This window comes from Neolewinella aquimaris (assembly GCF_014197245.1).
Taxonomy (GTDB): domain Bacteria; phylum Bacteroidota; class Bacteroidia; order Chitinophagales; family Saprospiraceae; genus Neolewinella; species Neolewinella aquimaris.
Genome location: NZ_JACIFF010000005.1, coordinates 115,344 through 173,014, shown reverse-complemented (window position 1 = coordinate 173,014; position 57,671 = coordinate 115,344). Strand labels below are relative to the sequence as shown.

35 protein-coding genes (2 of these 35 cut by a window edge) are annotated in these 57,671 nt (G+C 58.7%); 17 read left to right on the top strand and 18 right to left on the bottom strand.

Features of this window, described 5'->3' with window-relative positions; genetic code table 11:
- From GGR28_RS10890 to yidD, 12 genes are all read right to left on the bottom strand, one after another.
- Positions 1–879 carry the 5' portion of an MFS transporter gene (locus tag GGR28_RS10890; RefSeq protein WP_183495816.1) on the bottom strand. 426 nt of this gene lie to the left of the window's left edge, so 879 of the gene's 1,305 nt are visible here — the first part of the coding sequence; the start codon lies at positions 877–879; its stop codon lies beyond the left edge, outside the window.
- The gene (locus tag GGR28_RS10885; RefSeq protein WP_183495815.1) at positions 876–1,229 is read right to left on the bottom strand and encodes a cupin domain-containing protein; all 354 of its coding nucleotides are present in this window, start codon (positions 1,227–1,229) and stop codon (positions 876–878) included. The genes GGR28_RS10890 and GGR28_RS10885 overlap by 4 nt, the downstream gene beginning before the upstream one ends.
- A gap of 2 nt (positions 1,230–1,231) precedes the next feature.
- The gene (locus GGR28_RS10880) at positions 1,232–3,418 is read right to left on the bottom strand and encodes a heparinase II/III domain-containing protein (protein WP_319936721.1); all 2,187 of its coding nucleotides are present in this window, start codon (positions 3,416–3,418) and stop codon (positions 1,232–1,234) included.
- Positions 3,419–3,420: 2 nt separating this feature from the next.
- Complete coding sequence (locus GGR28_RS10875; protein ID WP_246416629.1) at positions 3,421–5,745, bottom strand: polysaccharide lyase 6 family protein; 2,325 nt, start codon at positions 5,743–5,745, stop codon at positions 3,421–3,423.
- On the bottom strand, positions 5,742–6,617 hold the full coding sequence (locus GGR28_RS10870; RefSeq protein WP_183495814.1) for a polysaccharide lyase family 7 protein: 876 nt from the start codon (positions 6,615–6,617) through the stop codon (positions 5,742–5,744). Before GGR28_RS10870 ends, GGR28_RS10875 begins: the two co-directional genes overlap by 4 nt.
- A gap of 4 nt (positions 6,618–6,621) precedes the next feature.
- Positions 6,622–7,437, bottom strand: a complete 816-nt coding sequence (locus GGR28_RS19210) for a PKD domain-containing protein (protein WP_262890771.1) — start codon at positions 7,435–7,437, stop codon at positions 6,622–6,624.
- A gap of 12 nt (positions 7,438–7,449) precedes the next feature.
- A complete protein-coding gene (locus GGR28_RS10860; RefSeq protein ID WP_183495812.1) occupies positions 7,450–8,820 on the bottom strand; it encodes a RagB/SusD family nutrient uptake outer membrane protein in 1,371 nt (456 codons plus the stop codon).
- Positions 8,821–8,830: 10 nt separating this feature from the next.
- Positions 8,831–11,917 (bottom strand): SusC/RagA family TonB-linked outer membrane protein, encoded by a 3,087-nt coding sequence (locus GGR28_RS10855; protein WP_183495811.1) that lies wholly within the window; start codon positions 11,915–11,917, stop codon positions 8,831–8,833.
- Positions 11,918–12,097: 180 nt separating this feature from the next.
- The gene (locus GGR28_RS10850; RefSeq protein ID WP_183495810.1) at positions 12,098–12,805 is read right to left on the bottom strand and encodes a FadR/GntR family transcriptional regulator; all 708 of its coding nucleotides are present in this window, start codon (positions 12,803–12,805) and stop codon (positions 12,098–12,100) included.
- Between the two features lie 215 nt (positions 12,806–13,020).
- Complete coding sequence (locus tag GGR28_RS10845; protein ID WP_183495809.1) at positions 13,021–14,181, bottom strand: prolipoprotein diacylglyceryl transferase; 1,161 nt, start codon at positions 14,179–14,181, stop codon at positions 13,021–13,023.
- Between the two features lie 26 nt (positions 14,182–14,207).
- Complete coding sequence (locus GGR28_RS10840; protein ID WP_183495808.1) at positions 14,208–15,383, bottom strand: thioredoxin family protein; 1,176 nt, start codon at positions 15,381–15,383, stop codon at positions 14,208–14,210.
- An 814-nt stretch (positions 15,384–16,197) separates the two neighbouring features.
- Positions 16,198–16,422, bottom strand: a complete 225-nt coding sequence (yidD, locus tag GGR28_RS10835) for a membrane protein insertion efficiency factor YidD (protein WP_183495807.1) — start codon at positions 16,420–16,422, stop codon at positions 16,198–16,200.
- 568 nt (positions 16,423–16,990) lie between these two features.
- On the opposite strand from yidD, the gene GGR28_RS10830 reads away from it, so the two are divergent.
- The 5 genes from GGR28_RS10830 to GGR28_RS10810 all read left to right on the top strand — a co-directional run bounded on the left by GGR28_RS10830 (position 16,991) and on the right by GGR28_RS10810 (position 25,640).
- Positions 16,991–20,284, top strand: coding sequence for a VPS10 domain-containing protein (locus tag GGR28_RS10830; protein WP_183495806.1), 3,294 nt, complete (start codon positions 16,991–16,993; stop codon positions 20,282–20,284).
- Positions 20,285–20,442: 158 nt separating this feature from the next.
- On the top strand, positions 20,443–21,657 hold the full coding sequence (locus GGR28_RS10825) for an MFS transporter (RefSeq protein ID WP_183495805.1): 1,215 nt from the start codon (positions 20,443–20,445) through the stop codon (positions 21,655–21,657).
- Between the two features lie 161 nt (positions 21,658–21,818).
- Positions 21,819–23,747, top strand: a complete 1,929-nt coding sequence (gene nagB, locus GGR28_RS10820) for a glucosamine-6-phosphate deaminase (protein ID WP_183495985.1) — start codon at positions 21,819–21,821, stop codon at positions 23,745–23,747.
- A 115-nt stretch (positions 23,748–23,862) separates the two neighbouring features.
- On the top strand, positions 23,863–24,627 hold the full coding sequence (locus GGR28_RS10815) for an SDR family oxidoreductase (RefSeq protein ID WP_183495984.1): 765 nt from the start codon (positions 23,863–23,865) through the stop codon (positions 24,625–24,627).
- A gap of 53 nt (positions 24,628–24,680) precedes the next feature.
- Positions 24,681–25,640 (top strand): DUF4861 family protein, encoded by a 960-nt coding sequence (locus GGR28_RS10810; RefSeq protein WP_183495804.1) that lies wholly within the window; start codon positions 24,681–24,683, stop codon positions 25,638–25,640.
- Between the two features lie 21 nt (positions 25,641–25,661).
- Here GGR28_RS10810 and GGR28_RS10805 read toward each other — a convergent pair whose 3' ends face one another.
- The 3 genes from GGR28_RS10805 to GGR28_RS10795 all read right to left on the bottom strand — a co-directional run bounded on the left by GGR28_RS10805 (position 25,662) and on the right by GGR28_RS10795 (position 29,626).
- The gene (locus GGR28_RS10805) at positions 25,662–26,477 is read right to left on the bottom strand and encodes an inositol oxygenase family protein (protein ID WP_183495803.1); all 816 of its coding nucleotides are present in this window, start codon (positions 26,475–26,477) and stop codon (positions 25,662–25,664) included.
- A gap of 33 nt (positions 26,478–26,510) precedes the next feature.
- Positions 26,511–28,115, bottom strand: coding sequence for a solute:sodium symporter family transporter (locus tag GGR28_RS10800; protein WP_183495802.1), 1,605 nt, complete (start codon positions 28,113–28,115; stop codon positions 26,511–26,513).
- A gap of 479 nt (positions 28,116–28,594) precedes the next feature.
- Positions 28,595–29,626 carry an AI-2E family transporter gene (locus GGR28_RS10795; protein WP_183495801.1) on the bottom strand — a complete coding sequence of 344 codons (1,032 nt, stop codon included), beginning with the start codon at positions 29,624–29,626 and terminating at the stop codon, positions 28,595–28,597.
- Between the two features lie 619 nt (positions 29,627–30,245).
- Here GGR28_RS10795 and GGR28_RS10790 point away from each other — a divergent pair.
- The gene (locus tag GGR28_RS10790) at positions 30,246–31,628 is read left to right on the top strand and encodes an FAD-binding oxidoreductase (RefSeq protein WP_183495800.1); all 1,383 of its coding nucleotides are present in this window, start codon (positions 30,246–30,248) and stop codon (positions 31,626–31,628) included.
- Between the two features lie 562 nt (positions 31,629–32,190).
- Here GGR28_RS10790 and GGR28_RS10785 read toward each other — a convergent pair.
- A complete protein-coding gene (locus tag GGR28_RS10785; RefSeq protein WP_183495799.1) occupies positions 32,191–33,294 on the bottom strand; it encodes a Fic family protein in 1,104 nt (367 codons plus the stop codon).
- 168 nt (positions 33,295–33,462) lie between these two features.
- Between GGR28_RS10785 and GGR28_RS10780 the strand changes: the two genes are divergently transcribed.
- From GGR28_RS10780 to GGR28_RS10735, 10 genes are all read left to right on the top strand, one after another.
- Positions 33,463–34,920: a M20/M25/M40 family metallo-hydrolase gene (locus GGR28_RS10780; RefSeq protein WP_183495798.1), complete on the top strand. Its 1,458-nt coding sequence runs from the start codon at positions 33,463–33,465 to the stop codon at positions 34,918–34,920.
- Positions 34,921–35,243: 323 nt separating this feature from the next.
- Positions 35,244–38,297 carry a SusC/RagA family TonB-linked outer membrane protein gene (locus tag GGR28_RS10775; RefSeq protein ID WP_183495797.1) on the top strand — a complete coding sequence of 1,018 codons (3,054 nt, stop codon included), beginning with the start codon at positions 35,244–35,246 and terminating at the stop codon, positions 38,295–38,297.
- 6 nt (positions 38,298–38,303) lie between these two features.
- Positions 38,304–39,896 carry a RagB/SusD family nutrient uptake outer membrane protein gene (locus GGR28_RS10770; RefSeq protein WP_183495796.1) on the top strand — a complete coding sequence of 531 codons (1,593 nt, stop codon included), beginning with the start codon at positions 38,304–38,306 and terminating at the stop codon, positions 39,894–39,896.
- A 72-nt stretch (positions 39,897–39,968) separates the two neighbouring features.
- Positions 39,969–42,620 carry a triple tyrosine motif-containing protein gene (locus tag GGR28_RS10765; RefSeq protein WP_183495795.1) on the top strand — a complete coding sequence of 884 codons (2,652 nt, stop codon included), beginning with the start codon at positions 39,969–39,971 and terminating at the stop codon, positions 42,618–42,620.
- Between the two features lie 207 nt (positions 42,621–42,827).
- Positions 42,828–44,699 carry a glucoamylase family protein gene (locus GGR28_RS10760; RefSeq protein WP_183495794.1) on the top strand — a complete coding sequence of 624 codons (1,872 nt, stop codon included), beginning with the start codon at positions 42,828–42,830 and terminating at the stop codon, positions 44,697–44,699.
- Between the two features lie 30 nt (positions 44,700–44,729).
- Positions 44,730–47,441: a T9SS type A sorting domain-containing protein gene (locus tag GGR28_RS10755; RefSeq protein WP_183495793.1), complete on the top strand. Its 2,712-nt coding sequence runs from the start codon at positions 44,730–44,732 to the stop codon at positions 47,439–47,441.
- Positions 47,442–47,452: 11 nt separating this feature from the next.
- Positions 47,453–48,841: a glucoamylase family protein gene (locus GGR28_RS10750; protein WP_221233873.1), complete on the top strand. Its 1,389-nt coding sequence runs from the start codon at positions 47,453–47,455 to the stop codon at positions 48,839–48,841.
- A gap of 103 nt (positions 48,842–48,944) precedes the next feature.
- Positions 48,945–51,134, top strand: a complete 2,190-nt coding sequence (locus GGR28_RS10745) for a glycoside hydrolase family 3 N-terminal domain-containing protein (RefSeq protein WP_183495791.1) — start codon at positions 48,945–48,947, stop codon at positions 51,132–51,134.
- Between the two features lie 7 nt (positions 51,135–51,141).
- Positions 51,142–54,129 (top strand): SusC/RagA family TonB-linked outer membrane protein, encoded by a 2,988-nt coding sequence (locus tag GGR28_RS10740; protein ID WP_183495790.1) that lies wholly within the window; start codon positions 51,142–51,144, stop codon positions 54,127–54,129.
- A 24-nt stretch (positions 54,130–54,153) separates the two neighbouring features.
- Positions 54,154–55,611 (top strand): RagB/SusD family nutrient uptake outer membrane protein, encoded by a 1,458-nt coding sequence (locus GGR28_RS10735; protein ID WP_183495789.1) that lies wholly within the window; start codon positions 54,154–54,156, stop codon positions 55,609–55,611.
- A gap of 73 nt (positions 55,612–55,684) precedes the next feature.
- On the opposite strand, the gene GGR28_RS10730 is transcribed toward GGR28_RS10735, so the two are convergent.
- The gene (locus GGR28_RS10730; protein ID WP_183495788.1) at positions 55,685–56,320 is read right to left on the bottom strand and encodes a LysE family transporter; all 636 of its coding nucleotides are present in this window, start codon (positions 56,318–56,320) and stop codon (positions 55,685–55,687) included.
- 107 nt (positions 56,321–56,427) lie between these two features.
- Between GGR28_RS10730 and GGR28_RS10725 the strand changes: the two genes are divergently transcribed.
- Positions 56,428–57,204 carry a ThuA domain-containing protein gene (locus GGR28_RS10725; RefSeq protein ID WP_183495787.1) on the top strand — a complete coding sequence of 259 codons (777 nt, stop codon included), beginning with the start codon at positions 56,428–56,430 and terminating at the stop codon, positions 57,202–57,204.
- A gap of 3 nt (positions 57,205–57,207) precedes the next feature.
- Here the strand turns inward: GGR28_RS10725 and GGR28_RS10720 are convergent, their stop codons facing one another.
- Positions 57,208–57,671: the 3' portion of a GDSL-type esterase/lipase family protein gene (locus tag GGR28_RS10720; RefSeq protein ID WP_183495786.1), read on the bottom strand. Its footprint extends 196 nt past the window's final position; 464 of the gene's 660 nt are visible here — the last part of the coding sequence; its start codon lies beyond the right edge, outside the window; the stop codon is at positions 57,208–57,210.

Genomic DNA, 57,671 nt, shown 5'->3' with positions numbered 1-57,671 from the left:
GAACCAGGCACCAAACATGGCTCCAACATAGGGTACCCACCCGTATATGCCGATTGTCTTTATGTCCATCCCGTATACCTCCGAGAGATAGATGGGAATCCAGAATACGAACAACCACCAGATCGGATCGATGACGGCCGATGCGATGATGACGCCCCAGCTTTCCTTGTGGGAGAGCATCTTGGCTAAGCCTGGGTTATACCCCTCATCGAAGTTGCCGTCCTCGTCCAGGTCCTGATTCTGTTGTCCGGTCAGAATGTACTGTCGCTCATCTTCGGTAAGCCAGGGATGAGATTTTGGCGGTGCCTTGACCAGTACCACCCAGGGAATCAGCCACAGGAGGCCAGTAAGACCGACCAGGATAAAGATGACCTGCCAACTGAAGTAGATCGAAAGAAAGGCAATGAGGGGAATGGAGATGATCCCCCCGATGGCCGCACCGGAATTAAAGATTCCCTGTGCGAGGGCGCGTTCTTTGGTGGGAAACCACTCCGCGTTCCCCTTGGTCGCCCCCGGCCAGTTGCCGGCCTCGGCAACCCCGAGAATGGAGCGAAAAATGGCAAAACTTGCCACACCGCTCGCCACTGCGTGCAGGGCCGTAGCGATCGACCAGACGCCGATCGAGAGCACGAAGCCCAGCCGGGTTCCGACCCAGTCGAATATCTTCCCGAACAGGGCCTGCCCGAAGGCATAGGAGAAGACAAATACTACGGAGATGAAGGCATAGATCTCCTTGCGCTCGTCGTCCGTCTTATCCGGATAGAGGTCGATGGAGATCTCCGGCCAGAGCACGTTGAGTGACTGACGGTCGATGTAATTGATGACGGTAGCGAGGGCGATCAGAGTAACTACCCACCACCGGAGTCCGGAGAGTTTCATGCGTCGGTGGCTGAGGGGAGAAAGTCCTCACGGACCGGAGAAAATACGTCGATTAGTACGCCGGCTTCGGTACATACACAGCCGTGCATGACGTGGGGCGGGATGTAGTAGGAGTCGCCTCCGCGAATAGTGCGCACCTCGTCGCCGATGGTCATTTCAAACACCCCGCTTTCTACGTAGGTGACCTGGCTGTGGTGGTGCTCGTGGAGCTGACCGACGGCGCCGGGTTGAAAGTCGACCTTGACCAGCATGATCTTATCGTCGTAGCCCATGATCTGGCGCTTCAGGCCGGGACCGACTACTTCCCATTCCAATTCCTTACCGAAGATGAATTCTTTACTCGCTTGCATAACTACTGTTTTATGAGATGATGGACGCCCCGCCACTGGTAGGATTGTCCGTTGATGTTCAGGGTATGTTCCTGGTCCGGATCGGCGGTTGCGTTGCTGAACAGGATGAGCCAAGTGGTACCGCTCTGGTGAGTAAACTCGAGAGCAGTGTAGGGCTCGCTGTCCACGAGTATACGCAATCCGGTAATGGTACCGAAGGGATCGCGGGCAACTTCTTCCCGGGGGTTATAGCTGCCGTGGCTTTCGAGCACGGAAAAGAAGGTGCTACTGGCAACATCCGCCCGCCGCAGCAGGAAGCCGGGGTCGCGGCGCAGGTTGAATTCGGGATCGTTCGCACCGGGGCGGACGAAGAGAATCTCGTCACCGGATTCCGTAGCCATTGTCTGGGTGTAGAAGCGCCCGTTCCCGAACCACTCGATGGTTGCCATATCCGCATCCGGCCGGCCGGTTGCCTCCAGGAATAGGTGCTGGTAGCCATGGGCGGAATCTAAAGGCTGCAGAATATTCTCGGTGGTATAGCCGAAATCCGTACGCATCAGCTGCCCCATGTACCAGGTGGGTAATTCGTGCACGGCGGGGCGCTCGCCCGTAGCCCGGAACAGGTCGATTAGTACCGGATGCTCGAAGGCGGTGTCCTGAAGGAGCCACTGCGCCCGTTGCAGCTTGCGCCCGTCGTAGGCATTTTCGGATACCGCACTGACCAGTTGGAAGGTCGTATCGTCGGCGCGGAAGGCGTAAAGGTCCGGGTGGTGGTTCTCCCCGATGCGAATGTCCCCCTCATAGTGGGAGGTGCGATCGATCACCAGGGTATTGTGGGCCACGGTCTGCTTGGCCCAGGTCTGATTTTCGGGCAGGTAGCGTCCCCCACCCTTCTGGTCGATGTTGACCCAGCGGGCGGCGCCGTAATCCTGGATCACCTCCCCCGTAAGGTCGTAGAGGGAGTAAGAGAGCTTGTCGAAGTGTCCGTGTCCCATACCCTGAGCGGAGTACTTCATGACCAGTGTGGTCTGTTCGTCGCCCTGTCCGTAAGCGCGCAGGATGCCTACTCCCCCCTCATCACCATCCGGTCCGTCGGTAAAGGCGATGGAATGCGGCTGAAACGGTCGAGCCTTGCCGGCGGCCAGGTCGGTAGCCACCAGCAGGCCTTCCTTGTCGAGGGTCACGCTACCCTGTTCGCGGGCCAGCGAGAGCAGCCCGGGATCTCGGCCGTACAGGGCATATCCGTAATCGACGGATTTGACCACTTCGGGAGCGTACAGGGACATCCCCTTTTGCGAATCGTTTAGTGGGAAGAAATCGCCGCGCGGATCGGCCTCCAGCAGCAGGGCGTCAATCGCCTTACCAAGAATGCTGTTGCGGTAGGCCAGAATATTCATATCGGGTCGCTTTTCGGCCAGGGCCCGCCCGAAAAGCAGGAAGGGAGACAGCGCATAGCGCAGGTAGTACGGCCCTTCGGTGAAGTAGCCATCGGGCGAGAAGGACAGGTCGAGCTGGGCCAGGAAGCCGGCGCGGCCACTTTCCGAGACGATCCGGCCGCTGTCGTCGTCGCGTAAATCCTCCGGTAGCTCGCTCGCGGGAATGCCGTAGAGGGCGCGCTGCACCAGCTCCTCATCGTCCATCACCAGGCCGATCATACCCACGGCGGCATTGCCCCAGGTGCTATGGTTGTGAATGCGGTTGAAGAACTGGGGATTCTCTACGGAGAGGAAGTCGGCCATCGGGCGGAACAGTTCCGTGTTCAGTTTCGTCCGGACAGCGGGCTCCAGCCAGTCGTAAATATCCGCGTACGCCTGACTTACGTACACCAGCCAATTGGCATCATTAAGGGCCTGCCAGAAGATCTTACCGGTGGCGTAGGAGCGGTCGGTCGGGTGTAGGGGCCAGGTGGGATAGGCTTCCGCGTACTGCAGTAGTCCGTCGCGGACGAAGGCCGCATACTTTTCCTCCCCCGTGAGCCGGTACAGGGCACCGGCGTTTTCGAGGGTCTTCCAGTTTTGCTTGTGGACTTCGTGGGTGTAGCCGCCCGCCATATCGACGGGGGTGGGTACCAGGAATGCCTGCTCCATGGCCGCATCCACCTGCTCCTGCGCCCCCGCCAGAGTGGATGCGAAGAGGGGGGGATAGTCCGCTTGCGCCCGGCCCGAAAGGGACAGCGTGAGGAGGAGTATAGTGAGAAGGATCTGCTGCACGGTTATTCGCTGAGTTGGGTACCCACAGGGGTGCCGTCGGGTAAGGTAGTGATGGGTTCGTCGACGCCCAGGTGAAGGTTGTGGGTGCGGTAGGGCTCCCCGTTATCGAGCAGTTCGGTGCCTCCGGAAAAGACGGAATGTTCGATTTCGACGATGGGCTCGCCGACGACCAGGTGCAGGCGCACGGGCGCCGAATCGTCGAACACGCTGTTGGTGATGTGCACGAACTGGGTACCGTGCAGGCTGATCGAGCTTTCGGATTTGTTCCACTTCTCGTCGGTGCCCACCTCGTCGAAGGTGCAGCGATCGATGGTGAGCATGGGGCCGAAGGTGCTCTCGTCGCTGCCGCCGCGGTGGAGGTGGAGGGCGGCCTGACCGATGTTGTCGAAAAAGCAGTTTTCGAGGATCACGTTCTCGGCGTTGTAGATGCCGATGTCGTCATTCTCCTGGTCCAGGGGAAGTACACTGCCGCTTACGTTACGGAAGCTGGAGTTGCGCACTACAATGGAGTCGGCGAAGGTGTGCTTGAAGACGCGCAGCACGTTGAAGCTGTGGTTGATGTCGAGATCGGTGAAGTCGCAGTCCTCGATGAAGAGCTTGTAGTTAGCGACCATGGAGTAACGGCTCGTCCGGATCACGCTGTTCAGCGGCTGGTCGAGGCACTCGCGGCCGTCCACCCGTACGCCACGCAGGGTCAGTGCTCCGCCGTTCTCGATGTTGAGGAGGGAGGTTTTCTGGAACAGCAGCACGGGTTTTTCCGCGCCGGCGCCCACGATGGTGAGCGGGTGGCGCAGATCAATGGCCTTGGTCTGCAGGTACTCGCCGGGGGCCAGCTTGATGATGTCTCCGGGCGCGGATTGGGCGACGGCATCGAAGAGGGTATTTTCCCCCGGTCCGATCTCCGTGGTTTTTCCGGTTCCGAAGTGCTGGGACTCGTCGCGGAAGTCGTACCACGTCACCCCGGTATTTTCGGGCGTGGCCATGATGTCCATCCGCGCGCGGACACTATCGGCGGCTGCCGTGCCCTCCGGCAGCATCACGCCGTGACCGGCATCGGTGAGGGTAATTTTTTCCTTACGGAAGCCTTCTTCCTGGAGCGGTACCAGGTTCTCGTCCAGCAGGTTGTTGCGGAAGGTGATGCCGCTCATGTCGTCGTAGACCGTGAAGAGGGTATCGCGATTGCGGTTGACGAAAACGTTGTCGGCCACCAGGGTGCTTTCGGGTACGGCGCTGCGTTCCTCGTCGCTGCCGGCACCGAGTTGGATGTGATCGCTGTCGACGAACACGTTGTTGCTCGCCTCGGAGTCCTTCACCTGGAAGTAGCGGTTGATGGGCGAGTTGGGCACGCCGTTCATGATCACCAGGGCGCCGCGGAAACGGTAGCCGGTGAGGCCGTCGAGGTAGTTGTTGACGACCCGCTGCCGCTCGTTGATGATGCGGATGCCGCCGGTATTGGGTTTGCCGTTGCCGAAGAAGAAGTTGCCGTCGACCGTCGTACCGTTGCCGTGCCGCATGGTCAGCGTACCCTGGCATTCGTGGAAGGTGTTGCCGCGGAAGATGTTGCCGCCCGACTTATTGGAGATGATCTCGTGCTCCCCGTTGCAACGGTCGAAGTAGTTGCTTTCCACCAGCGTATTCGAGTTGCTCATGGAGTAGTGACTGGTGCCGATGCGGAGGGTTTCGCCACCGTTGGAGCCCAGGATGGGCCGCTCGCCGAAGTAGTTGTGGTCGATGCGGTGGCCGTTCTCGCGGCTTTCCTCGGCGTCGAGGCGCACGGCCAGGGTTACGCCCTGGTTGCGCTTGCCCGTCAGGTAGTTGTGGTCGAAGCGGTTATTCCGGCCGTAGATGCCCACCCAGTAGTCGCTTTCGTAGCGCTCGACGGGGTTGTAGTTATCGATGACGCATTCGGTCACCCGGCAGTTGTTGCACAGCTCCTCCTTCGTCGTGCGGAAGGAAATGACCTCGCTGGTGGGCGTGAAGCCGTTGCGGAACACGAGGCCTTCCACGATCAGGTACTCCCCCGCCAGCCGCAGGTAAGATTGCCCCTCCAGAAATACTTTTCCCTTTTCCTCGGCCACCAGCCGGATCGGCGCGTCGGCCGTACCCTTGCCCGTGAAGTCGAGTTCCAGGTCGGTGTACGTTCCGTTGGGGACCACAATTTCGTCGCCGGGTTGCGCCTTTTTGATGGCTTCCACCAGTGCGGCGGGATCCTGTGCCTGTATAATCGGCATGCCGCATCCGCAAAGCGCAAGCAGCAGGAAGCAGCGGGTCAACCAGCGGGGCGGGGCCGCGGGTGCGGTGAAGTGGGGGAAGGAGCGGTGCATCATTGGTGACTTACTTCTAGTTCATAATATTTGACGCGGGCAAACGCGGCGGAATCCTTCGCCTGCAGGTAGTTGCCCGCCTTAAAGTAATTCTCAAAAACGCCCCATTTTTCCATGTCAGGCCCGCTGTAGGTGTGGGTCTCCTTGTCGTTCAGGCTTACCCGCATTCCGGTGCCGTCGGCTACGATCTCCAGGGTAAAGGGTTCGGTGCCGACCGCTTCGGGAAAGGTGTAGCCTTCGTCGTCTCCCCAGGCACTGGTGTGGAGTAGTTCTTCGTAGGTGGCGTCCGGATTTTTAAGGTACTTACTTTTCAGGCGCACCTTTCCATCCTGCCAGTAGACCTTCATGATGGGCGGGGCGTTGTTGTCGTCCTCCCCGATCAGGTCGCGTTGCTCGTTGGTGAGGCGGCCGTGAATTTGCATGACGATCACCCGGTGGGGTTTGCCGGCTTCATCGCGGGAAACTTCCGGCACCGAGAGGCGGCCGCGCAACTTTCCTCCCTGCTCGAAGGTCCAGTTTACGTTGTTGCTGCCGGGTACCATTTGCTCCCGCAGTTCGGAACGGGAGTACGACGAGTTGGCCGTGGAGGCGCCGGGCGAGGCGTAGAACACGAGGGAGCCGTCGGTGGTATCGTCGTACATGTAAGGTTTCACCTCCGCAAGCTCGGCGTACTTCAGGATCTCCGGGGGTTCGACCTCCGTAGGGGCACCCACCGGCAGGGTGAGCTTCCAGTGATTGAGGTCGATGTCGTGGGTCGCCGCGGTCGGTGGCAACTCCGGCTCGACGCTACCTCCGGTTGGCCGGGGAATCGTCTTCTCCCCACAGCCCAGCAGGGCGGTGAGGAGAAGGAGACCGAAGAAAAAGTGACGGTACATAAGCTTAGTTTTCAACGATGGTGAAACTATCGACCCGTCCTTCCGCGCCGGTATTGCTGAAGAAGATGGCCACTTCCGTGTTGTCGCCGGATTCGAAAGTAACCGACGCCAGCACGTAGTCGGATGCCGAAGACTGGTCGTTCACCGTCACCGACGCCAGGGTGCCGGCACCGACGTCCTCGGGGTCGTCCACTCCGCTGGTCAGGATGGCTACGGTAAGGCTACCCTCCGGTGAGGTTTTTAGGGTGTAGTAAAAAGAAACGGTGTACTCCTTATTCGCCTCCACCTTGATCAGCTGGTAGCCGATGCGGCTTCCGTCGGAGGGGAGTTTCGCGGCTTTCTCTCCGTCGTGTACCGGGCTGCTGGTGATCTGGATCGTACCGCCCAGGTCGCCGTTGCGCCAGTGGTCGCGGTAACTGTCTTCGCCCTCCACGTCAAATCCCGGATTCATGATCTCGGGGGTGAATACGATCACGGGTTCTACGATGGAGATTGGTTGGGAGGTCTGGTCCGTCGCGTTGAGCTTATCGGTAGCCGTAAGGGTAACGATGTACTCGCCGTCGGCGGCATAAGTATGGGTCGGATCGGCTTCGGTGGAGGTGGCGCCGTCGCCGAAGTCCCACTGAAAATCCGTGGCACTGATGGAGCGGTTGCTGAAGCTGATCTCGCGGTAGGCGGATTCACTCGGTGTCGCGGCAAAATCGGCCGCGGGCGGGGTCAGGTCTTCCAGTTCACCCACACCGGGGAGTTCGAGGTTGTCGCAGGCGGAGGAAAAGAAGAGGAGCAGGAGCCCCGCAAAGAAATAAGCTGAATAGTGCATGATCATTTGGATTTAGTAGCCGGGATTCTGGGTGAGAAGACCCTGGCTTACATTCACTTCGCCCTGGGGAATTGGGAGGATAAGGTCATTGGGAGTAAAGGATTCGCCATTGGCGGCCGCGAAGGCACCGAGGATGCGCTCGGCCTCTCCGAAGCGGACCAGGTCGTAAAAGCGGTGGTCCTCGAAGGCCAACTCGATCCGGCGTTCGTAGAGAAGGGCTTCCTTCGTCAGCGTAGCGCTGCCGTCAACCGCCAGGGTCGACAATCCGGCGCGGGCGCGAACTTGGTTGTAAGCGCGAATGGCTTCCAGGCTCTGCGTCGATTGTGCCCCCGCCAGGATCGCTTCGGCGTACAGTAAGAGTACGTCGGCGTAGCGAATCACGATCCAGTCGTTGCCGGCCAGGCGTCCGTCGGCCGATTGGGTGATGAACTTGCCGACTTCGGCCGGAGCGCTGGGATTAAAGAGGACCGCAGCACGGGTACTGTCTTCCGGGCTAACGGCGGCACGGAAATCGTCCGTCGGGAAATTCAGTCCGCTCACCCGCCCGCCGGCGGTGAATTCGAAGGAGTAGTCTTGGCTTTCGTTGCTGTCGTCGTCCAGGTAATTGATGGAGAACAGGATCTCGTCGTTGCCTTCATTGTAGAAGACGGCGCGGTAGTCGTTCAGGAGGCGGTAGCTGTCGCTGGCAATCACCTGTTCCAGTACCGTCTTTGCTTCGGCGTGATTGCCCTGAGTCAGCAGCACTTTACCGAGTAGGGCCCGGGCGGCTCCGCTGGTGGCGCGGCCGAACCCGTACTTCCCCTTGGCGGCCAGTTTGGTGGCGGCCATTTCGAGATCTTCGCGGACGAAGGCCAGAACTTCCTCGGGGCTGCTCTGGGCAAAATATTCGGTGTCGGTCTGGATAATTACCCGGTCCAGGATCGGTACGCCCCCGAAGGCCCGTACGAGGTTGAAGTGGGCCAGGGCGCGGGCGAAGCGGGCTTCTCCCTCAAACTGGCTTCTGATTTCGGTGTCGTTCACTACTTCCAGGTTAGCGAGTACCCGGTTGGCGCGGAAGATGGCGTTGTAGTTGGCCTCCCAGTACAGTCCGATTGCCGTATTGGTGGGTTTTACGTCGAAGGACTCGAACTGGGCCCAGTCGCCCTCCCGCGATTTGGTGCGGGTATTGTCGGAGCGCATCTCGGTCAGCGCGAACTCCCGAATGGGTATTTGTTGCAGGCCGTCGTAGATGGCGATCACGCCGCCCTCGACTTCTTCCGCATTGGTGTAGAAGGCGTTGTCGCCGATCTCGGAGAGGGGACGGAGGTTCAGGTTCTCTTCGCTGCAACTCGTTAGGCCCAGCAGGATCAGCCCGAAAAGGGATAGTACGGTGCTCGTTTTCATGATCGTCTGTTTAGAAGGATAGGTTAAGGCCCGCCGAAACCGTGCGGTAAATGGGTGCCGGTCCGCGCTGGTAACCGTAAGTGAGTGGACTGTCCAATCCCTGGTCGATGCCCTCGGGGTTGTAGCCTACGTAGTCGTCGGACATGATGTAAAGAAGGTTCTGGGCTCCGGCGTACACCCGCAGTTTGCGGATACCGACCCGGTCAAGGATACCGGAGGGCAGCGTAAAGCCAATGTTCAGGTTGCGCAGGGCGACGTAGGAGGCATCCTGAATGTCGTCGGTGGTGAAGATCCGCTCGACCACCTGGCCGGCGTCGGGGAACTCGGAGGTGTAGTCCTGGTTGCTGGAGAACTCGTTGTTGATGTACTGGCTGGAGATGTTGCGCACCTCGGCACCGTGGCTGCCCTGAAACATAAAGGAGGCGTCAAAATTTCCGAGACGGAAGGTGTTGTTAACGCTCCAGATGAGGTCCGGATAGGGAGAGCCGAGGATGGTACGGTCGTCGGTATCGATGAGGCCGTCGCCGTTCAGGTCCTTGACGTAGATATCCTGCGACTGCCCGTTGATGGGGAAGAAGGGATTTTTGAGGAATCCGAGTTCGATCTCCTTCTCCACTACGTAACCGTAGAAGCTGGAGATGGGATTGCCCTCCTGTGCGATCCACTCTGCGGGCCGCTTGTCGTCGACGATGCTGATGAGTCCGCTGGCACCGGCGAAGTCGATCAGGGTGTTCTTATTCCGGCTGAGGATCACGCCGGTGGTCCAGGAGAAGTTCCCGGTCGAGTAGTTGTTGGAGGTAAGTTCCAGTTCGAAGCCCTTATTCTCTACCTCTCCCTTATTTACGAGGGCGGTGGAGAAGCCGGTAACCGAGGGGATGGGCAGTCCGAGCAGCAGGTCCTCACTCCGCCGGATGTAGAAGTCGAACGATCCGCTGAAGCGACCGTCGAGGATCGACACGTCGATACCGGGGTTGAGTTCCCGCAGTTTTTCCCACCGCAGTTCCGAGTTCGAGATGTTGGTCGGGTTGAAGCCGGTGACCCCACCGCCGAGTACCGCACCGACGGGCTCAATCAGGCCGATGTAGTCGTATTCGCCAATGCCGGAGTTGCTGCCGCTGATGCCGTAGCTGAACCGCAGCTTGAGCTCGTCGATGAAGCGGTTGCTGCTCAGGAAATTCTCCTGGGACACCCGCCAGCCCACGGATGCGGCGGGGAAGAAGCCGAATTTGTTCTGGGGACCGAATTTGGAGCTGCCGTCGGTACGGGCCGAGATGGACAGCAGGTAGCGGTCGGCAAAGGAGTAGTTGATCCGGGACAGGTAGGAAATAAGTACTTCCTGAGCGCTACTCGAGGAACCACCGACCAGGTTAGCGGCGGGGATGGTCTCGATGAAATCGAAGTCGAAGCCGGCCGCTTCGATGCTGCTGTAGTCGCGGTCCCAACGTTCGTAGGCGAATCCACCGACGGCGTTGATGCTGTGCTGGCCGAAGTCCTTGTCCCAGTTCAGCGTGCTCTCCGAGATAATGTGGTACTGGGTGGCATTCGATAGCGTCGATTCGGTATCCGAGGCTCCGTTGCGGGAGGCCATGACACCCGCCCACCGGGTACGTTCGGTGAAGCGCACGTCGCCGCCGATCGACTGCTTGAAGTAGAGGTCGTCGTTGAAGTGGAAATTCAGGTAAGTATTGGCGAACACCTTGGTTTGCGTCCGTTGCCGCCGGCGTTCGAGCACTTTGGCCAGGGCGCTGGCGTTGGAGGTGCCGCTGATGTCGGTACCGCTGCCCTCACTGGGCCGTCCGGCATCCAGGTCGTAGTCGTCAAACATCCGCTCCATGGCGTAGTCACCGATCTGGGCGTCGGCCCACCGTCCGTTTTCCCGGAAGCGGTTGACGTACTGGATGTTGTCCTCGTCCAGGTAGAGGGGGAGCCAGGGCTGCTGGCGGATGGCGTCGTGGACGCCGATCGGGAATTCCCGTTGCTTGGTGTAGGAGGGATTCAGCCGGACGCCGAAGTCGATGCGGTCGCTGACCTTGGTATCCAGGTTCAAGCTGAAGTTAAGTTTGCTGTAGCTGTCGGTGAGCAAGACGCCCTCGTCCTTGAGGTAGCTGACGGAAGTACGGAACTTGGTATTGGCCGTTCCGCCGCGGGCACTCAGGGAGTGGCTATTGATCATGCCGCCGTTGAACATTACCTCCTCCCAGTTGGTGTAGGTGCCGAGGCGCTCGATGTACTGCAGCTTATCGGGCAGCTCACCGTTGTTGTTGGCGCGGGTGTAGTCGGCCCAGGCGGATGGGGAGGTGAGTACGTCGTTGGTCGGTACGTCCTTGTAACCTACGAAGGCGTCGTAGGAGAACTGGGTGGGGCCCTCGCGTCCTTCCTTGGTGGTGATCATGATGATGCCGTTGGCACCCCGGGAACCGTAGATGGCGGAAGAGGCCGCGTCCTTCAGTACCTCGATCGACTCTACGTTATTCATATCCATGCTCGCCAGGTAATCGGCATCGGTGCCGACGACGATACCGTCGACCACGATCAGCGGATTGGAATCGAAGGAGATGGATCCCTGTCCCCGCACGCGGATACTGGGTGCCTCACCGGCGGCCGGGTTGGTCGACTGGATGTTCAGGCCGGCTACCTGTCCCACCAGCGCATCGTCGACGCGGGAGATGGGGATTTGGTCGAGCTTCTCATTCTTGACCCCGGATACGGCGCCCGTCAGGTGAGATTTTTTCTGTTTACCGTAGCCGACAACTACAACTTCATCGAGTAGTTCCGCATCGGCGGCCAGGGTAATGTTGATGGTCGTTTGCCCCTTGACCGGAATGATCTGTGTGGCCATACCCGTATAGGAGAAGATCAGGTTGTCGGAGGGCTCGGCGTCGATTTCGTAGCGCCCGTCCAGGTCGGTAACGGTACCGGAGGTGGTGCCTTCCTTCATTACGGTCACCCCGATGAGGGGTTCTCCGGTATCTGCGTCGCTGACGATGCCTACGACCCGCTGGAAGTCTGTGGCAGCCGCGGAAAGGAAGATCGGCAGCAGGGCGGCCAGGAGCAGCAGTGTACGGCTGAGCCGCGCGCCAATCGGGAATACTTTCATTGTTGATTAATTTGCATGAAGACTAGAAGCGTAAGGGCAAACCGCTACCGTTCCGCCCGGTGCGGGCGGTTAGAGGCGGGCAAACCACTGACCGGGCATTCCTAGGAAGTGCGCTGGTCGATTGCCGCTATGTTGTGAAGATTGCCGGGGTACGGCCTAATTGGATGATCGAATCTTTAATTAAACATCGCGCATGGTTTGACTGAACCGGGATACATCTTCCAGGTGTCGTCGCATTGCGACTGCAACTGCTGCCGCATCCTGATTGCGGATGTGGCTAAGTATTTCTTCGTGTTCGTGGTGCGCTTTGAGCTCGGTTGGCCCGTCACACACCCGATACTTGACGTAGCTGTTGATGATGTCGGGGGTGATGATCATCATCAGTGACTTTAGTACACCATTCTTGCTGGCATCGGCGATGCTAAGGTGGAACAGGAGGTCCTCTTCTACCGCTGGTTTACCGGCGCGAATTTGTTCCTCGTAGGCAGCTAGGGCCAGCTCGATCTGCACCAAATCATCCGCAGTACGGCGTTCGGCGGCAAGCTTTACGCACTGCACCTCAAGCATGACACGCGTTTCCACTAGAGAGGCAAAATCTCTTTCCTCCAGTTGGAGTACATCGGTGATCAACCCTTCGAGGGCGGCAATGCCCATTCCCGCTACTACCGTCCCACTCTGGGGGAGGGTGCGGAGGATACCGTAAAACTCCAGTTTCTGTAACGCATCCCGAACGTGGCCACGGCTCACGCCGAGGCGCTCGGCCATCTTCCGTTCTGCAGGTAGCTTATCGCCGGGAGCAAGCTGCCCCGAAGTAATCAGTGCCCGCACCTGACGGATGATGACGTCCACCGGACTTTCTACCTTGATCTCACTGAAATTCTCTAGCATGGGGTACGGATTTCACCTGCAATTAACGAGCAGGTGCTACAAATATATGTTACAGGAATTGGTCAACCAAATTTTGGTCAACCAATTTTGCGAGTTTGTTTAGCGGTCCGACGCCTATAGCCGTCGGACGGGGTCACCCGGTCTACCATTACAAGTGCCGGACGGGGGGTAAGTAGCCAGAATATTTTATTCCGTTTGGTGCAGTTTTCCCCGCTTTATATCAAATCACGCCGGCCCCTCCGCCAGACCAGCGCCGCTCCCGCGACCCCCGCCACCATAAACCCGACCGCGATGATCTGCGCCTGCGTCAGATTCAGTCCCAGCACACTGTACTGATCGTTCAGCCGCACGTACTCGATGAAGAAGCGTTCCACGCCATTGAAGAAAAGGTAGAGGCAGAACAAAAGTCCGGGAAAAACGGTCAGCGGCTTACGCACCGCCCACAGGATGCCACCGATGGCGAAGGACATAATGGTCTCGTACACCGGCGTCGGGTAGTGCAGCTCGGCGAGTCGGGTGCAGTAGTCGACCGTACAGCCAGGTATAGGCTCCCCGGCATGAATCACGTTGTGCGGATAATCGTAGCCGTACAGCCAGTCCGGCAGAAACCAGCCGTCAGGTATTCCCGCGATGGCCGTGCCCCAGTCGCCGTCGCCGCTCAGTTGGCAACCGATGCGACCCACGCCGTATGCCACGATCAGGGCCGGAGCCACGGCATCCATGATGGGCAGCACGGGGATGCGGTGCTTGCGTAAGTACAAATAAACGGCCACGCCCCCGCCGATGAGGCCGCCGTAAATGGCCAGCCCTCCCCCACTCAGCAACTCCTGCAACGGATTCTCCAGAAAGCGATCCCAGTACTCGATCACGGCAAAGAACTTCGCGCCGATCAGTCCGCCCACGGCCGCCCGCATGGTGATCGGTCCCACCCGCTGACTCGGATAAACATCCACCGGAACCGGATCGGGAACGGCCCCCTGCTTACGCGCTATGTTGTAGTAGTAACCAAAGAATAATGCCGCCCCCAGCAAACCGGTGATGAAGTAGCCGTCCAACGAGAGCAGCACCCCCGATGGATCCTCCTGCCAGGCGGCAAAATTGGCGATCGCGTAGGGAAGCTTGTACCCGAGGATGAAGCCGATGATGATGTTGGTGACGTAGTCGGCCGTCGTGACCGTATCGCCCGGCACCTGCAGTGTTTTTTCCGGCAGCAGTTGGCCGAGTCGCTCCCGGCGCTGCATTTCCCACTTGAGTAGCCGCGCCGCAACAAGGAAAGCCAGCAGCAGAAACAGCCCGAAGGTCTTGACGATGCTGAAGCCGTTGTCGCGCGCCGTGCCGATCAGGTCGTGCAGCAGGTAGGAAAGATCTGGATACATGCCCGCAAAGCTACGTCTTCGCCATTCTACTTGGTCGCTTCCCGCAGCTCGTCGATGAGTCCCTGGATGGAGCGGCGATAGTTGGCCGGGCCTTCACCGAGGGTTGCCAGGGACTTCTCCGCTACCTGGAGGGCTTGCTCCAGACGTTGACGGGTCTGCAGAAAACGGGCCAGGCGGTAATAATCTTTCCAGCCTTCGGAGGACAGCTCGGCCGCGGCGGTACCGGCTTCGACGGCCAGATCGATCACCTCGCTGTAGTCGATAAAGGAGGAGTTTTCCAGGTTCTTAAACAGTTCCCGCAGTCGCTCCACGTCGCCGTCGGCTCCTTTTTTCAGGTAGTTTTTTGTGGCCTTCACCAGGACTTTTCGGTCGGCCCCACGCAGGGCTAGCGCAAATTCTCCCTCGGAGGCCAGGCGGCGGGATTCGTCGCGATCCACCAGTGCCAGTTTGTCGACGGCCGTTTCCATCAGCTTATCGTCCCGGTACTCCAGCGCTTTTTCGAACGTAGCCCGCACAGCCCGGCGGGCCTGCTCATTGACGGCTTTGGCCCCCTCCAGTTCGGCGATTGCTGCGCGGTGTTCGAGCAGCAGGTCGTAGATGCGGCTGTCCGCCTCCGTAGCTGAAATAAGAATCAGGCGGAGGGTCGCAGGAGCAGTGAAATCCAAATCAGCAGCGCGCAAATGGTCGTTAGCGATGCGCAGGTGAGATTCCCCGCTGCGGATGAAGGCGCGGACGTACTTATAGGTAGCCTCCGCAGTGCCTTTTGCTTCGTAAGCCGATTTCAATTTATCCACATCATCCACCTGGGCCAGGGCGGCGGCGGCGTCGCGGAGCAGTTGGGGCGACTGTCGGGCACCCACCAGGCGGTGTACCACTTCATTCTTCGCATCAATGAAGAGCAAAGTCGGAAAGGCCTTCGCGTAGTGCACTTCCCTAAATTCCTCCGACTCGGGCTTCTCCATATCGAACTTAACGTTGATGAAGTTGGCGTTGAAGTATGCTCCTACTTCCGGGTCAGGAAACACGTTGGCCGTCATCATCTTACAGGGGCCGCACCATTCGGCGTAGGCGTCGACAAAAATCAGCTTGTCCTCGGCTTCGGCGCGTGCGAGGGCCTCGGGCCAGCTGCCCTGGAAAAAGTCGATGCCCTGTCCGGCGACGGTGGTGGATAGGACGAGGATGAGGAGAAGGATGCGGTACATGATGTAAAGTTACGGCGGCGGGCGGGTGGGGGAGGGTAGGATTAGGGTGGGTGGGGCAGGTTTAACACAGATTTTCGCGGATTTCCCAGTACAATGCTGCCTCCGGCAGCGAAGTCCGAAGCAGCCTCCGGCTGCGCGGAAAGATTCGAGTAGAGCCGGAAATTACGCTGTACACAACCTAAATATCAGCAACCCAGGTTCGTACGCCAACTACAGCGACCAGACCGTGCTCCTCATAAATTCTGCTTCAGATAAAACGTACTATATATCCCTACTGCTTGCCCTCCTAAAAAATATGCCCATGCCAAGAGGATAACGAAAGTTGATGAAGGATAGCCAGCCTTGTTTTCCAAGTGTGCTCTCCGTTTATAGAAATATATCATAATTGGACAGCAAACAATCAATGCAGTAACCAACCAATTAATGCTGCTAAACCTAAGAAATGGCAGGTGAAAATTAAAATATAGGACCGTCAGCAGAGAATAGATATAGAAGAACGTCGTCAGGCTAATTGCGAAAGCGGCGTAATAAAACATCATAAAGGGATCAGACTCCTTCACTACATTCTTATAAAATTTGTAGTACGCTGAAAATACTTTATCGATCATAAATCCAAGATCAATAATAAGGGTTCACTTATTGGAGTTGGGACATTGCGTTCTCTATCTAGGCGGGAAAGTAGAGTTCCATGGATGCAGGAGGTGCACAGGCAGAAGTTGGGTAAGGTGCAATGCTGCCTCCGGCAGCGAAGTCCGAAGCAGCCTCCGGCTGCGCGGGGGGCTCGAAGGCGACCGCGGCTAGAAGCCACGAACCACTACTCCCCCTTCTTCGGCACCGGATCGGGCCCGAAACCACCCCACGGATGGCACCTTCCAATCCGCTTGACCGCCAGCCAGGTACCCTTCAGCACCCCCCATTCCTGAATCGCGCCGACCGCATAGTGCGAGCAAGTTGGATCGAAGCGGCACCGTGGCGCCAGAATCGGCGAGATCGCGACTTGGTAAAAGCGAATGGGTAGGATGAACAGTTTCCGGAGCAAGGTGGAGCGTTGTTGCGATAAGGTAAACGGAAAGCTTTACGTCCGGGTTGTCCGCTGCCTTTCGAACTTCCTGGCAATATCAATCATGGAGCATGGTTCCAGGGCATTACCTAAATATCGGAGCCTACCACCGCCTGAAGCCCCAACTTCCTAATTTAATGTACCGATAACAGTGATTAGACCCCAAATAATAGCGTCCACTTGCACATACGGACTGACTTAGCTACAGCGGTCCAAAGGGGTGACCCCGTCCAACGGCTATAATTTAATTAATCGGTTGCTGCCGGTCATGGGTTGTCTGGCTACCCACCCCACCCTACCCCGTCCGTAAATTCAAATGCCGGACCGGGTCACCCCGTCCGACGGCTATAGCGGTCGGACGGGGTGACCGGCAACCCAAGGGCCACTAGGCATACAACGCCACGACCGAATCTGCGCAACAATCTGCGCCTTCTGCGCAATCCGCGGTAAAAAACGTCTCGGACCAGAGGCCACCCGACCCACATCACCTCCGTAATACAGTACTCCCGCACCACTATACTATCTTGCACCCAACCCAATACCAACGATGAAGATCCGATTACCCCTGCTCCTTGCCCTATTCCTTTGCACCTGCGGCCCCGCCCAAATACTCGCCCAGCAGCAGCTCAACGAAGACCACTGGAAAGCGCTTGCGCCACGACCGATCGGACCGGCGGGCATGTCGGGAAGGGTAACCAGCATCGACGTACACCCCGTGGATAAGGACCGCATCTACGTCGGCACGGCATCCGGCGGACTGTGGATCAGCGAGAACGGCGGCATCAACTTCCAGCCCGTATTCGACGACCAAAAGCACCTGAGCATCGGCGCGGTAGCGGTCAGCGACGCCAACCCCAGCATCGTGTGGGCCGGCACCGGAGAGGGCAACCCCCGCAATTCAGCCAACTACGGCGGCGGCATCTACCGAAGCCTCGACGGCGGCAAGCACTGGGACGTGATGGGACTGGAAGACACCCGCCACATCCACCGCATCCTGCCCCACCCCACCGATCCGAACACGGTCTACGTCGGCGCGCTCGGCAGCATGTGGGGCCCCAACCCCGAACGCGGCGTGTACCGCACCACCGACGGCGGCAAAAACTGGGAAAAAGTACTGTACATCGACGAGGGCACCGGCATCGCCGACTTCGTGATGGACCCCGAAAACCCCAACAAACTCATCGCCGCCAGCTGGACCTTCGACCGCGACCCCTGGTTCTTCAACTCCGGCGGACCGGGCTCCGGCATCTGGGTGTCCCTCGACGGCGGCGACAACTGGGAACGCCGCACCGCCAAGGACGGACTGCCCAAGGGCAACCTCGGCCGCATCGGACTGGCCATCGCCCCCAGTAACCCCAACATCCTATACGCCCTGGTCGAAGCCAAGGAAAACGGACTGTACAAGAGCACCGACGGTGGAGAAACCTTCCAACTGGTCAGCAAGAAGAACATCGGCACCCGCCCCTTCTACTACGCCGAGCTCTACGTCGATCCCCAGAACGAGAACCGCATTTTTAATGTCCACACCTGGTTGGAACGCTCGGAGGACGGCGGTAAGTCGTTCGAGGAGATCGCCAACTACGGCAATGCCGTGCACCCCGATCACCACGCCTTCTGGATCGATAAGGACAATCCGGAATTCATCATCGAGGGCAACGACGGCGGCCTGAACTTCAGTCGCGACGGCGGCGACACCTGGCGCTTCGCGGAGAACATCCCCGTAGCCCAGTTCTACCACATCTCCTACGACATGAGTTACCCCTACCTCATCGGCGGCGGCATGCAGGACAACGGCAGCTGGGTAGGACCGAGCCAGGGACTGAAGAGCGGCGGCATCACCGACGCCGACTGGCAGGAAGTGTACTTCGGCGACGGCTTTGATATGATCTTTAAGCCCGACCAGCCGGACGTCGTCTACGCCGCCAGCCAGGGGGGCTACATCGGCCGCGTGAATCGTTCGACCGGCAAGACGACCTTCATCCGGCCCGTCCACCCCGAAGGAGAATTCCTACGCTTTAACTGGAACGCCCCGATCGCCCAGCACCCTACGGAGGCCAACACCATCTACATGGGCAGCCAGTACGTGCACAAGAGCACCGACGCCGGCCAGAGCTGGGAGATAATTAGTCCCGACCTCACCACCAACGACACCACCAAGCAACGGCAGGACATCAGCGGCGGACTCACCATCGACGCCACCCAGGCCGAAAATCACACCACCCTGCTGGCCATCGTACCCGCCCCGCCGCAATTCATGCAACCCCAAACCCTCTGGGTCGGCAGCGACGACGGCCGCCTGCACATTAGCCGCAACGACGGACAGGACTGGACCGAGCTCACCGGCAAACTCAGCGGCATGACCCCCGGCAGCTGGATCGGCTACATCGAGGCCTCGCCCATCAATCCCGGCGAAGCCTTCGTGGTCGTAAACGACTACCGCCGCGGCGATTACCGCCCCATGGTCTACCACACCACGAACTACGGCGACAGCTTCACCCGCATCGTAGACGAGGACAAGGTCAGCGGCCACGCCCAGGCCATCGTGCAGGATCTCGTGGAGCCCAACCTGCTCTTCCTCGGTACTGACCAGGGCCTGTGGTACAGCCTCGACTACGGCGATAGCTGGACGCGCTTCGACGCCGATTATCCCCACGTCTCCACCATCGACCTCAAGATTCACCCCCGCGAGCACGACCTCATCATCGGCACCTTCGGCCGGGCGGCGTACATCCTCGACGACATTCGTCCCTTCCGGGAAATGGCGCGGCAGGGGCAGGAAGTCCTGCAGGATTCCTTCTACGTCTTCCCCGCCCCCGATGCCTACCAGTGGGAGACGCGCTCCTACCAGGGCACCCGCTTTTACGCTCAGGGGCAGTTCCAGGGAGAAGATCGGCCCAGTGGCGCCATGCTGACCTTCTGGGTGCGTCCCGGTGGTCCGAGTGCGCAGTCGGATACCGTCGACGTCAGTCAGCTCACTGAGTATTCCCTCATTGCTCCGGAAATCAAAGAAGACATCCCCGGCCGGGAAACCGGCGACCCCGAGGATGCCTACCGCAACCAGGACGACGAGATCGACCCCATCGACCCGCCGAAGGAAAAGGTCAAGATCCAGGTCATCGACGTACAGACCGGCGACACCATCCGCACCTACACTCACCAGCCGCAGTGGGGCATGAACCGCACCGGCTGGAACATGCGCCGCGACGGCATCAACTACCCCAGTCGCCGCGAAGTGAAGGAAGACGCCGACACCCCCAGCGGACTGCCGGTGGTACCGGGCACCTACCGTATCCTGATGACCTACGGCAACCACAGCGGCGAGACCATCGTGACCGTACAGGCCGACCCCCGCGACCACTACGCCGGCAGCACCCGCTACGCCGAACGCGATCGCATGTACGCCGAACTTGAAACCGAAGTGGAGAAAGTACGCGACGCCTTCGACCGCTTACAGGAGGCCCGCAAGAGCATCACCCGCGTGGAAGGAGCCATGGCCGACGCCCCCAAAGCCGTCAAGGACTCTCTCAGCAAGGAAGGTAAGGACCTCGTCAAGCGCATCGCCGCCCTCGAAGAGATCTACACTGAAGCCGAGGACCTGAAGGGCATCCAGCGCAACCCCACCAATCTGCAGTCCTACCTCTACGGTGCCCGCAACTACATCAGCCAGATCGAGGGCCAACCCAGCCAGATGGCCGAACTGATGCTCGAGCAGTTCAGCCGGGGCGCGGAAGATTTCGTGAGCAAGGTAGATGCCTTCTTTACCACCGAATTTGCCGAGTACCAGCGGGAAGTGGAAGCGGCGAACCTGAGTCTTTTTGGGAATAAAGGATTGAGGGACTGAAGGTATTAGGGATTGAGGGAGCGAAGGACTGAGGGAGTAAGGGATCGATGGACTGAAGGAGCACTAACCCGTGGGACCTCTTCAATCCTTCTACCCCTCAATCCTTCATTCCCTTAAGTTCTTTTCCCCTTCAGTCCTTGCCTCCCTCAATCCTTGATATGAACCCTCGCTACCTCGGCTTCGGCTTTCTCCACTTCTTCTTCAGTTTCGTGGGGCAGACCTTTTTCATCAGCCTGTTCGTGGCGCGGATGACGGAGCGGATGGACTGGGCCGACAACACCTTCGCGGCGATCTACTCGGGGGTGACGCTGGTGGCGGCCTTCGTGCTTCCGGTGGTGGGACGGCAGGTCGATCGGTTTCGGGTGCGGTACGTAAGTACGGCTACGGCGGTGTGTTTGATCGTGGGCACACTGTTGCTGGCCTTTGCGGATCAGACGATCTGGCTGGTGGCCGGTCTGTTCGTCGTGCGGCTGGGTGGCCAGGGGGTACTTCCGCTCATCGGTTCTACGACCATTGGGCGCTACTTTGATCAGCGGCGGGGGCGGGCGCTGGCACTTTCCATCATTGGCATTTCGGTGGCGGAGGTCCTGTTGCCGCCGCTGGCGACTTACGTGATGGTGGACTACGGTTTTCAGCCTGTCTGGTTGATGGCGGGGGCGGCGGTGCTGCTTGTGTTTGTGCCGGCGGTGTGGTTACTGGTACGGCGGCACGACGACTTTCAGCGGGCGGATACGGTGGCCGAAGCCCAGCTTCGCCGGGATCCCGATGCGGAGGAGGTGAATTCATGGACGGGCGCGCAGGTGCTGAGGGACCGGCGATTTCAGCTCATCCTGCCCATCGTGCTTTTTATCCCCTTCGTTTTTACTGGCCTGGTCTTTAATCAATCGGTGATAGCGGAGCAACGTGGTTACACCCCCGCCACCATGGCCTACGGACTGAGTGCCTACGGGCTCGTGCGGGTCGTGTTTCTGCTGTTTGGCGGCGACGTGATCGACCGGGTGGGACCGACGCGGTTGCTGCGGTTCGTCTTACTGCCGGCGGTGGCGGGCCTGTTGGTCTTACTTCTCGTGGAGGCCAGCTGGTCGGTGCCCGTCTTCTTTGGTCTCATGGCCGTGAGCGGGGGAATGGACTCCGTGAATACGCCCGCGCTCTGGGCCGAGCGCTACGGTCCCCGTTTTCTCGGCAGCATCAAGAGTACGGTGCGGCTATTTGTGGTGGTAGCTTCGGCGGCGGCACCCATTCTGTTCAGCTACGGACTGCGCTGGGGGCTGGAGGCGTGGCTGGGACTACTGGTGGGGTACGGGGTGGTGTGTTTGGGGCTGGCGGTGTGGGAGCGTAAGATCAAGAGCCGGGGCGAGCTCCGGGTGAAATGAAGTGGGTAGCGAGGTAAACGCACCGGTACGAATGCCTTAAAAGGAGAAGAAAAATGGCCCGTACCGCCAAAAATTGTCGCAATGGTACTAGGTTGTGACCCGGTCTACGGCTGCACGTTTGCGACCGGCGACTAGATTTACCGAAAATAGTAGCGAGCATGATGTTGAACAGCAGTATTGATAAGGCCACGGGCTTTGAGAAAAGATTCGAGAACATCGATACCATCATTTTCGAAGATTCGTCCACGGCGTCCAAATCTGTAGCAAAGGAGATCGCCGCCTTGATCCGGGCCAAACAGATCACAAAGGAGTCTTGCGTTCTTGGCCTGGCGACCGGTTCTACGCCAAAAAGCCTGTACGCCGAGCTGGTACGCATGCACCGGGAGGAAGGACTGAGCTTTCGTAATGTGATCACCTTCAACCTGGACGAGTACTATCCCATGGAACCGGACTCCATCCACAGCTACGTCCGGTTTATGAAGGAACTGCTGCTGGACCAGATAGACATCCTTCCCGAAAACTGCCACATCCCCGACGGCACCCTGCCTAAGGAGGAAATATCCGACTACTGCGCCGGCTACGAAGCCAAGATCAAAGCCGTCGGCGGCATCGACCTGCAAATCCTGGGAATCGGGGGCAACGGACACATCGGCTTCAACGAATCCGGCTCGCTACAGAATTCCCGTACGCGACTCGTCGCCCTGGATCACATCACCCGGGTCGCTGCCGCCAAGGAGTTTTCGGGGCTCAACAACACCCCGCGAACGGCCATCACCCTCGGGATACAAAAGATCATGGAGGCGAAGCGGGTGATCCTCATGGCCTGGGGGGAAGGAAAGGCAAACATCATCCGGGCCGCGGTAGAGGGAGAAGTAACCACCAAAGTACCCGCGTCCTTCCTTCAGGGACACGCCAACGCCATATTCGTGGTGGACCGGGAAGCATCGAAGTTCCTGACCCGGATCAGTTCGCCCTGGCTGGTGGAAAAAGTACAGTGGACGGCAAAGATGACCCGCAAGGCCGTCCTCGGCTTGGCGCTGAGCCTCAACAAACCCATTCTGATGCTGACCGACGCGGACTACATCGAAAACGGAATGAGCGACCTGCTGGCTAACTCCGGGCCGGCCTACGACATCAACATTAAAATATTCAACGACCTACAGAGCACCATTTCCGGCTGGCCGGGCGGCAAACCGAACGCCGACGACAGCAACCGGCCCGAAAGAGCCGAACCGGCCAGGAAGCGGGTACTGATCTTCAGTCCCCACCCCGACGACGACATCATCAGCATGGGCGGCACCTTCAAGCGCCTGCACGAGCAGGGCCACGAGGTGCACGTAGCCTACCAGACCTCGGGCAACATCGCGGTTGCCGACGACGAAGCCCTGCGTTTCGCCAACTTCGTGGTCGATTACAACAGCAGGTTCGACATCAAAAACCAGGAAGCTCAGGACATCTACAAAAGGGCGATCGAGTTTATCAAAAACAAGAAGGCCAGCGAGATCGACACCCCCGATGTACGGGCGATCAAGGGGCTGATCCGCAGGGGAGAAGCACGGGCGACGAGTCACTTCGTCGGGCTCCCCGACGAACGCATTCACTTCATGGACCTTCCCTTCTACGAAACGGGAAAGGTCGAGAAAAACCCCGTCGGGGAAGCGGACATCGAGCTCACGATGGCGCTCATCGAAAAGGTCAAACCCCACCAGATCTATGCGGCGGGCGACCTGGCGGACCCCCACGGCACGCACAAGGTGTGCCTGGACGCCATCTTCGAGTCGGTCAGAAGATTAAAATCGAAGCCGTTCATGAAGGACTGCTGGGTATGGCTCTACCGCGGCGCCTGGCAGGAGTGGGGCATCGACGAAATCGAAATGGCCGTACCCATGAGCCCCGACCAGGTACTCGAAAAACGACGCGGCATCTTCAAGCACCAGTCCCAGAAAGACGGGGTGGTATTCCAGGGTTCCGACAGCCGTGAATTCTGGCAGCGGGCCGAAGACAGAAACAAGGACACCGCCGACATTTACGATGCAATGGGCCTCGCCCGTTACGCAGCCATGGAGGCCTTCGTCCGGTGGCATTTCTGAGGATTGCCACATATGCCTACGTCAGCATCGGGCGGGGACGCGGGAGCAGAGAACGTCACAAAAAGCGGGGGAATACCTACCCGTAATTGCACATCACCAACAACGTAAAAGCATGATTTTAGATAATTTCAGTCTCGCGGGGAAGACCGCCGTAGTAACCGGATGCAAACGGGGCATCGGCTTCGCAATGGCCACGGGACTCGCGGAGGCCGGCGCCGACATCATCGGGGTATCCGCCAGCCTGGAAAGCTCGGGCTCCGCCATTGAAAAAGCCGTCACCGAGATCGGACGGAAGTTTACCGCCTACCAGTGCGATTTCGGTAACCGGGAGGCCCTCTACGCCTTTATCGAAGCAGTCAAGGCCGACCACGGTACGCCCGACATCCTGGTTAATAACGCCGGCACCATCCTGCGCGAACCCGCCGCTACCCACTCCGACGAATACTGGGACCGGGTGATCGAGGTAAATCAATCCGCCCAGTTCATTCTCGCCCGGGAGTTTGGCCGGGATATGATCGAAAGGGGGAGCGGCAAGGTGATCTTCACCGCTTCCCTCCTCACCTTCCAGGGTGGAATCACCGTTCCCGGGTACGCCGCTTCGAAGGGGGCCATCGGGCAGCTGACCATGGCGCTTTCCAACGAGTGGGCAGGAAAGGGAGTGCAGGTGAACGCCATCGCGCCCGGCTATATCGCAACCGATAATACCCAGGCGCTACAGGACAACGCCGAGCGCAGCACGGCCATCCTCGGTCGCATTCCGGCCGGTCGTTGGGGAAAACCCGAAGACTTTAAGGGGCCTACGGTCTTTCTTGCCAGTTCCGCGGCGGACTACGTCAGTGGGACGGTGCTGGTCGTCGACGGAGGCTGGATGGGCAGGTAAGTTTGCTAAAACCAACCATGATGAACACATCGACACCCTATAAACACCGCTTCTTGCGCTATTTGCTTTGCTCCTGCGTCCCCGCCCTTCTGCTCCTTACCTCCTGTGAAGAAGAACCGACGAATGTCGCAACAGAACAGGGAATTGAGCAAGGCACGCAATCCGTACGCACCAACATTCGCCTCGCGAAACGCAATGCCCAAAACGAATTCGAGGAAGGCACTGAATTTACGCGTGCACCAGACCATAAGGGGCAGATCATGCCGGCCGTATACCAGAACGAAGGCCCCGCCTGGGAGAACGAGAACATCGCCTTCCGGATGTACTGGGACGAGCGGAACGGCATCGACATTCACGGCAAGAAAGTGAGCGACATGGTGCTCGATACCGTGGGGCTGGACCGCAACAACTACCACGAGATGTCCGACTGGGGAATGGACGTGCTCAAGGCCGGAAATTCCCTCGGCGCCGGCAGCATTGCGCTCATGGTAGACGGCAAGGTTTATCGCATCGGTGACGCCCGGCAGGAGAAGGTGAGGATCACGGAAGAAACCGCGGACCGCTCGGCTTTTCACCTCGACTACGACGGGTTGGAGATTGCCGGTCGGACCATCGATCTCGACTGGGTCATCAGCATCGAGGCCGGCACTCACGACTACGACGCCACCGTGACCGCCACGGGCCTGACTGGTGGGGAAGAGCTAGTTGTAGGCATCGTGAACCTACACTCGGATACGCTATACACCACGGAAAAAGGCGATCGCTTCGTGGCCTACACCCACGGTCCGCAGGCCGAACTGGATCACTACCTCGGCATGGCAATCTCGGTCGACCGGGACCAATTCATCGACCATGGCGAACTGGCACCCGATGCGCAACCGGTATCCTCGACGTACATCGTCCGCGCCAAACTAACGGATGGCGAGCCGACCGGCTACCGCTTCACGGCGGGCTGGGCACCGGGGCATCCGGAATTTGAGCGGCGGGAGGCCTTCGAGGAGGTGATCAGGTAAGCGGATATATCTGCGAGCGGGCTACCAAAAGATGGGGCCCGTCCCCAGGTATTTTTCCGCGATGGGTTGGTAGTAGTCCAGCACGTCCTCTAGATCGTATACTTGCTGGCTCTTGGTGTAGAGGTCGTACTGATTGAAATCCTTGATAATCTCCAGGTACTTCTCATCCTTTTCGCTGAGCAACTCCTTGTACGCGCCGCCGGAATGCCAGGGGTAGAAAGAATGGTAGCGGATCATGACCATGGCCTCTTCGGGAAGCGTATTGGTCTGGTGGTTATTGAGGACCTGGTACAGGTATTCGTCGTGGCCCCAGGCGAGGTCTACGTTGTCGATGCCGCAGCCTGCTTCGTAGATGCCTAAGGCGGTATTGTAGCGATCGTCCTGCATATCCGGATTCGTTTTGTTGAATTCGGGGTAGACGCAGGAGTCGGGCAGGGCGCAGCCTACGACAAACACGTCGCCGACCATGCCCCACTGTTCGGCCTGACTGGTGCCGTCTTCGTCGCTGCCCCAGAGAAACATCACCTTGCCGAGGTCGTGAATGAGTCCGGTCAGTTGCATCCAGTCGGGGCGGCCGTCGGCGCGGATGGCTTCGGCGCTCTGGATGAGGTGTTGCACGTTCGGGAGGTCCAGGTCCGGGTCGCTGACATCGATCAGGCTATTTAGGTGGCGCATGGCTTCCCACAGGTCCATTGGTTTGTCGAACTTCAGGTACTTGTCGTGCATCTGCCGCACGTAGGCTACCGTCTGATTCTTGCGCATTTTCCGGTAATGCTCCTTTACGGCTACCGACACATCGGGGGCGTCGTAATTTCTGAAGACTTTCGCTTCCGCCATGGTGTTTTCTTATCGTGGACAGCAGCTGTCCGGTTATACGTTTCCGAGTAAAAGGTAGAAGGCCAGCGTGAGGACGACCAGGCAGACGCTGAACACCCGTGCGTGCTTCCAGGGGCTTAGGTCAAGGATGCCGGCATCCTGCATAACAAATTTAGCCTCTTTCGGTGACATCAGCGAGACCAGGTGCATCACGGTAATATTCAGCACGAATTCGATTCCCCAGATGTGGACGAAGTGCAGGTCGACGGCGAGCACATAGTCCATGACAACGTAGAACACGAGGCCGAATGCCAGACCCGCCTTGGCCCCGGTAGCCGATACCCGGGGAAACAAGAATCCGGCCGTGATCACGCTGGCGATCGGGATGAAAAATATGCCGTTCAGTTGCTGAAGGAGCTGGTATAGGCCCGCGGGGGCATTGGCGACGAAGGGGGCGATGCCGATGGCGAAAAAGGCCAGGATGGCGGAGGTCCACTTGCCGATTTTTACCAGTTTTCTCTCGCCGGCATCCCGCTGGATGTAGCGTTTATAGATTCCCAGACTGAAGACGGTGGCCGCGCTGTTCAGCGTACTGTTGAACGTGCTGAAAATGGCTCCCATCATGACGGCGACGAAGAAGCCGGTGAGCCACAGCGGCAGCACCTTTTTGACCAGGAGGGGATATACGGTATCCGGATTATTGTAGAGGCTGTCCCCGTAGTAATAGAAACCGATCAGCCCCGGCAGCACGATGATCGATGGGACCAAAATTTTCAGCAGGCCGGTAAACAGCAGTCCTTTCTGGGCTTCCTTAAGGTTTACGGCGCCGAGTACCCGCTGGACGATGGATTGGTGCATCGTCCAGAAGTAGACCTGATTAATTACCAGGCCCGTAAACAGTACCTCGAAGGGTAAAATGGCCGAGCGGGCCCCCTCCCCGACCCCGGGCTCCTTACTAATCACATTAAACTTACTGGGGCTGTTTTCAAATACTCTGCTTAATCCCTCCACCGCATTTCCGTCACCGATGCTCAGCAGCGCGAGTATGGGAACCAGTAGTCCGGCCACCAATAGTCCGAAACCGTTGATGGTATCCGTATAGGCCACCATTTTTAATCCTCCGAAAATAGCGTACACGGCTCCGATGATTCCGACGACCAGGATGGTGACCCAGATTCCCTCCCGCTCGCTGATGTTCAGCAGATCGGAAATCTCGAAGATGGCTTCAATATTCAGCGCCCCCGTGTACAGCACGATGGGCAGTAGGGTGGCGATAAAGGAAATGATCAGCAGCAGGGCGACCACCGTTCGGGTGAGCCCATCGAACCGCTTTTCGAGGAATTCGGGGATGGTGGTCAGTCCCATTTTCAGGTACTTCGGTGCGAAGTAAAGCGCGCCGACAATCAGCGCCAGCGCCGAAGTGACCTCCCAGGCGATGATGATGGCCCCATTGCGGTAAGCCGACCCGTTCATTCCGACCAGGTGTTCCGTAGAGATATTCGTCAGCAACAATGAGCCCGCGATCACCACTCCCGTTAGCGACCTGCCCCCCAGGAAATAGCCGTCCTGGGTGTTTAATTTATCCCGGCGCAGTTGCCAGGTCGCGTATAAAGCTACAAATCCGGTGTATAAAAGGAAGGTGAGTAGGGTCACGCCCATGAGGCAGTCTTTTTTAATTGATGCCCATTAAGGTAATGGTTACTGCCCCGACTCGGCGGAGTCGTCGGCCGAGGTACTAGTCGTCGGCCGACCGAGGCACGAGGCTCGTCCGCCGACTAAGGGTAAATTCTCCTAGTAAGTACAATAGCCATCGATAACCGCACTGCCCCGACTCGGCGGACGACCTGTAGTCGGCCGACGAGGGGGCAGTCGGCCAACCGAGGTACTAGTCGTCGGCCGACCGAGGCACGAGGCTCGTCCGCCGACTAAGGGATGGATGTACAATTTACCAAGTACCATATTCAATGTACCATTTGGCTACCGCATGGCTCTGCTCGCTGCGCTCGTGGCGTACTTGTCGTCCGACGACTAAGGGTAATTTCTCTTAGTAAGGATTATGGTCATCGATAACCGCCCCGCCCCGACTCGGCGGACGACCTGTAGTCGGCCGACGAGGGGGCAGTCGGCCGACGAGGGGGCTACACCTTCCCCCGCCGCGAAAGCAACACCGCAATCGGCCGCGTAGACCGGAACTGCGCCAAAAACGTGATGAGCACGAAGGTGATGGGAACACACAGCAACATGCCCACGATGCCCCAAAGCAGGCCCCAGAGGATGAGCGAAAAGATGATGACGAAGGGACTAATGTTAAGGGCGTTGCCGTAAAGCCTGGGCTCGAGCAATCCGCCGATGCTGAGTTGAATAAGGCCAACGCCGATGACGACGATGACAAACGGCGTCAGGTAGTCGAACTGCACGAGTGCCATGAGGCTGGGCAGTATCGTAGCGACGATGGACCCGATGGTGGGGATGAAGTTGAGGGCGAAAATGGCAAAGGCCCAGAAGATGGCAAAGTCTACCCCGGCGTATTCGATGACAAAAAAGCTAAGCAGGGCGGTCGCGAAGGAAGCGGCAAACTTGACGCCAACGTAGGCGCGAATGGCCCGGTTGATCTTATCCAGCATACCCAGCACCCGGACTTTCCGCTGTTGGTTGAGGCCCAGCGCCGCCAGCTTTCGCGTAAAGGTATGTTGCTCCACCAGCAGAAAGAGGGTGTACAGTAGGACAAGTAGAAACTGCCGGGTCACCGTCGTAAAGGAGGTCAGCAGGCTCAGCAGGTATCCGTTGATGTCCAACTCGCCGTACACGGCACGTAGGGTGATGGCCTCGTCGTAGCCCAGGCCGACCAGGATTCGGTCGAACTGCCGTTCCAGGTTCAGCCAGTATTCCGGGGCGGTGGCGATCATCTCGTTGATCTGTCGGCCGACTAGGCTCCCGGCGAGCACGATCGCGGCCAGAACCAGGCCGGCGGCGACGGTCAGGCTTACGCCACGCGGACTTTCGGATCCGATGGCCGGTATTCTGCGGATAAGCTGATCCACGGCATTGATCAGGTACCAAAGCACGAAGGAAAGCACGACGGGAACGAGCAGGACCTTACCAAAAAACATCAGGCACACAAACAGACAGGCCAGGGCAAGGGAGTAGGTGATTTTTTGCAGGGGTAACATGGGAGTATCAACCCCTGGGCGGGCTAAAAGGTCGCAGGAGTGGCAGTCGTCGGCCGACCGAGGTACGAGGCTCGTCCGCCGACTTGGATACGGGCATTTACAATTTACCGTGTACAATATTCAATGTACCATTTGGCTACCGCACGGATCTGGACAGTCGTCGGCCGACCGAGGCACGAGGCTCGTCCGCCGACTAGGGTATGGGCATTTACAATTTACCGTGTACAATATCCAATGTACCATTTGGCTACCGCACGGCTCAGCGCGCAGAGATAGCGGGCGGGGACGCAGGTGCGAGGTGAATCCTCGAATAGCCTGAGGTTCCTAACTGCGGCGCTTGCACCAATGGGTACGGGTGAAAGGGATGGCGAGACAATATTGTTAAAACTAGTTGTTTTGAATTTTGCATTACGCTCGTGGCCACCTCGCCTTGCTTATCGGCTAAAACTCCCCTATATTAATTATCGGGCCGTTACCGGCTGCAAGTATGGTTTAAACCTCCATGTTTAGTGTGGTCCTTCTGTGCGCGTCGTCGGTATAGGAAGCTGGCCTTTATGGGGGGGGTCGAGATAAATTTTTGGTTTAGGCTTTGAGATAGTATCACCATAAAACACACACTATGAATTTTTCAAAGTTATCCGACAGCATTAGCGGTGAGGTCATCGTGCCCGGTGACCAGCAGTACGAGGAGGCCAGGGCGATCTACAACGGCATGATTGATAAGCGGCCCGCTGCTATTGTAAAGTGTCAAAATACAGATGACGTGGTTGCCGCGGTCAACTTTGGCCGGGAAAACAGGATAGAAACCGCAATTCGTGGGGGCGGTCACAACGGCGCGGGGTTGGCACTGGTTGACGGGGGCCTGGTCATCGATCTAGCGGAAATGAACGAAATCAAGGTGGATGCCGCCGCGAAAACTGCCCGGGTACAGGGCGGTTGCCTACTGAAGGACGTAGACGCGGCGACCCACGAGCACGGACTGGCACTACCGAGCGGGATCATCGGAACGACCGGGATTGGCGGGCTGACCCTTGGTGGCGGAATGGGCTACTTAAGTCGGAAGGGCGGACTGACCATCGATAACCTGCTGGAGTGCGAAGTGGTACTGGCTTCCGGAGAAGTGGTCACCGCTAATGAGCATTCACATCCGGACCTGTTCTGGGCCCTGCGCGGTGGCGGCGGGAACTTCGGCGTGGTTACCTCCTTCAAATTTCACCTACTGGACGTCAAAAATGTATATGCGGGTCCGATGTTTTGGCCACTTGAGAAAGCCAGAGCGGCGATGCAGTTCTACGACGAGCTGACCAAGGACGCCCCGAATGATCTGTACGGGTTCTTCGCCTTCCTGAGGGTGCCGCCCGCCCCACCCTTCCCGGAGCACCTATGGAACCAAAAGGTATGTGGGGTGGTATGGAATTATACCGGTCCGATGGATGAGGTGGAGCGTGTATTTAAGCCAATCCGTGAATTTGGTCCGCCCGTCCTGGATTTTGTAAGCGAGATCCCGATGCCCGCGCTGAATAGCATGTTCGATGCGCTCTATCCGCCGGGCATGCAGTGGTACTGGAGGGCGCACTACCTCGATGAGCTGACCGATGGGGCAATTGACGTGAATATCAAATACGGGGAGAAAATTCCTAATTTTCACACTACTACGCATCTGTACCCTATTGACGGTGCGGTGCACGAGGTCGGCAGCAACGAGACGGCCTGGGCCATTCGGGATGCCCGCTGGGCGCAGGTGATCGTAGGCGTGGACCCCGATGCCGCAAACGCCGGAACAGTCACCGACTGGTGCAAGAACTTCCATACCGCGCTGACGCCCCATGCGCGGGGAGGGGCCTACGTCAACTTTATGATGGAGGAAGGCCAGGAAAAGATAAAGGCGGCCTACGGGGATAACTACGCGAAGCTGGCAGCGATAAAGGCTGAGTACGATGCGGATAATTTCTTCCACGTCAATCAGAATATTAAGCCGCAGTTGGAGTCGTCGGGGGTGTAGGAGTTTTTTTACCGCAGATTGCGCGCGGATTGGTTTCGCGGATTTCGCGGAGGGGGGCCGTCGTCGGCCGACCGAGGGACGAGGCTCGTCCGACGACTGAGGGATAGGATTTACAATGTACCAGGTACCATATATAATGTACCATTTGGCTGCCGCACGGCACAGCCGTGACCCGTCCGATAGGTGGGAAGCCCCGACTCGGCGGACGACTTGTGGTCGGCCGACGAGGGGGCAGTCGTCGGCCGACCGAGGTACGAGGCTCGTCCGCCGACTGGAGGAATAGGATTTACAATGTACCAGGTACCATATATAATGTACCATTTGGCTGCCGCACGTCACAGTTGTGACCCGTCCGATAGGTGGGGAGCCCCGACTCGGCGGACGACTTGTAGTCGGCCGACGAGGGGGCCGTCGTCGGCCGACCGAGGCACGAGGCTCGTCCGCCGACTGGGGGAGGGGAAGAATTTACAATGTACCGTTTCTAATGCACAATTTACCATTTGGTTGCCGCACAGCTCCGCTCACATGGCGACAGACTTATTGTTGGGTAGTGAATTTGTATTTATGTGGGAAGAACGTAGTGTACGCTTCGTCCCGCGCCTTGCATTTGGAGCGCGCCTATTTTGGCAAGACGGTGGAGTGCCCGGGCTGCCGTGGACGGAGAAACTCGATTGATACTGACATACTTCCGGTTGGTCATTCCCCCCGTGAATCCTGATGGACCTGCGGCAAACATTTTTTTGATGGCCTTACTTTCGTGTTCGTTCAGTAGATCGCCGTAGCGTTGGAAATATGCGTGCTTCCTGACGGTAAATTCTACCAGTTCTTCCGCATAGGTGACTGCTTCGGATAGGACATTACAAAAATATGTCATCCAGGGAGTGATATCCAGAGATGTTTGGGAGTCTCTAAGTGCGGCGTAGTATTCTTTGCGGCGCTGCTCAATAGCATGGGACAGGCTGAAGGGAATAAATGCGCCTAAGTGCTGTGAAAGTAGCTTTTCCAGGAGAGCCCTTCCGATCCTGCCGTTGCCGTCTTCAAAGGGATGGATGGATTCAAACCAAAAATGGGCAACTCCCGCACGGAGAACCGGACAATCATCCTCTGTCACTGAAGCATTGCAGTAACTCACTAATCTCGTCATCTCTCGTGGCACGCGGTCGGCCGGTGGGGCCTCGTAATGAATTTTCTGACGGTACGCTGGCCCGCTCACGATGCGCATGGGGGATTTTCCCCTTCGATACTCACCAACGACCTTCAGTCTGTCATCATAGCCTAACAACAGTTCGTGCCAATACTTTAGGGCGGTCTCCGTGAGCGGGTCCGCGAAGGTTTCTCGGTTAAGCACGATCTGCCGTCCAATGGCTCTGGCGCGTAAGTCTGATACAGTTTGGTGCTCCGATAGCAGTCGTCCGCCGATATTTAAATTATTCATAACGGACGAAACCAGGTCCTCCCGTCCAATTTTTTCACCCTCGATACTGGACGTAGTTATAGCTTCCTCGACGAGACGATCAACAAGGTATTGGTATATATCTTCATTTGAAAGTTGGCCGATTCGTTCCAATAGCTGAGTCACGCGATTGGTGTAGCTATCAACTCCGGTGCGAAATGCATTGCTGTCGTAAGTGAAATTTGGCCAATCAGAGAATTGCCAGCTGTACATAGTGACCTATTTTGGACTTCTTTAATTAAGTCAATATTAAACTTTATGACATGATTACGCAAGTTAATCGTGTCATCTTAACCGTTCGCCTTAAATATGAATCTCACTCCCTCCTGCTTCTTGGTTATTTTATTAATTGCTGTAGGACATCCGGTTCTACGTACCCAGGTGCTGCCAACCCCCAAAATCGAACAGCTCACCGACCGCGCCCTGCCCCAGGCCATCCAGGAACTCACCGACTTTCTCGCAATCCCCAACGACGGCAACTACCCCCAACAGGTGGAGGACAACCTGGCCTGGTGCCAGCAGCGATTCAGTAGCCTGGGCTTCGCCGTAACGCGGCTGGAAACACCCGGGATGCCGCTGCTATTCGCGGAGCAGCGGATAGATCCCGCCCTGCCCACCGTATTGTTCTACCTCCAGATCGACGGACAGCCGGTAGACACCTCCGCCTGGGACCAGCCAAATCCTTACCACGCCGTACTAAAGCGGAAAAACGAGGACGGCACTTACACCACGGTGAATACACCCGACACTTTTGATCCCGAACTGCGCCTCTTCGCTCGCTCGGCATCGGATTCGAAGGGGCCGGCTATCGCCTTCGTTACAGCGCTGGATGGTTTGAAGGGCGAAGGGATAAAGCCGGCGTATAACGTTAAGGTCATTATGGACTTCCAGGAGGAACTGGGAAGCGACGACCTGCCCGGTGCCGTCGAGAAGCACCGTGAGTTGTTTGAATCGGACTTTCTGGTGATTATGGACGGCACTCGTCATGTCTCCAACCTGCCGACCCTCACCTTCGGGGCGCGGGGCATCGCGACGGTGACTTTGAAGATCTTCGGGCCGCGCTACGCCCTGCACAGTGGACAGTACGGCAACTTTGCACCGAATCCTGTATTCGCCGCCGCCCGCCTTATTGCAGCCATGAAGGATGAAAGCGGGCGGGTAACCGTGCCCGGCTTCTACGAGGGCGTCGAACTCACCGAAGCCGATAAGCGGGAAATGAACAAGATTCCCGAAACCCGGGAGGCCATCCGGGAAATGGTGGGCATCGCCGAAAACGAAGCCCTCGGCGATACCTACCAAGAAGCATTGCAGTATCCCAGCCTGAACGTACGCGGCATCCGGGGTGGCTGGACGGGTAAGGAAGTCCGTACCCTTATTCCCGAAGAGGTGACCATCGAGATCGACATGCGCCTCGTGCCCGAGACCCCGGGGGAGCGGCAGGTGAAGCTGCTTCGTGACTTCATCGAAGAGAGGGGCTATCACTTCGTCGACGAAGCGCCTACGGAGGAAGAACGAATGACCTATCCGAAACTTATTTCCTTCACTTCGTCCCTCGGTTCGGTACCCTTCCGCACCGATCTGGGTACGCCAATTGACCACTGGCTCACGGCCGGAGTGACCCGGGCCCTCGGACAGGAACCCATTCACATGCGTCTGACTGGTGGCTCGCAACCGATGGGCCCGTTCGTAAACTTGCTGGGTCTGCCCGCCGTGTCACTACGTATTCCTAATCCGGACAACAGTATACACGCTCCCAACGAAAATCTGCGGCTCGGCAACTATCGGGAGGGGATAATGGAGTGTCTGGGGGTGCTTACGGAGGCGATCCCGCACGAGTAATCGGCGTGGTGTAGTATTGGAGCTCATCGCAGATTAAATGCGGAGGTTTTCGCGGATTTTTGCTCGGCGTAACGAACCTGCTCCTGCGTACCCGCCCATTGTGTTGTCAGCGAATCATCCGCAAACAAGCGAAACAAGGTGTGCACGCGATTTTAATTTTTTTGTAACCTGAGCAATACGGTTGATGCGCCGGAAAATAGCCTTTGTAATATTAAATAGTTGAAACGGTTGTTGGACACCGCAGGGTAAAATCATATATTGCCCAGGATTCCTAAGACCTATTGTATTTCGTACTCAACGCACCCAACATAAATTAACTTTTGATGGCACCTTACCCAAAAATCCTCTCGGGGATCCTTTTGCTGTTATTCCTATGCCCGTTAAGTATCCTTACTGCTCAGGCGCAGCGAACGGTCACCGGACGCGTGTACGACGTGGAGAATAACGAAACACTCATCGGCGCAACCGTCAAGCTAAAGGATGGAACGACGGGAACCGTGACGGATATCGACGGAAATTACAGTATAACCGTTCCCGCCGGTCCCCAGAGTTTGCTTTTTTCCTCCATTGGATACGCCACTCAGGAGGTAGAAGTCGGAAATCAGACGACGATTGACATTCAAATGGAGCCGGATGTAGAGTCGCTGTCCGAAGTGGTCGTGGTCGGCTACGGTACCCAGCGCAAATCGGACGTGACCGGCGCCATTGGAACGGTTTCATCGGAAGAGCTGCTCCGGGCCCCGGTCACCAATGCCCTTCAGGGGCTGCAGGGTAAGGTAGCCGGCGTCAATATCTTCCTGAATTCCGGCTCCCCTACCGGTAGCCCGCGGGTGCTGATCCGGGGGCTCGGCACGATCAACTCCAACTCCGCTCCCCTCTACGTAGTGGACGGGGTGGTTATGGAGGACATCCAGTTCCTGAACCCCAACGACATTAAGAGTATGGAGGTGCTGAAGGATGCCTCCTCGACCGCCATTTACGGCGCTCGGGGCGCCAACGGCGTCATCCTGGTGACCACTAGGCGCGGCCCCAATCAGGACGGCATCGTCGTCGGATACGACGGCTACGTTACGGCCGGTACGCTGCGCAAGAAGATGGAAGTGCTCAATGCCGACGAATGGCTCGAAGTCGTGCGTCGCGGCATGGAGAATGCCCCTAAGTATCCCGGCGGTACCGATCCCGGCTTCACCGCCGACAATCCGCTCTTCTTCGACGACAACGGCAATCCGCTGTACGACACCGACTGGCAGGACGAGGTGACCCGCACGGCCATCTCCCACAGCCACCAGCTTTCGATCCAGCAGCGGACGAGCAATTCTTCCTATGGCGTATTTCTGAACTACACGGGCACCGAGGGCATCATGCTCAACAATTACCTCAACCGGCTCTACGGCAAAGTGGCCTACGAAGGCACACCGAAGGACTGGCTGACCTTTGGCTTCAACCTCCTGACTAACGTAACCAAGGAGAACAGCTTCGAGGAGGGCGGCGGTGGACAGTCGCCGCGCCGCACCATGATCGAGATGCCCGCCATCTTCCCGATCCGCTTTCCCGACGGCACCTACTCCAAAAGCACCGACCTCGGCGGCAACTTCAACCTGGAGGCCATGGCCAACCCGGTCCACGTACTGGAAACCCAGGACCGCATCGCCAAGCGTACGCAACTCTTCGGCAACGCTTACCTGGTGTTTAACATCGCGGATGGACTGAATTTCCGCACCCAATTCGGCTTCGACAACCACGACCGGCTGTTCCAGGACTACAGTCCGCGCGACTTGATCAACATCTCCGCCCCCCTGGGTTTCGCCCGGCAGAGCAACCAGCAGGTAAGCTACTGGCAGCAGGAGAACTACCTGAATTACAACAAACTCATCGGTCCCCACAGCATCAGCGGGGTAGCGGGTTTCAGCTTCCAGAAGCGCACCGACGAGAGTTTCGGGATCAGCACCCGCGGCTTTGCCGACGATTTCTTCCGCTTCAACAACCTCGGCGCGGCCAGTCAGCCCGATGCGCCGGGCTCCGGCTACAGCGACTGGACGCTCAACTCCTACTTCCTGCGGGGCAGCTACAGCTACAACGACCGCTACCTGCTTACCCTGACCGGCCGCGTGGACGGCTCTTCCCGCTTCGGAGCGGGCAATAAGTATGGCTGGTTTCCTTCCGTCGGGGTGGGCTGGGTGATCTCGGAAGAAGACTTCCTGGCAGATAATCCCGTCATCGACCAGTTGAAACTGCGTTCCAGCTTCGGCGTTACCGGTAATACGGAGATCGGTTCCTACCAGTCGCTGGCAACCGTGGGCTCGGGCACTACCCTGATCAACGGGCAGCGGGTGACCAGCACCGTGATCAACGGTCTGGCCAATCCGGATCTGCAGTGGGAGAAAACGAAGCAGTTTGACGTAGGCTTCAACCTCGCGCTATTCAACTACCGGGTGAACCTGGAGATGGATTACTACTACAAGCTCACCACCGACCTGCTGCTGGCGCGCCCCCTGCCCCAGACGACCGGTTTCGGCTCTATTTTCGACAACATCGGCTCGGTTTCGAACCGCGGCATCGAGATGTTGCTGAGCACCCAGAACGTAACGACCAACCAGTTCAGCTGGAGCTCCAACCTCAACTTCAACTACAACAAAAACCGCATCGAGAAGCTGGGCGAAAACGACGAGGACATCGAGTCTGGCCCCTTCTGGGTGTCGGGTAGCCAGACGATCCTGCGCGTGGGCGAGCCGCTGTCTTCCTTCTGGGGCTACCGCCGACTGGGTACCTGGGGTACCGACGAGGCGGACGAAGCCGCCGAAGTGGGCCGGATCCCCGGTGAGGCCAAGCGCACTACCGAAAAGGAGATCATCGGCCACGGGCTGCCCGACGTGACCGGCAGCTTCATCAACAACTTTACCTTCGGCGATTTCGACCTGACCGTGGACCTGCAATTCGTACTCGGTGCCGACATCATGCAGCAGTACTATCACTCGGTCGAGGACCGCTCCGGCATCGCCAGCGGACTGCGGACCATCCTGACCGAGGCCTGGACGCCGGAGAACCAGAATACCATGGTGCAGCAGATTCGCCATCAGGCCTGGGCCGGCCAGAACAGTGAGGTCGACGACCACTGGGTCGTGAACGGCTCTTACCTGCGGGGCAACGCCTTCACCCTCGGGTATAATCTGAGCGGCAGTACCCTGGACCGGCTCGGCATGAACAGTATGCGGATCTACCTCAATGCCCAGAACCTCTTCGTGGCACATTCCGACGAGTTCCAGGGCTTAGACCCCGAGGCAACCTCCTGGGGCGGGAACCAGTGGGGGCAGAACATCTTCTTCTTTCAGTACCCGCGCCCGCGCTCCTTCACCTTCGGCCTCAACCTCAAATTTTAATTTACCATGAATGCTATCAAACTAGCGGCCCTGCTGCTACTGGGCGGTGTAGGATATTCTTGCTCCAGCTTCCTCGAAGAGGAGCCCCGTAGTGCGGCCAGCCTCAATCAATTCTTCACCGAGCCCTCCCACGCCGAGAATGCCGTGAACGCGCTTTACCGCGACGGCGCACCCGCCCTCTGGATGAACGGTGGCGTGTACAACGGCCGGAACATCATGTACGGCCCCTACCTCTCAGGATTTTTCGAAAACAACTACAAGGGGCAGTACGCCTACATCGGTTTTGCCCAGCAGTTGCAGCTCAATGCCATCAACTCCAACTCGATTCTCAATGATTACTGGTCGCAAATGTACCGGGAGATCAGCCGGGCGAACAACGCGATCAAGTACATCCCGACCACCGAGGGTCTCGGGGACGCGCAGGTCAACCGCCTACTCGGCGAGGCTCGTTTCTTCCGGGCCTGGGCGTACTTTATGCTGGTACGCCACTTCGGCGACGTGCCGCTGATCGTGGAGCCTTACGAGTCGACCAACGACATCTACCGGCCGCGGGCTTCGTCCGGGGAGGTTTATGCCCTCATCGTACAGGATCTCGAGTTCGCCGTTAATTCGGCCGGACTCTCCAACGCAAATATGGTGAGCAACGGCTACCGCGTTTCTCGTCCGGCCGCCGCCGCCCTGCTGGCCGACGTGCAGCTGACCCGTAGCGGTTTTCCGGTGCAGGAAGACAACTACGCCGCCGCGGCCACGGCAGCACGGATGGTGATCAACAGCGGCAGTCATTCGCTGGCCCAGAACAACCGTGATTCGGGAACGGGTGAGGTCGACGCCGAGAACAGCGCCTACAACAAGATCCGCCGCCAGGAAGTGAACGCGACTGAATTCGTATACCCCATCGAATTCGCCATCGGCATCGCAGGTTCCGGTTACCCAGCATATACCTACCCGGTAACCCTGACCAGCGAGACGAACTACGGTATCACCAACCAAGCTTACGAGCCGCGCGATCAGTTTATCGCCATGTACGACGACGCGGAAGACCTGCGCATTCAGAACAAGCAACTCTGGCATAACACCTATACGGACGACGGCGGCAATACGAGTACCTTCCGCTTCCAACCCTACTTGTGGCACGACGATGAGGCACTGTTCGGAACGTCGAATCCCGCCAACTCCGAACTCGAAGTGGCCGCCTACACCTACGCTGAGGTACTGCTGATCGCCGCCGAAGCCATCGCCCGCTCGGAGGGGGTCACCGCCGAGGCGGTAGATTACCTTACCCAAGTACGTAGCCGCGCCTACTACATGCAGACCGCCGATGAGATTAGCGGCGCACTGTCCGGCCTGTCCGTACAGGACTTCGTGGAGGAAGTCTGGGCGGAACGCAACCGGGAGCTGGCGCTCAACTTCAAGATCTGGTACGATATGATCCGTACCCGGAAGTACCCGGAGGCCAGCGACGGGGAGATCAACTTCGTCGAGCTCATCGGGCACAAGAGCACCTGGGGCCCGACCTTCGAGGAAAAGCACCTGCTCCTACCGCTGCCCGACCAGGAATTACAGCGCAACGCCGAGTTGCAACAGAACACGGGATACTAACCGTCCGTCCGTACGACGGGGCACGTTGACTTTCGGGGTGGCTTATCTTGGCGATTCACCATCCCGTACGGCGTGCCCCGTTTGCTGTTTTTCTGCTGTTTGTGCCTGACCTTCGGCTCCGCCGCGGGACAGGAGCTGCTGACCCCCCGCATCCGGTCCTTCTCGGTGGCGGAATACGGTGGGGAGAACCAAAACTGGGGCATTACCCAGTCGCCCGACGGCATCCTCTATGTTGCCAACTCCGGGGGAGTGCTACGCTTCGACGGACTCCACTGGAGCCTTCACCAGTTGCCCGGCCGCCCTACCGTACGGACCGTGCAGTGGGCAAATGATCGACTATACGTAGGGGGATATGGGGAATTTGGGTACTTCACCGACGAAGAGGGCGTACTCGGCGACTATACCTCCCTCTCCACCCGCCTGCCGGCCGCTGAGCAGACCGAGGAGGTCTGGAACATCGAGGTCCTGACTTCCGGGGACGTCGCCCTCCAGTCCTTTTCCCGCCTGTACTGGTTGCGCGGAGACTCCCTCGCCGTCCAGTTGCCCGGCAACATCATGTTTGCCCACGCCACCGGAGATTCTCTGCTGGTACCCGTCACGGACCGGGGGGTTTTGGTACAGCCCAGCCGGGATACCGGCAATTACCTCACGGAAAGTGAACCTGGCGGGCGCATCGTAGCCATCGCGGGTACCGGCAATCGCCTGCTCTTCGCTACTACCGAGGAAATACTGACCTACGGGAAGGGCGGATACCGGGCCTGGTCTACGGAAGCGACCGACTTGCTCCGCGACCAGCAGATCAACCGCATCGTCGTGCTTCGGGACGGCAGCGTAGCGGTAGGGACCATCATGGGTGGGGTGTACCTCTTCACTGCCGACGGCCGAATCGAGCAACACCTTAGTTACGGCAACGGGCTCAGCAACAACACGGTACTGGCGCTCTTCGAAGACCGCAGCGGGAATCTATGGGTCGGTTTAGACCGCGGCCTGGACCTTATCGTTCGCAGCGAACCCCTCCGATTTTACCGGCAGGGCAAGCAGCCGGTCGGGGCCGTCTACGCCGCGGCCGAGTACGGGGGAAACTTCTACATCGGCACCAACCAGGGTTTATTCGTTCGTGATGATCGGCTGCGGGATTTCAAGCTCGTACCCGGTACGGCCGGGCAGGTCTGGGAACTCCGGGTGACCCCCTACGGTCTCCTGTGCGGACACAACGACGGCACCTTTTTGGTAAAGGACGGTGCTGCCACACTCATCTCCGACCGGTCGGGAGGCTGGCAGACGATACCGCTTCCCGGAGACAGCAGCAGGCTGCTTCAGGCGAATTATACCGGCATTAGCGTACTCGATTGCGGGGGCGCGGGTGCTGAGCATCGGGTAGAGGGATTGCTTGCTCCCATCCGCTTCATCGCCCGGACGGAACGCAACGAAATTCTCGCCCTACACGGATCGCGGGGAGCCTACCGCGTGCGGCTCTCCGACGACTGGCATACTTTGACGGGGGTAGACACGATTCGTTCGCCCGACCTGATCCGGCCACTCCTTACCCGATTCGGGGATACCCTGCTCGTACAGACCGCCGATAGTCGGTACCGGTATTCCGCTGGGACCTTCATTCCCGTCACCCAGGTCCGGGGAGTAAACGTACATCCGGGTGAGTACTGCCTGCCCGGCCGGGTCGGTACTCAGGAGTGGTTTGTGGTGGATAAGGACCGCGTCACGGCCTACCGGGGCAGTAGGAAGTTGGCCGATTACCCCGTGAGATTGCGGTATAATTTTCCTCGCATCATCGCGCTTCCGGACAGTACCTACCTATTTTGTCTGGAGGACGGTTACGCCAGCTACCGCCCGGAGGAAACCGAACCCGCAGACGTCGGGCTCCTACTCAGGCTAACCCGTTCCGGGAACAACGTTTGGCAATTTACCTACGCCCTGCCCGCGCTCGACCGGCCCATACGCTACCGGTACCGGCTCCTGGGCTTCTCCGATCGCTGGTCGACCTGGTCAGAACTGGGAGAAAAAGAGTATACCAACCTCACCGAGGGAGACTACCGGTTTCAGGTGCAGGGGGACTGGTTCGGTACGGAGCGGGAGATCGCCTTTACCGTGCCGCCCCCCTGGTACCGCACCGTATGGGCCTACCTCGCCTACATCACCCTTTTTGCCGGGATGATCTACCTACTCTTCCGCGAGCACACCAACCGCCTGAACCGCCAGGCCCGGAAACTGGAGGCTATACGTTTACGACAGCTCCAGCGCCAACGGATCGAAGCCCGCAACCAGCAACTCGAAGAGGAAAACCACCGCAAGAGTCGGGAACTGGCCAATACGACCCTCACCCTGGCCAAAAAGAATGAAATGTTGCTGGACCTGAAGGAAGAGCTGGCGCAATCCGGAAAGAAAGACCAGGCCCGGGATGCACAGAAACTCCTTCACCTCATCGACCGTAACCTCAACCACGAAGAAGACTGGGCCATCTTCGAATCTCACTTCAACGAGGTTCACGAAGCGTTCCTGAAGCGGCTGAGACAGGCCCACCCCCAGCTTACCTCCGGAGACCTGCAACTCGCCGCCTACCTGAAAATGGACCTCAGTTCCAAAGAGATCGCCCCCCTCCTGCACATCTCCGTCCGGGGAGTCGAAAACAAGCGGTACCGGCTGCGTAAAAAGCTAGGCCTGGACGGAAACGACAACCTCAATGCGTATGTCCGAGATTTTCAATAGGTCGGCTTCGGATACCGGCACCCGCCCCTAAACATTTCCTGGCAGGGATGATTTGTACCAAGTTACCAGCCAACACGGCCCGGAATGTCCGCTCGTGGGCAATGGCGTAGTCGTGGTGAGGTGTTTTTCTAGGTTTTACGGGGCTCATCGGCGACCTTGGTGAAGTAATTTCGGGGATGCCCCAACGGAATTTCAAGTCGAAAATGCATGTATAAACAACTCCGTACGCACTTCTCTTTTCTCTTCGTAGTGCTTACTGCCACCGGAGGCGGACTGCTCGCACAGGCGGGTCCGCTCACCGGATTAAGCGCCCAGGCCTACGATCACCACATTGAATTGGCGTGGGATCAACCCGCTAATCCAGCGGTCAGTAGCGTGCGGGTGTACGGGTCCCGATCCGGTGGGGAATTTACCAGCCTCGGTTCCGCCAGCATTGTCGGAAATTCCTACATCGACTTCGTAGGCGACTTCGACGTCAGCAGTCGCTATTTTATACGGGCCGTCACATCCGGCGGTGAGCTCGGCACCCCTTCCGATACCGTGGAGGCGACCACTTACGAGATGAGCGATTCCGCCCTCCTCGATATGGTGCAGGCCTATACCTTCCGCTATTTCTACGATTTCGGCCATCCGGTATCGGGACTGGCCCGGGAGCGCAATTCAACCGCTACGGTTACCAGCGGCGGCAGCGGCTTCGGTCTGATGGCCCTGATCGTCGGTGCCGAACGCGGCTTCATCACCCGCGAAGAAGCACTGACGCGCACCAATAAGATCATCGATTTTCTCCTCACCGTCCCCCGCTTCCGGGGAGCTTTTTCCCACTGGATGAACGGTGCGACCGGAGATGTAATCCCCTTTAGTCCCCGCGACGACGGCGGTGATCTCGTCGAGACCTCCTTTCTACTGCAGGGATTGCTTACCTCCCGGCAGTATTTCGCGGGTGAAAGCGAGGAGGAAGTACGCCTGCGTGCCAACGTCAACCAAATATGGGAAGAGGTTAACTGGAACTGGTACCGCAAGCAGGTGGAGAACGTGTTGTACTGGCACTGGTCGCCGACCAACCAGTTTGCCATCAACCTGCCGCTGCGGGGTTTCAACGAGGTACAGATCACCTACATCCTGGCTGCCGCGGCACCCAATCCTGCCTACCGCATCCCCGCTAGCCTTTACCATACCGGATGGGCGGGCAGCAACTACACGACCGACAACAGTTTCTACGGCATTCCCCTGCTGGTGGGTAGGGGCAAGGGCGGCCCCCTCTTCTTTAGCCACTACAGCTACCTGGGCTTCGATCCGCGGGGCAAGCGCGACCGCTACGCCAATTATTTTGAACGGAACACCAACCAGACGCTCATTCAGTACGAGCATGCCGTCGACAACCCCTACAATCGCCTAGGCTACGGTCCGGAAGCCTGGGGGCTAACCGCCAGCGACGATCCCGACGGATACAAAGCACACGCGCCCGACAGCCCGGAGACCGACAACGGAACCCTCACCCCCACCGCCGCCCTGGGCAGCATGCCCTACACCCCCGAAAAAAGCATGGCCGCCCTCAAGCATTTTTACCGGGACCTCGGTGACAAGACCTGGGGCACCTACGGCTTCTACGATGCCTTCAATCCGGGCAGGAACTGGTACGCCGACAGCTACCTGGCCATCGACCAGGGCCCCATCATCGTCATGATCGAGAACCACCGTAGCGGATTGTTGTGGGACCTCTTCATGTCGAGCCCCGAGATCGCTCCCGCCCTCGCTGCCATCGGCTTCGTGGAGGACAGTACGACCACTGCCGTAGCCCAGTTGCCCCCCTTTCTTACCTCCCGGCCCCGGCTCTATCCCAATCCCGCCGGGGACCGGACAACTCTGTCGCTCTCCCTCGATCGTGCACAGCGCGTGGCGGTGGATCTGATGGACGCAAGCGGTCGGCTCGTCGCAAGGCTTCGCGAAGCGGCTACCCTGGAGCACGGCTTTCACGAAATTCCACTGCACCTGCGGCCCCGCCCGCAAATTGGAGTATATTATATCAGAATAAGCGGCACGGAGGGAAGCACCTCTCTGCCCCTGTTAATCACCAAATAGTTTCTTTCTACACTATCAATTTACACGATCATGCAAAGACTTTTACTTCTTCTGCTTCTGTGCACGGCCGGCTTCGGCCTGAATGCGCAAGTTGTCCTCGAAGATTTCGAGGGCGGCACCGCCGACCTACCCTGGCAAGCCTTCGAGGGTACCTACGCCGGCCCGGTTGAAAACCCGGAGGATTCGACCGCTAACACCAGTGAGTGGGTGGGGTCGTACACCAAGGCCGGCGACAAGGCCTACAGCTACTTCGTTGCCAAACTGGACGCTCCCCTCGACCTGAGTACCAATAACCAGTTTTCCATTCAGATATACGCCGGCGCAGCGACTCAGCTGCTGATGAAGCTGGAAGGCGGCGGACAAAACATCGAGCGAACCGTCAACATCGCCACGGCCAACGTCTGGCGCACCTACACCTTCGACTTCAGTGCCGCCGCCGGCTTTACCGGTCTGACGGACATCATCCTGTTCTTCGATCCGGGGGTAGAAACCAGCACGGACACCTACCTTTTCGACAACCTCATCGCCTCGCCCGCGGGCCCCTGTGCCGGGACGGTGAAGGACGAGACGATCGTCGACGACTTTGAGTGCCAGCGCAACGCCACCTACGGCGTACCGGGCTTCAACGACATCGAGGTGATCGTGAACCCCGACAAGAGCGGCATCAACACCAGCGACAGCGTAGGTCAGTACACCGACCGGGACGGCGCCTTCCACGCCCTCGTGATCGACTACAACTCGGCCATCGACCTGTCGACCAACAACATGCTGTGCATGAAGGTGTGGGCACCCATCGCCGGTGACATCCTCTTCAAACTGGAGGGCGGTACATCAGCGGCCGTCGAGCGTCGTGCCACGGTGTCGGAAACCAGCACCTGGACGGAGGTCTGCATCGACTTCAGCGACCAGGCGAGTGCCAACCACAAAAAGATCGTGATCTTCCTCAACGTCGGCGTTGACGAAGCGGAAGGCGACATCTACTACATCGACGACATCACCCTCACGCCGGCCCCCGCCGCCGAACCCCTGGAGGATTTCGAGGGCGGCGCCAAGCTCAGCTGGGGTCCCCTGAACGGCAATAGTGACCTGAACGGTACGTTCAACGGTCCGATCGTCAATCCCGATACTGACATCAATACCAGCAGCACGGTGGGTTCGTACACCCGCGGCAGCAGCCTCTTCAGCACCCTGACCGCTACCCTCCCCGCTGGGCTCGACCTAAGCAGCAACCCCCAGCTCAACCTGGACGTATGGGTTCCGGCCGATGGAACCGAAGTGACCCTGCAACTCGTCAGTGCTACCGATGGTCCCAAGAACGCTACCGCTACCGCTACTACGGGGCAGGAGTGGCAAACCCTCAATTTCAACTTCGAGGAATTTGACGACATCACCGATTTTCAGCAGATAAACATCCAGTTTGCCCCCAATACCACCGGCACGGGCCTGTACCTGTTTGACAACCTGACCCAGGGCCAGAGCACCGTCGATGCCTGCGCCGACGTGGAGCCGGACCCCACCATACTCGATGACTTCGAGTGCCAACGGAATGCTACTTACTCGGGCGATGCTCAGTTCCTCACGGTCGTCGACAATCCCGACGCCGGCGACGACTCTCCCAACAAGAGTACCAAAGTGGGCAAATTCGACGATCAGCCCGGCAGCTTCAACGCCCTCGTCGTCGACTACGCCACTCCGATCGATCTGAGCCTGCGCAACCAGTTCAGCGCTACCGTCTGGGCCCCCGTTGAGGGTCAACTGCTCTTCAAACTCGAAGGCGGTACCGGTGCCAACGTGGAGAAGTTCGTGGAGATCGACACCGTCAATGCCTGGTCTACCTACACCGTAGACTTCAGCGACGCCGTGGGCGGCGGGTACACCAAGCTCGTGCTCTTCTTCGGTGCCGGTGAGGACAATGCGGCGGTCAATACCTACTACATCGACGACCTCGGCTTCAGCCGGGCACCCTACGCCGCATCCTGCATCTCGACCTTCGACAACGTCGACTACACCCTGGCCGACTGGACCTACTTCGCCAACGGTGACTTCAGCGAGAACGACTTCATTATTTCCGACAACCCCAAGACGACGGGCATCAACGACAGCGAACGCGTCGGCACCTTCGAGGAGGCAACCAACGGTGAGCCCTTCGCCGGTATGTACTCCGACCTGGAAGCACCCATCGTACTCACGAGCGGGGCCAAGTTTGTAACCATGAAGGTCCTGATGGACTTCGCCACTACCGTAGCCTTCAAACTGGAACGTCCACGCGACGGCGCGCCCGGTAGCGGTGACGTAATTGCGGAATACACGACGCCGGGCGACTGGCAGGAGCTCACCTTCGACATGAGTGCGCTCCCCGACGGTGCCATGTACGACCGCATCACCATCATCATGAACAACACGGAAATACCCACCGCCGCCATGACGTACTACTTCGACGACATCGCGGTAGGCGGAGGCGATTGCGGTAACCTGACCAGTCTGTTCGCACCCGTGACCATCGAATCGCTGCGCGTATTCCCCAACCCGATCAGCAACCAGCTGACCATCGAAAACGCGCTGGGCGCCACCAGCTTCACCCTCACCAACATGCTCGGCCAACAGGTCGCCCGCAAACAGGATACCGGGGCGGGCACGCAGGTGCAGTGGGAACTCGGAGAGCTGGCCAAGGGAACCTACCTACTCACCGCCCAGGACCGTACCGGAAGGATGATCGCCCGCTCGATGGTGGTTAAGCGATAGCCCTTATGACGATGCGAATAACCAGCATCTTACTCGTGCTGTGCTGCGCCTGTCAGGCCCCCTCGGGGGTCGGGCGGGCGCAGGACGGTGCCGGTAACGATACCGCAGAGGCTGCCTTCAGTCTCGACGAACTACAACGCCGGACCTTCAACTACTTCTGGGAAACCGCCCTGCCGGGCAACTACCAGATCCCCGACCGTTGGCCGACCGAACGCTTCAGCAGCATTGCCGCGACCGGTTTCGGGCTCACTTCCTACCTCGTAGGAGTGGAAAGAGGCTACGTGACCCGTGAGCAGGCCGCCGAACGAACCCTGCTGACCCTGGAAAAACTCTGGAGCCTGCCGCAGGGTCCGGAAATGACGGGAGTGGCCGGATACAAAGGACTGTTCTACCACTTCCTGACCAACGACGAGGCGCTGCGCTACAAAGAGGTGGAGCTTTCCACCATCGACAGCGGCCTGCTGATGGCCGGGGTGCTCTCCGCCCAGAGCTACTTCGACGGCGATGATGAATCGGAGCGCCGTATCCGCGAATTGGCCGACCAACTGTACCGCCGGGTGGAGTGGGACTGGTCGCTCAACGAAAACGGCCGCATGAGCATGGGCTGGCGGCCGGACCGTGAGTTCATCCCCGCCGACTGGAGGGGCTACAACGAAGCCATGATCCTGCTCGTACTGGGCATGGGCTCTCCCACTCATCCCTTGCCCGACGATGCCTGGGAGCGGTGGAGTGAAGGCTACCAGTGGGACGAGTTTCAGGGCTACGAGCACCTGAATTTCAGTCCGCTCTTCGGTCACCAGTACAGTCAGATGTACATCGACTTCCGCGGCATCCAGGATGCCTACATGCGGGAACACGACAGCGACTACTTCGAGAACAGCCGCAAGGCGACGCTCGCCAACCGGGCTTACTGCATCGAGAATCCGATGGGCTTCGTCGGCTACGGACCGAACCAGTGGGGCCTTACCGCCTGCGACGGACCGGGTGGCCTCGACACCATCTATCGCGGACAGGAGGTTAAATTCTTCGACTACCGGGCCCGCGGAGCTTCTTCGCGCCACATCATCGACGACGGCACCATCGCGCCCACCGCCGCCGGTGGTTCGGTGCCCTTCGCCCCGGAAGAATGCATCGCGGCCCTGGAACACATGTGGACAACCCAGTACGACAGTCTGGTAGGGCCCTACGGATTTAAGGACGCCTTCAATCCTAGCTACACCTTCGGTGAGGGCAACGAGAACGGCTGGTACGACGTGGACTACCTCGGAATCGACCAGGGCCCCATCCTCATTCAAATTGAGAATCACCGCAGCGAGCTGATTTGGAACCTGATGCGCAAGAACCCCTACATCCGCAAGGGACTGGAGCGTGCCGGCTTTACGGGTGGCTGGCTGGAGTGAACTCGTCGGCCGACCGAGGCACGAGGCTCGTCCGCCGAGTCCAGGGAGAGAGGGTTTGAAGGGAGAGAGGGATTGAGGGAGGAGGGATTGAAAAACTACTACTATGAAGATGTTTGGATGGATTGTCGGGCTGCTCCTGACTGGCGTTGTAAGTGGGCAGACGGTACCTGGGTGGTATGATGCGGGGCACGAGGGCCGTATCGACAGCTTGCTGTCTGTGATGACGCTGGAGGAGAAGGTGGGGCAGATGACGCTGTTTACGAGCGACTGGGACGTGACCGGGCCGACCATCCGGGAGGGGTATCAGGATGACATCAAGACCGGCCGGCTCGGGGCGATTTTCAATGCGCATACCGCAGAGTATAACCGTGGCCTGCAGCGGATCGCGGTGGAGGAAACGCGACTGGGTATTCCATTGCTCTTCGGCTACGATGTGATCCACGGCTACCGGACCATCTTTCCCATCCCGCTCGGAGAGACCGCGAGCTGGAACCTGGAAGGAGCTGAGGAATCCGCCCGCATTGCCGCCCGGGAGAGTGCCGCCGCCGGTTTGCACTGGACTTATGCTCCCATGGTCGATGTCGCCCGCGATCCCCGCTGGGGACGGGTGATGGAAGGAGCGGGCGAGGATGTTTACCTGGGCATGAAGTTCGCCGCCGCGCGGGTGAAGGGTTTTCAGGGGGATGACTTGTCGGACCCCTTCACCCTGCTGGCCTGCGCCAAGCACTTCGCCGCCTACGGTGCCGCTCAGGCCGGACGGGACTACCATACCGTCGACATTTCCGAACGGGTACTGCGCGACATCTATTTGCCGCCCTTCAAGGCTGCACTGGACGCCGGTGTGGGCTCCTTCATGACCAGCTTCAATGAAGTGGACGGCGTACCGGCCACCGGCAGCGAGCACCTACTGACCGACATCCTGCGCAGCGAGTGGGGCTTCATGGGTTTTGTGGTCACCGACTATACCAGCATCAACGAAATGATCCCCCACGGGGTCGCCGCCGATGAGGCCGCCGCCGGAAAGCTCGCCGTGAACGCCGGCGTCGATATGGATATGCAGGGAGCCGTCTTCTACGACCACCTCGTGGGGCAAGTGGAAAGCGGAGAGGTATCTCAGGGAGAAGTGGACGAAGCCGTGCGCCGCATCCTCCGCATGAAGTTCGCCCTCGGCCTGTTCGACGATCCGTACCGCTACTCCGACACCATCCGGGAGAAGGAGAATATCCTGACCGATGACCACCGCGCCGCCGCCCGCCGCATTGGCCGGGAGAGCCTGGTACTGCTGAAAAACGACAACAACACTCTGCCCCTCTCCTCCGACCGGGGCCGAATCCTGGTCGTTGGCGAACTGGCCGATAGCCAGGAGGACATGCTCGGTGCCTGGCACGGCGACGGAAGAGCCACCGACTGCATAACCCTCCTCACTGGAATGCGCAATGCAATTGAAGGAGCTACCATTGATTACGTCGCAAATATGGTCGATGCAGTCAAGGCCGCCCGTCGTGCCGACGTGATCGTGGTGGCGGCCGGCGAAAAGTGGTGGATGAGTGGTGAAGCTGCCAGTCGGGCCGATATTACCCTACCCGATGAGCAGGAGGCCATGATCGCACAACTCGCCGCCACCGGAAAACCCGTTGTCGTGGTCCTCTTCAACGGACGCCCCCTGGCACTTCCCGGCGTCGATTCTACCGCATCCGCCATCCTCGAAGCCTGGTACCCCGGTACGGAAGCCGGCAATGCCGTGGCCGACGTTCTCTTCGGTGGCCATAATCCCGGCGGACGTCTGCCCATGACCTTCCCCCGCTCCGTGGGCCAGGTACCCATCTTCTACAGTGCCAAGAACACCGGCCGCCCCCGTGATGCCAACAACAAGTACACCAGTAAGTACCTCGACGAGAGCAACGACCCGTTGTACCCCTTCGGCTACGGCCTGAGCTATACCACCTTCGAATACGGGAAGCCGTCGGTAGACCAATCTACCATCAATCGCAACGGTACGGCCACAGTCAGCGTCGACGTCACCAACACCGGCCAACGCGAGGGCACCACCGTGGTACAGCTTTACGTGCAGGACGTGGTCGGCTCCGTCACCCGCCCGCTGCGGGAGCTTAAGGGCTTCGAGCGCATCGAACTGGCGGCCGGCGAGACCAAAACGGTCACCTTCGCACTTGACAACCAATCTTTTTCCTTTTATCGCCGCGACATGAGCTTTGGCAGCGAGCCGGGCGAGTTTCGCGTTTATGTGGGTGAAGACTCCCGCACCACGAATAGCATCAACCTTACCCTAGAATAACCAAATCATGCTGCGACTACTATACTTCAGTTTTGTACTGCTCCTGAGTCTGACGCTTTCCGCCCAAACGACCGTCACGGGCACGGTTACCGACGGCAGCGAAACCCTGATCGGGGTCAGCATTCAGGCCGTGGGCACCACCACCGGTACCGTTACTGATTTTGACGGAACCTACACCCTCACCGTACCGGCGGGGACCGACTCCCTGATCTACTCCTATACCGGTTTTCAAACGCAGCGGGTGGCCATCGCCGGCCGGACCGTCATCGACATTACGCTGGCAGAATCTACCGAGCTGCTTGAGGAAGTAGTCGTCATCGGCTACGGCGTGCAGCAAAAGGATGACCTCACCGGTGCGGTGTCGGTTGTCGAATCCTCGGAACTGACCGACATTCCCACCCAGTCGCTGGGCCAGTCGCTCCAGGGCAAGGTTTCGGGGCTACAGATCATTCCGGGTTCGGGCGCGCCGGGCGCGGACGCCATTTTTCGCATTCGGGGCGTCGGTACGCTCAACAACGCCGATCCGCTCTTCGTGGTCGACGGCATGATCCTCAGCGACATCAGCTTTCTGAATCCGCAGGACGTGCAGAGCATTTCCGTACTCAAGGATGCCTCCGCTACGGCCATCTACGGAGCGCGGGGCGCCAACGGCGTGATCATCGTCAGTACCAAACAGGGGGGCGGGGCCGCGGGAGCAGGCGGATTTACGGTAAGCGCATATACCGGCACCCAGGAAGTTATTCGCACCATCGACGTGCTGAACGCCAACCAGTACGCTACCCTACTCAACGAGGTGGACGTCAACGAAGGACGGCAACCCCGCTTCGCCAATCCGGAGCAGTACGGTGAGGGCACCAACTGGCAGGACGAGGTATTCCGCACCGCACCGATCTACAACGCCCAGTTGTCCTTCAACGGAGGGGGCGACCGCGGTACCTTCAACTTCAGTGCCAACTACTTCCGCCAGGACGGCATCATCGAGGGCTCGAATTTCGATCGCTTTACGATTCGCCTCAACAACTCCCGCCAAGTAAAAAACTGGCTCAATGTCGGCAGCAATCTTTCGCTCGGCATCAACGGTTCCGACAACGTCAACGCGGGTAGCATCATCACTACCGCCTACCGGGCTGACCCCATCACGGTGCCCATTGACTCGGCCGGTAACTTCGGCGACGCTACGGCGATCGGCAACACGGGCAACCCCCTGGCCACGATCTTTTACAGCAATAACCGCAGCCAGTCTTACCGCGCGGTCGGTAATGCGTACGCCGATATCAGCTTCCTCGACCACTTCACCTTCCGGACCAACTTCGGCCTCGACTTCGACTACAACCGCAACCGCAACTTCTCTCCGGTCTTTTTCGTGAGCGCCAACCAGCAGAACGAGGAGAGCAGCATCAACGTCTTCAACGGCTACAATCGCAACTGGCTCTGGGAAAATACCGTGAGCTACAACAACAACTTCGGCATTCACCACCTCGACGGAGTGGCGGGGGTAACCTACCAGGACAATTTCGGTGAATTTCTCAACGGCGGCCGGCAACGACTGATCGGAGACGATCCTTCCTTCTTTTACCTGAATTCCGGCGACGTCACCACGGCTACGAACGGCGGTGGTGCGGGTTCCAACTGGGGCCTGGTTTCTTACCTCGGCCGCCTCAACTACACCTTCGACAGCCGCTACCTGATCACGGTTTCGGGTCGCCTCGATGGCTCTTCCCGCTTCGGCGACAACTATAAGTACGGTTTCTTCCCCTCGGTGGGCCTGGGCTGGAACATCAGTCGGGAAGATTTCTTTAATGCCGACGGTATTATCAGTCGCCTCAAATTACGGGCCAGCTGGGGACAGACCGGCAACGACCGCATCGGCGATTTCGACTACCTGCCCCGCGTGGTGAGTGGCGTCGGCGCGGTCTTTGGGAACGACCCCGTCCTGGTACCAGGCTCAACCCTCACTACCCTTGCCAATCCCGATCTGCGGTGGGAGGAAACTACCCAAACCGACATCGGTGTAGAACTCGGCCTTTTCGACAACAAGTTTCTGCTGGAAGCCGACTTCTACCGGAAGGTGACCAACGACATTCTCTTCAACGCGCCGATCCCCGACTACATCGGTGCCAATGCGCCCCTCCGCAACGTCGCTTCCGTACTGAATCGCGGCGTCGACCTCAACGTCAGCTGGCGGGAAACGCGGAGCGACTTTCAGTATTCTATCGGGGGCAACGCCAGCTTTGTCCACAACGAAGTGCTCAAATTGGATGGCACGGCCGTCGACTTTTTCAACGGTGGCCTCGGCATCGGCGGCCAGCTGGGTACCAACTCACGCGTTGGCTTTGCCGCCGGATCCTTCTACGGCTACGAACTGGACGGCGTGTTCCAGAACGAAGAGGAACTGGCGACCTTCCCTAAGTTTGGCAATCAGCAGGTTGGCGATCTCCGCTTCCGCGATCAGAACGGGGATGGGGTCATCACTGCCGCCGAAGACCGGGTGATCCTGGGTTCCGCCATTCCGGATATGATTCTCGGAGTCAACGGCTCGGCCAATTACCGGGGCATCGAGCTCAGTTTCGACCTCACCGGCCAGTTCGGCAACGAAGTCATCAATGCCAAAAAAATGGCACGCTTCGGCGCTTACAATTACGAAACCAGCTTTCTGGACCGCTGGAACGGGGAGGGCACCAGCAATTCCGAGCCCCGCATCACCCAGGCCGGACAGAACATCGAAACCCTCTCCACTCGCTTTGTCGAAGACGGCTCCTACCTCCGCCTGCGCAATGTGACCCTGGGCTACCGCTTTGCGTCGGGGGTTACGGAGAAACTCCGCGCGCAGTCTTTACGAATATACGTATCGGGCACCAACCTGGTGACCAGCCAGAAGTACTCGGGCTACAATCCGGAGATCTATAACGGTAGTGTTTTTGACAATGGCATCGACCGGGGCAGCATTTATCCCATCGCCCGCACCCTAACGGCCGGTATTGACGTCACTTTTTAGTCCTGACCCTAAAGTTAATCAACCATGAAATCGATCATCTATATCGCTCTGGCCGCCGTTGTCCTCGTCGCTGCATCCTGCAACGAGGTACTGGACCGCACCCCCCAGGGCGAATACACCCTCAATAACTTCTTCAAGACCGAGGAGCAGGCGGTACAGTCCGTCAATGCGGTCTACAATCAACTCCGTCAGTGGCAGACTCACGTGTTCGCCTTCATCGGTATGACGGACATCGTAAGCGACGACGCCGATAAGGGCAGCTTCACTGCCGATGGCTTCTTCCTCCAGGAGGTGGACGACTTCACGTTTACGGCGACCAATACGGCACCGTCAACGGTGTGGGGTGGCTACTACACTGGTGTATTTCGGAGCAACCTGGCCGTCTCCCGAATCCCGGAAGTGCCAACCATGGATGAAACCCTCCGCGCCCGTCTGATCGGCGAGGCCAAGTTTCTTCGTGCGTATTACTACTTCAACCTGGTGCGCTGGTTCGGCGACGTGCCCCTGATTCTGGACCCCTTCCCGACTGATTTTGAGATTTCCCGCTCTCCGCGCGATGAGGTGTACGCCCAGATCGAGGCCGACCTACGGGCCGCCGCGGACGTACTTCCCGCTACCTACAGCGGAGCGGATGTCGGACGGGCCACCAGTGGTGCCGCCAAGGCCATGCTTGCAAAAGTGGCCCTCACCCGGAAGAATTACCAGATGGCTGCCGATCTGTCCCTTGAAGTAATTAACTCCGGTCGCTATTCCCTCCTTCCCAGCTACGCCCAGGTCTTTACCCTCGAGGGGGAGAACAGCAGCGAAAGCATCTTCGAAGTGCAGGCGGCGGCCTTCGAGATCGGCGGCGGTGGCTCCCAGTACAACGAGGTGCAGGGTGTGCGCGGCGTACCCAATCTCGGTTGGGGGTTCAATAAGCCCAGCGACAACCTGGTACAGGCCTTTGAATCAGGTGATCCCCGACGGGATGCTACGATCCTGTACGTCGGAGAAGTCCTGCCGGACGGCTCGGCCATCGTGGTAGGAGACGATAACATCGTGGGGGAGCGCTTCAACCAGAAAGCTTTCGTGCCTAAGCATCCGGGCGGCAACGGCAATGGCCCGGGCAACGTCCGGGTATTTCGCTACGCCGACCTGCTGCTTATCGCCGCCGAAGCACTGAACGAGATCGGGCAGCCGGAACAGGCACTCGTCTACCTCAATCAGGTGCGCGAGCGGGCCCGGGGCGGAAACGACAACGTACTGCCCGACGTCACGACCACCGACAAAAATGCCCTACGTACCGCCATTTTGAAGGAGCGCCGTGTCGAATTGGCCCTCGAGCAGCACCGCTGGTTCGACCTCGTCCGTACCGATCGCGCCGCCGAAGTGATGCAGCCCCTGAGGCCAAACTTCACTCCGGGAAAGAACGAGTTGTTCCCAATCCCGCAGACGGAGATCGACCTCAGCCAGGGTGCTCTGACGCAGAACCCCAATTACTGATCGGTTGCGGAGAAAGCGACGTAGCCTACTCTCCTCATCCTTTGACAATCTTGGTAAGATGCAATCCCAAGAGCTAAAAAAACATCCGGTAGCTCTGCACCCCCGCCAACACAACGAACAGCGCACCGACCAACAGGTGAATATTGCGGGTGATGTAATGGGCATGGGCGTCGATCCATTTCGCCCCGCTGGCGTAAGCCGTTAGAATGAGCATTGCACCTGCGGACGCGCCCACTACGAACGCTGCTTTAGCGAGTACGGCGGGATCGAGCACCCCATCGGCCATGAGCCAGCTGCCGATGGCGAAAAAGTAGGGGATGGCCAGGAAGTTCATGAGGCTGACGCTGATGCCCTCCCAGTAGGGGTTGTCGACCGTTTTCTCCTCCCGCTGCTGCTCGATGGATTCCGTGGCCTGCTGCTCGCGGTACCACTTGAAGAGGAAGAACAGGGCCAGAAAAACCAGCACCGGAATGGCCCACCAACTCAGCAGTTCCACGATGTCGGGATTGGTGCGCAGAAAGTTTACGCCGACGATGGCGATGGTCGTCTGTACGAGAAACACCGTCACGACACCCGCTGCGTAACGCAATCCGGCCGACTTCCCCGCCTCCAGACTGGTGGTAGCTACGGCCATGTTCAGCATTCCGGGCGGAAGGACGGCACCGGCGGAAGCGGCCACGCCGATAAGTAATGCAATGAGGTATTCCAAGCAGTAGGTTTAGGTAGGTCATGCTCACAACCCGACCCACGGGCGGTAGGTTGGGTTTTCGTTACTTTGAGCAAGTGAGATAGCGGACAATGCGGTACATTGGTGTCATGCAAAGTCGACCCTTTACTCCCCTCCTCTCCCTACTGTTCTGCGCGCTGCTTTCCGGCGGACTCTCCGCCCAGCAATTTCGCGCCCTGCTCATTACCGAGACCGCCGGCTGGCACCATCCCTCCATTACCGCGGGTATCCCGGCCCTACAGGCGCTTGCGAAGCGGCACGATTTCGTGCTCGATCGGCAGCAGGATGCCATTCCACTGTCGGATAAAGGGTTGGAAAACTACGACGTCATCATCATGCTGAGCACCACGGGCGACATCTTCACCGACGAGGAGCAGGCGGCCTTCGAGCGTTTTATCCAGTCGGGCAAGGGGTACGTGGGCATTCATGCCGCCTCCGATACGGAGTACGACTGGCCCTGGTACACCCAACTGGTCGGGCACATGTTTCACGTACACCCGCAGAACCAGACGGCCATGTTTGACGTAGTTGACGCCAACTTTCCCGGGCTGGAGCGGTGGCCGGCCCGCCTGTTGTGGACCGACGAGATCTACGATTTCTCCCCCGCTACCGTCGACGACCTCAACTACCTCATCACCGTGGACGAACAAACCTACGATCCACAAGTCGACTGGGGTACCAAAAAAAGCGACGGCATGGGCGACTTTCACCCCATCGCCTGGTACCACGATTTCGACGGCGGGCGAGCTTTCTACACCGCACTGGGTCACATCGACGATACCTACAAGGACGACCTTTTCCTCCAGCACATCTACGGCGGCATCTACTGGGCGGCTACCGGCAAGGGACTCAAGACAACCAAGTAGCGCTTACCGGTCCAATCGATCCACGATCGGTGAGATCACGGCACGCCAGATGTCGTAGCCGGCTTCGTTCATGTGCAGGTTGTCGGCGATAAAAATGTCGTCGCGCACCTCCCCGTTTGCCTGTAGGGCCGGGGTCCAGACGTCGGCGTAGTAGGTGTGGTCGGTCTTTTCCGTATAGGTCCGCAGGCGCGCATTCGCGTCTTCGTATTTCTCCTTTAACGCCCACCGGGCCACGCTCGGCTTGGGGGAAATGAAGACGACCGGCACGTCTTTTCCGACATTTTTCGCAATCAACTTGCGTAGTTTTTTCGCCTGTTTGAGCACTTCTTTGGGGGAGTCGCCCGCGGCGATGTCATTGTCCCCTTCGTACACGAACACCACGCTCGGTTGGTAGGGATAGATCACGCGATCGGCGTAGTACAGCAGGTCGCTGAATTCGGAGCCGCCGAAGCCCCGGTTCAACACGC

Bases quoted from the DNA above. Each gene is read 5' to 3' on its own strand.
- GGR28_RS10885 (WP_183495815.1), bottom strand. From the start codon at position 1,229: ATGCAAGCGAGTAAAGAATTCATCTTCGGTAAGGAATTGGAATGGGAA.
- GGR28_RS10875 (WP_246416629.1), bottom strand. From the start codon at position 5,745: ATGATGCACCGCTCCTTCCCCCACTTCACCGCACCCGCGGCCCCGCCC.
- GGR28_RS10870 (WP_183495814.1), bottom strand. From the start codon at position 6,617: ATGTACCGTCACTTTTTCTTCGGTCTCCTTCTCCTCACCGCCCTGCTG.
- GGR28_RS19210 (WP_262890771.1), bottom strand. From the start codon at position 7,437: ATGCACTATTCAGCTTATTTCTTTGCGGGGCTCCTGCTCCTCTTCTTT.
- GGR28_RS10860 (WP_183495812.1), bottom strand. From the start codon at position 8,820: ATGAAAACGAGCACCGTACTATCCCTTTTCGGGCTGATCCTGCTGGGC.
- GGR28_RS10855 (WP_183495811.1), bottom strand. From the start codon at position 11,917: ATGAAAGTATTCCCGATTGGCGCGCGGCTCAGCCGTACACTGCTGCTC.
- GGR28_RS10850 (WP_183495810.1), bottom strand. From the start codon at position 12,805: ATGCTAGAGAATTTCAGTGAGATCAAGGTAGAAAGTCCGGTGGACGTC.
- GGR28_RS10845 (WP_183495809.1), bottom strand. From the start codon at position 14,181: ATGTATCCAGATCTTTCCTACCTGCTGCACGACCTGATCGGCACGGCG.
- GGR28_RS10840 (WP_183495808.1), bottom strand. From the start codon at position 15,383: ATGTACCGCATCCTTCTCCTCATCCTCGTCCTATCCACCACCGTCGCC.
- GGR28_RS10830 (WP_183495806.1), top strand. From the start codon at position 16,991: ATGAAGATCCGATTACCCCTGCTCCTTGCCCTATTCCTTTGCACCTGC.
- GGR28_RS10825 (WP_183495805.1), top strand. From the start codon at position 20,443: ATGAACCCTCGCTACCTCGGCTTCGGCTTTCTCCACTTCTTCTTCAGT.
- nagB (WP_183495985.1), top strand. From the start codon at position 21,819: ATGTTGAACAGCAGTATTGATAAGGCCACGGGCTTTGAGAAAAGATTC.
- GGR28_RS10805 (WP_183495803.1), bottom strand. From the start codon at position 26,477: ATGGCGGAAGCGAAAGTCTTCAGAAATTACGACGCCCCCGATGTGTCG.
- GGR28_RS10800 (WP_183495802.1), bottom strand. From the start codon at position 28,115: ATGGGCGTGACCCTACTCACCTTCCTTTTATACACCGGATTTGTAGCT.
- GGR28_RS10795 (WP_183495801.1), bottom strand. From the start codon at position 29,626: ATGTTACCCCTGCAAAAAATCACCTACTCCCTTGCCCTGGCCTGTCTG.
- GGR28_RS10790 (WP_183495800.1), top strand. From the start codon at position 30,246: ATGAATTTTTCAAAGTTATCCGACAGCATTAGCGGTGAGGTCATCGTG.
- GGR28_RS10785 (WP_183495799.1), bottom strand. From the start codon at position 33,294: ATGTACAGCTGGCAATTCTCTGATTGGCCAAATTTCACTTACGACAGC.
- GGR28_RS10775 (WP_183495797.1), top strand. From the start codon at position 35,244: ATGGCACCTTACCCAAAAATCCTCTCGGGGATCCTTTTGCTGTTATTC.
- GGR28_RS10770 (WP_183495796.1), top strand. From the start codon at position 38,304: ATGAATGCTATCAAACTAGCGGCCCTGCTGCTACTGGGCGGTGTAGGA.
- GGR28_RS10760 (WP_183495794.1), top strand. From the start codon at position 42,828: ATGTATAAACAACTCCGTACGCACTTCTCTTTTCTCTTCGTAGTGCTT.
- GGR28_RS10755 (WP_183495793.1), top strand. From the start codon at position 44,730: ATGCAAAGACTTTTACTTCTTCTGCTTCTGTGCACGGCCGGCTTCGGC.
- GGR28_RS10750 (WP_221233873.1), top strand. From the start codon at position 47,453: ATGCGAATAACCAGCATCTTACTCGTGCTGTGCTGCGCCTGTCAGGCC.
- GGR28_RS10745 (WP_183495791.1), top strand. From the start codon at position 48,945: ATGAAGATGTTTGGATGGATTGTCGGGCTGCTCCTGACTGGCGTTGTA.
- GGR28_RS10740 (WP_183495790.1), top strand. From the start codon at position 51,142: ATGCTGCGACTACTATACTTCAGTTTTGTACTGCTCCTGAGTCTGACG.
- GGR28_RS10735 (WP_183495789.1), top strand. From the start codon at position 54,154: ATGAAATCGATCATCTATATCGCTCTGGCCGCCGTTGTCCTCGTCGCT.
- GGR28_RS10725 (WP_183495787.1), top strand. From the start codon at position 56,428: ATGCAAAGTCGACCCTTTACTCCCCTCCTCTCCCTACTGTTCTGCGCG.